Raw genomic sequence first — 57,088 nt, forward strand, 5'->3', positions numbered from 1 at the left:
TCGCGAGCCGCCCCTCATCCGCCGTGAGACGCGCGGAGTTAAATCACTGATTTGCCCGACGGGTTAAGCGGAATATTTTTCGCGCGACGGCTGGACAGACTTTGGTTGATTTGCCCGTCGGGTTGTTATGTCGCACCCAAAGTAGCCACATCGTCATTGCGAGCGGAGCGAAGCAATCCATAGCGCTGCAGGCGGAGGTGTGGATTGCTTCGCGGAGCCTGTCATCGGGCGCGCGTTCGCGCGACCCGTTGGCTCGCAATGACGGAGGTGGTTTACGGTATCCGAGCCTTCGTAGCCCGGGTGGAGCGGAGCGCAACCCGGGGCGTCTGCGGCACTGTTTACGAGCGTCTCCCGGGTTACGCTGGCGCTTCACCCGGGCTACGGTACTAATTAGTTGGGGACGCAGTTCTTGCGGTGGCATCGACGGAATTTGGTGACAGAACGCGCTTTGCCGTGAGCTTGGAGCTCGACGAAGACAGCGGTGGCCAATGGATGTTCGGGAAGTTCTGTTATTGGATCGACGGCAAGATGATTGGAAATTACGAAGAAGGAACCTCTCTTCGTGACACTTTGACCGCGCTGAAATGGATAGTTCACGATTCCGGAAAACGTGAAGATTGCGCGAGGTTCGAGGTGCCGCCCGAGGACGTCTTTGAAGCCATCGATTCATCCATGTATGGGCAGGCTGAAAATGCAAGCAGTGAATCGGACGGCGACGCTACGGCGCGATTCGAAATTTCTCCGCAGATCGATATATTCAATCAGTGGAAGATATATTTGATAGATTGCAGAAGTCAGGCGCGACTGCTGTACAAGAATCTTTCTGATCCCAATGTCAGTGAATTCTTCCTGAAGAGGGCTGAGTTCGATGCGTGCATTCAGCTGGCCTGGGACCAATTAAATGCCCTGTATGATAGAGCGCTTAGCGCGTAGGGGGTAGCCGAGCCCCGGCCGGCGTTGCTTGAACGAGCGACGGGCGGAAGCCGTGACTTTGTCGCAACGAGATGGCGGATTACGCTTCGTCGTCGCGTGTCGAAGCTGCAGAGAACGGGACGCCAATCCGCCCTATGGACTGCGCGAAAAACAGGCAGATTTGATCGCGGTTGCGTGCGAGATATTCAACAACCCGGATTGGCCGATGGACACCGCGCCGGAATGGACGTTCCGGAATGTTCCGCCGCAGTTCGGCTATTGGCTGGGCACCCGCGCCAAACGCGGCTTTGGAACCAATCCGTCGACCTGGCAGAGCGGGCTCCAAGAGCGACGTCCGTAAGCAGCACAACGAGCAACGCACGATGTCGTGAGCGACGGTATTTCTCCGGTAAAATTGGCCTTGATCCGACCAAAAAGGCATTGTGTGTTTGCCTGCGCCGGGCGAGAAACGGCGATTCAACACAATGGTGGCTGGTACAGCGGGAAGGATCGCAGGCAATGCGCAGGAATTTTGGCTTTCTCCTCGGCACGGTCACCGGCGTTGGTCTTACTCTTCTTGTCACCGCCCCGCAGGGCGCCAATCTGGTTGCGGTCGCCAAGGCCGCGGTCCGCTCCGATACCTATTCCCAGCTCAATCTTTTCGGCGACGTGTTCGAGCGCGTCCGGACCGACTATGTCGAGAAGCCCGACGATTCCAAGCTGATCGAGGGCGCCATCAACGGCATGATCACCTCGCTCGATCCGCATTCTCGTTACATGAACGAGAAGGGCTGGACCGACATGCAGGAGACCACCCACGGTGAGTTCGGCGGCCTCGGTATCGAAGTCACGATGGAAGAGGGCTTCATCAAGGTCGTAGCGCCGATCGACGACACGCCGGCCTCGCGCGCCGGCATCATGTCGGGCGACATCATCACCCAGATCGATGACGAACAGATCCAGGGCATGACGCTGGATCAGGCCGTCAACAAGATGAAGGGCCCGCCCAACAGCCAAACCAAGCTGAAGATCGTCCGCAAGGATGCCGACAAGCCGATCGACGTTTCCATCACCCGCGAGATCATCCGCGTGCGCCCGGTGCGCTTCCACGCCGATGGCGGCAATGTCGGCTATATCAGGATCAACTCGTTCAACGAGCAGACCACCGAGGGCCTGCACAAGGCGATCGCCGAAATCTCCAAGGAGATTCCGCAGGACAAGCTTGCCGGCTATGTGATCGACCTGCGCAACAATCCCGGCGGCCTGCTCGACCAGGCGGTGTCGGTGGTGAGTTCGCTGATGGCGCGCGGCGAGGTGGTCTCGACCCGCGGCCGGTTGCCGGAAGAGACGCAGCGCTTCACCGCGCGCGGCGGCGACATGACCAAGGGCAAGCCGCTGGTGGTCCTGATCAACGGCGGCTCGGCTTCTGCCTCCGAGATCGTGGCCGGTGCGCTGCACGACCACAAGCGCGCGACCCTGATCGGCACCCGCACCTTCGGCAAGGGCTCGGTGCAAACCATCATTCCGCTCGGGGCTGGCAATGGCGCGCTGGCGCTGACCACCGCGCGCTATTTCACGCCGTCGGGCCGCTCGATCCAGGCGCAGGGCATCGCGCCCGATATCGAGATCCTGCAGGATGTGCCGGACGAACTGAAGACGCGTGCCGAGATCAAGGGCGAGGCCTCGATGCGCGGGCATCTGGCGGCCGAAGGCACCGAGCAGACCGGCTCGCAATCCTTCGTCCCGCCCGACGAGAAGAACGACAAGGCGCTGAACGCCGCCTACAACCTCCTGCGCGGCGTCACCGTCAATGCCGACGCCAAGAACGCGCCGAAGCGGACGATCCCGAACTGAGGCTATACGGCTGTCTGATCCTCATCCTGAGGAGCTGCGCCTTCGCCACGTCTCCGGACGATGCTACGCATCGCCGGGACAAGGATGAGGCCACCTCACCATGAGGGGCTCACGGCGGAATCGTAGGGGTGGGCAAAGCGAAGCGTGCCCACCATTACGAGCGGAGTGTTGATGGTGGGCACGCTTCGCTTTGCCCACCCTACTGTCGAGCATTCGACTTGACGTCGCCCCGACCGCATTCAATTCGGTTCAGCGCGCGCGGATGGCGGATGAATCGGAGCGGTGGCTTCGCGGCCGCTTGCCGGCCGACCGGATCGGCGGATCCTGAGCCCACATCCCGTCACCCTGGCCGATGTAGCGCTGATAGCCGCCTGTATAGGGGTTGCCCGGACCTTTGTTCTGGCAATTGGCGTAGGGGTAGAACTGCGCGCAATAGCCGGGCTCGGAAATCACCTGCTGTGCCATTGCCGGCGCGCTGACGACGCAGAGCGCTACGGCCGCACCAAGAAGCTTAAAGGCCCACATGGCGTTGCTCCTTCGCGGGAGGTCACGCCAAATGTAACACCGTAAGCGGCGACGCACTCCGAGCTGCCGGGTCACAGCCGCGTGACAGGACGGTCGTGGCGAACGCCATTTGAATCAGCGATCGTCGGCGCGGTAGTGGCCGGACTTGCCGCCCTGCTTCTCGACGAGATGGATCCCTTCGATGCGGACGCCGCGTTCCACCGCCTTGATCATGTCGTAGATGGTGAGGCAGGCGACCGAGACCGCGGTCAGCGCCTCCATCTCGACGCCGGTCGGGCCGGTGACCTTGACGGTCGCCTGCACGATGCAGCCCGGCAGCTTCTCGTCCGGCTCGATATCGACCGTCACTTTCGACAGCGCGAGCGGATGGCAGAGCGGGATCAGTTCCGAGGTGCGCTTGGCCGCCATGATGCCGGCAATGCGGGCAGTGCCGAGCACGTCGCCCTTCTTGGCATTGCCCGAGACGATCAGCTCGAGCGTCGCCTTGCTCATGACGACGCGGCCTTCGGCGACCGCGGTGCGTTCGGTCGCGGGCTTGGCGGAGACGTCGACCATCCGTGCTTCGCCGCTGGCATCGATATGGGTGAGGGCGGGGCCGCCCTTCGACTTCTCCGCCATCGGTCTAACGGGTTCCAGTGGCGCGCGGCGCGCTTTGGCGCGTCAGCAGCGCGCGGGTTGCCGCTGTTACATCGGCCTGACGCATCAGGCTCTCGCCGACCAGGAAGGTCGACATGCCCGCGCGTTCGAGCCGGGCCAGATCGTCCGGCGTGAAGATGCCGCTTTCGCCGACCATCAGCCGCTCCTTCGGGATCAGCGGCGCTAAGGCCTCGCTGGTGGCGAGCGTGGTCTCAAAGGTGCGGAGATTGCGGTTGTTGACGCCGATCATCGGCGAGCGGAGCTTCAGCGCGCGGTCGAGTTCGGCGCGGTCGTGGATTTCGACCAGCACGTCCATGCCGAGCGCGAGCGCGGAATCCTCGATATCCTTGGCTGCGGCGTCATCGAGTGCGGCCATGATGATCAGGATGCAGTCGGCGCCGTGCGCGCGCGCCTCGACCACCTGATAGGTGTCGAACATGAAATCCTTGCGCAGCACCGGCAGATTGGTCGCCGCGCGCGCCGCGACCATGAAATCGAGATGGCCCTGGAACGAGGGCGTATCCGTCAGCACCGACAGGCAGGCCGCGCCCCCGGCCTCATAGGCCTTGGCGAGGACAGGGGGATCGAAATCGGCGCGGATCAGGCCCTTCGATGGCGAGGCCTTCTTGATCTCGGCGATCAGCGCGTAATCGCCGCGAGCCTGCTTCTCACGGATCACGCGCACGAACCCGCGTGGCGGCGACGCCGCCCTGGCGCGCGCCTCGATCTCGGAAAGCGGATGCGCGCGCTTGGCAGCGGCGATCTCCTCGCGCTTGTAGGCTTCGATCTTCTTCAGGATATCGGACATCGCGATCGCCCTATATTTTTGAGCATGATCTTTTCGGAAAACCGGTTTCCACTTTTCCGGATCATGCTCTAGCTGTTTGAAACCGCGATCAGGTGCTTGAGCTTCGCGGCCGCAGCACCGCTATCCAACGAATTGGTCGCCAGCGCGACGCCTTCCTTCAAATCTTTGGCACGACCGGCGACGATCAGCGCCGCGGCGGCGTTGAGCAGCGCGACATCCCGATAGGCGCTCGGCTTGCCATTGAGCACGCTCGAGAGCGCCACCGCATTGGCATCGGCATCGCCGCCCTTCAGCGCCTCGTTGCCGACGCGGCCAAAGCCGGCGTCATCCGGAGTGACTTCGAAGGTTCTGATATCGCCGCCTTCCAGCGCCGCGACGAAGGTCGGGCCGGTGAGGGTGATCTCGTCCAGCCCGTCGGAGCCGTGCACCACCCAGGCCGCTTCCGAGCCGAGGTTCTTCAGGACCTGCGCCAAGGGCTGCACCCATTGCCGCGAGAACACCCCGACCATCTGCCGCTTCACGCCGGCGGGATTGGAGAGCGGGCCGAGCAGGTTGAAGATGGTGCGGGTCGCAAGCTCGACCCGAGTCGGGCCGACATTCTTCATGGCCGGGTGATGGGCGGGGGCGAACATGAAGCCGATGCCTGCTTCCTGGACGCAGCGGCCGACCTCGGCGGGCGTGAGATCGATCTTGACGCCGAGCGAGGCCAGCACGTCGGCAGCGCCCGAGCGCGACGACAGCGCGCGGTTGCCATGTTTTGCGACCGGCACGCCTGTGCCGGCCACGATGAAGGAGGCGCAGGTCGACACGTTCACGGAGCCGGAACCGTCGCCGCCGGTGCCGACCACGTCGACCGCTTCGGCAGGCGCCGTCACCCGCAGCATCTTGCTGCGCATCGCCGACACCGCGCCGGTGATCTCGTCAACGGTCTCGCCGCGCACGCGCAAGGCCATCAGGAGGCCGCCCATCTGTGAGGGCGTGGCTTCGCCCGACATCATGCTGTCGAAGGCGCTTGCCGCTTCGTCGCGCGACAAGGTTGCGCCGGTGGCGACTTTCGCAATTATCGATTTCAGGTCGTCCATCGCGTGCTGGCTCGTGATTCAGTGACACATGATCCGATCGGAAAACCGGTTCCGACTTTTCCGGATCATGCTCAGTTGTTGTTTGCGCCCGTCACCTGTGCGAAGGCGGCCTGATTGATTGTGGTTCCGATGTCGTGTTCGATCTTGTTGACGTATTGCGCGACCTGCTCGTCGGTCAATCCGCGCTGCAGCGCTTCTTTCAACTTCTTCACCTCCTCGGACGAGAGATCGACCGGCGGCACGATGATGTCGGTGACACGGAAGACGACGCGCTCACCGCCGGTGCCCGTGGCCTGACCGACGCCATCCTTGGCGGTGCGGAAGGCCGCCGCGACCACGCTCTCGGGCACGCCCGGCAGCGAGGCGTCGCGGCGGAATTTATCTGATGTCTCGAGCTTGACGCCGAGCGTGGAGGCTTCGTCGGCGAGCTTGCCGCCGGCCTCGACCTTCTTGACGATCTCGGTCGCCTTGTCGCGCAGCCTGGTCGCGATCTGGTCCTCGCGCCATTTCGCCTCGACCTGGGCGCGCACCTCGTCGAGGCTGCGCTCGCGCGACGGCGTCACGCCGAGCACGTCGTACCAGACGTAGCCACCGCGGAACTGGATCGGCTCGTTGTCGACGCCGACATCGCTGCCAAAGGCCTGCGAAACCACATCGAGCCCGGTTGGAATGTTCGCCACGGGCTGGCCGTTCGGCATGCGTCCCGAGCGGTCGACGGCGTCGATGGTGACGGCGGTGAGCCCAAGCTTCTGCGCCGCCTCGACGAGGTTGGCGCCGCCGCCGCGCTCGTCCTCCATCTTGTTGTGGAGATCGGCGACCTTCTCGCGGGCGCGCTCGGCCGCGATCTGCTTCTTGATCTCGCCCGCCATGCTCTCATAGGTCGGTGTCGTGCCCGGCTCGATCTTGCCGACCTTGACCAGCGCCACACCAAAGCGGCCCTGCACCGGCTGGCTGACTTCGCCCGAGGGCAGGGAGAAGGCCGCATCCGCCACCGCCGGATCGAGGATCGCCGACTTCGCGACCATGCCGAGATCGACGTCGGACAGATTGAGGTTGCGCTCCTTGGCGAGGTCGTCGAACGAGGTGGTCGAGGTCAGCCGCGCACGTGCGGCAGTGGCTTCTTCCACGTTCGGAAACACGATCTGCGATACTTCGCGCTTCTCCGGCGTGCCGAGCTGGTTGCGGCGCTGCTCGAATATCTTCTTCGCATCCTCGTCGGAGACCTCGGTCCACTTGCCGATCTCCTCGGGCGTCACGACGACGAAGGCGATCTTGCGGAATTCGGGCGCGCGGAACTGGGCCTTGTGATCCTCGAAATAGGCGGCGAGCGCCTCGGGCGAGGGCGGGTCGATGGTGCCGGCCTGCGCCGCGTCGAGCTTGATGTACTCGATCGAGCGTTGCTCGTTCTGATAGCGGACCAGGGCCTCGATCAACGTCTTTGGCGGTTCGATGCCCGCTCCGATCGTGCCGGCGATCTGGCGGCGGAGGCCGACGCGGCGCTGCTCGGCGAGATAGCGCTGCTCGGTGTAGCCGAACTGGCGGATCACGGACTGGAAGCGCTGCGGCTCGAACTGGCCGTTCAGCCCCTTGAAGTTCGGATCGTTGTAGATCGCGCGCATCGTCTCGTCCCGGGACTGGCCGAGCCGAAGCCGCCTGGCCTCCTCGTCGAGGGCCGCTTCCGCGATCGTCTGCTGCAGCACCTGGCGGTCGAAGCCGAAGGCGCGCGCCTGGTCCGGCGTCAACGGACGGCCGAACTGGCGTCCGACCTGCTGCAACCGGTCGGTGTAGATCTGGCGGAATTGCTCGGTCGAGATTTCGGTGCCGCCAACCGTGGCGAGCGTCGACTGGCCAAATCCCTTGAAGATGTCGGCGATGCCCCAGATTCCGAAACTGACAATCAAAACGCCCATCACCACGGCCATGATAATCTTGCCGAGCCAGTTTGATGAGGCTGTCCGAATTCCTCGAAGCATGGGTCCAACTTGTTTGAAAAGGAGGGGAACCGGGTCGCGCCCGGGGATGATCCGATAAGCGGATTCCTTAAAGCGCGTTACCGAGTTGGGAACGCATCATAAAGTGGCAACTGCGCCGTCGCAACCTAGAGCATGATCCGGAAAAGCGGACCCCGGTTTTCCGGAAAGATCATGCTCAAACAAGAAGCTAACGCGGGACGGCGGATGCCGTCCCGCTATGGCGGCGATTTGTAGCGGTGGACCGCCGGGTCTGGAAGTGACGGCCGGGCTCTGCTAGCGCATGTCGACCACCATTTCTCGGGAATCCTGCCATGACCGACGCCATCCGGCCGCTGATCGCCGGCAACTGGAAAATGAACGGCCTGAAAGCTTCCGCTGATGAATTCGACGCCATGCTGGCGGGGGCCGGCGCGCTTGGCGGCAAGGCCGATCTTTTGGTCTGCCCGCCGGCGACCCTGATTGCCGCCTTTGCGGACAAGGCCCGCGGGTCGAAGGTCGCAGTCGGCGCCCAGGATTGCCATCCCAAGGCGTCGGGCGCCCATACCGGCGACATCTCGGCGGAAATGCTGGCGGATGCCGGCGCCAGCGCCATCATCGTCGGCCATTCCGAGCGTCGCGCCGACCATGGCGAGACCGATGCGCTGGTCCGCCAGAAGGCCGAAGCCGCCTGGCGCGCTGGCCTTACCGCGATCGTCTGCATCGGCGAGACCCGCGAGCAGCGCGATGCGGGGCAGGCGCTCGGCGTCTGCGGCACCCAGCTCAAGGGCTCGCTGCCTGACGGCTCGACCGCGGCCAAGCTGGTGCTCGCCTACGAGCCGGTCTGGGCGATCGGCACCGGGCTGACCCCTACGGTGCGGGATGTCGAGCAAGTTCATAAGTTTATCCGGAGTGTCTTGACGGATCGCTTCAAAGGGGAGGGCGTAAACATCCGGATTCTCTACGGCGGCTCCGTAAAACCCTCGAATGCGGCCGAACTCTTGAGCGTCGCCAACGTCAACGGCGCGCTGGTCGGCGGCGCCAGCCTGAAGTCTGCCGATTTCCTTGCGATCGCAGCGGGCGCTCCCTAGCTGAACTGTGGCGGTTATTGGGGTGGCGTTGCCGGTCCCGATCGTGTAACACCGCGCAACTTCAGGAAAACCCGCTGATAGCGCGTGAGCCGCCGGAACCCGGCGCTCTAGGCTTGCGACGGAAGGTCACAATGCAGACTGTCGTCATCGTCATCCACCTCATGATCGTCTCCGTGATGATCGGCGCCGTGCTGCTGCAGAAATCAGAGGGCGGCGGCCTTGGCATGGGTGGGGGCGCGGGCTTCATGTCGAGCCGCGGCACCGCCAACCTGCTGACGCGGACCACCGCGGTCCTGGCGGTGTTGTTCTTCGCGACCAGCCTGTTCCTGTCCTGGCATGCCGGTCTCAGCCGGCAGCCCACCTCGATCATCGGCACCGGCGCGCCGGCGCCGACGCAGCAGCCTGTCGGCGGCGCGCCGATCACGCCGCCGACCTCCGGCGGCATCCTGGATTCGCTGAAGAAGGCCGACGAGCAGCAGGCGCCGCAGGCGCCTGCCGGCCCGCAGGCGCCGCGCTCGCAATAATGCGGGGTGGCTATGCAGGGTGAAGGACTGGCATCCTGCGTCAGGAAGCCCCATTAAGGCCCTGACCAAGCAGTAAAATTCACGTCACTCACAGCCCGGCATTATGTTTGCCGGGACAACACGAATCATTTTGGCGAATCGCCACCGTGGAGATAAAGGTTAGGCCCCATGGCGCGGTACATATTCATCACCGGCGGCGTGGTCTCCTCACTCGGCAAGGGTCTGGCTTCAGCGGCACTAGGTGCCCTGCTGCAGGCACGCGGGTATAAGGTCCGCCTCCGCAAGCTCGATCCCTATCTCAACCTCGATCCCGGAACGATGTCGCCGTACCAGCACGGCGAAGTATTCGTGACCGACGACGGCGCCGAGACCGATCTCGATCTCGGCCACTACGAGCGCTTCACCGGGCGGCCGGCGACCAAGGCCGACAACATCACCACCGGGCGCATCTACCAGGACATCATCTCAAAGGAACGCCGCGGCGATTATCTCGGCGCCACCATCCAGGTGGTTCCGCACGTCACCAACGCGATCAAGGAATTCGTGCTCGACGGCAATGACGGCTATGATTTCGTCCTGGTCGAGATCGGCGGCACGGTCGGCGACATCGAGGGCCTGCCGTTCTTCGAGGCGATCCGCCAGCTCAAGAACGAATTGCCGCGCGATCATGCGGTCTACATTCATCTGACGCTTTTGCCGTACATCCCAAGTGCAGGCGAGCTCAAGACAAAACCGACCCAGCATTCGGTGAAGGAATTGCGCTCGATCGGCATCCAGCCGGACATCCTGCTCTGCCGCACCGATCGCGAGATTCCGAAGGAGGAGCGGCGCAAGCTCGGGCTGTTCTGCAACGTGCGCGAAAGCGCTGTCATCGAGGCGCGCGACGTCGACAACATCTATGCCGTGCCCGAGGCCTATCACGCCGCAGGCCTCGACGACGAGGTGCTGGCCGCCTTCGGGATCGCGCCGAAGATTCCGCCGGCGCTGCAGAGCTGGCACGTCATCAACGAGCGCGTCCGCAACCCCGAGGGCGCGGTGACGATCGCGATCGTCGGCAAATATACCGGCATGAAGGATGCCTATAAGTCGCTGATCGAGGCGCTCTCCCACGGCGGCATCGCCAACAAGGTGAAGGTCAATCTCGACTGGATCGAGAGCGAGGTGTTCGAGAACGAAGACCCCGCGCCATTCCTCGAGCACGTCAACGGCATCCTGGTGCCCGGCGGCTTCGGCCAGCGCGGCGCGGAAGGGAAGATCAGGGCGGCGCAATTCGCGCGCGAGCGCGACGTGCCGTATTTCGGGATCTGCTTCGGCATGCAGATGGCGGTGATCGAGGCCGCGCGCAATCTGGTGGGCATCGAGCAGGCCAATTCGACCGAATTCGGCCCGACGCCTGAGCCGTTGGTCGGCCTGATGACGGAATGGCTGCGCGGCAACGAACTGGAGAAGCGGTCGCAGGCTGGCGATCTCGGCGGCACCATGCGGCTTGGCGCGTACCCTGCGGTCCTCAAGCGCGGCAGCCGCGTTTCCGAAGTCTATGGCGGCGCCACCGAAATCTCCGAGCGCCATCGGCACCGCTACGAGGTCAACACGGCCTACAAGGACCGGCTCGAGCAGCACGGCCTGCGCTTCTCCGGTCTCTCACCCGACGGCGTGCTGCCGGAGATCGTGGAATATGAGGACCATCCCTGGTTCATCGGCGTGCAATTCCACCCGGAGCTGAAATCACGCCCCTTCGAGCCGCACCCGCTGTTCGCCTCGTTCATCCAGGCAGCAATGGCACAGAGCCGATTGGTGTAGGCTGTAGGGTGGGCAAAGTGAAGCGTGCCTAATCTATGCTCGCCTGGAAGGAGCCCCACGCTCCAACCTATCTCCTCACCCTGAGGAGGTCGCGTAGCGACCGTCTCGAAGGGGTGAGGCCACCGACGGGGCCTCATGGTTCGAGACGCGCTACGCGCTCCTCACCATGAGGGGCGACATTTCCGATGCGATGGTGGGCACGCTGCGCTTTGCCTACCCTACGATTAAACTACAACTGAACCGCATGAAGTTATGCGCGCGCCGCCGCGGGGCGTGCACGGACCGATCAAGACAGCCTTCCTCGCAACGGCTATAACAGCCACGCTAAGCGCACAAGAACAGGGAGGGACTGCCGAATGATCTACGAAACCCGCGTCTATCGCTGCCTGCCGGGCCGGCTGCCCGCGCTGCTCAAGCGCTTCGACACCATCACGCTCAAGCTGTGGGAGAAGCACGGCATCAAGCAGGTCGGTTTCTTCACGACGCTGGTCGGCGAATCCAATCAGGAACTGACCTACATCCTGGCCTGGGAATCGCTTGCCGATCGCGAGAAGAAATGGACTGCGTTCCAGACCGATCCGGAATGGATTTCGGCGCGGGCCAAGACCGAAGAGGATGGCCAGATCGTCGGCAACATCGTCAACCAGTTGCTGGTGCCGACCTCATTCTCCGCGCTGAAGTGAGGTTCAGCGCGCCCCCCGATATTCCAGATGTAACCGGGGTTGATCCTGATGTCGCGGACCGGCATGGTCCGCGCGAAATTGAAAGGACACACCGTTGAACGCCAAGACCACGGCCGCCCCGATCGTCAGTGTCGGCCCGGTCAAGTTCGGCAATGACCTGCCGATCTCGATCGTCGCCGGGCCCTGCCAGCTCGAGAGCCGGGCGCATGCCCTGGAGGTGGCCGGCGCGCTGAAGGAGATCGCGGGCCGCCTGAACGTTGGTCTCGTCTACAAGACGTCCTTCGACAAGGCCAACCGCACCAGTGCATCCGCCGCGCGCGGCATCGGGCTGACCGAGGCGCTGCCAATCTTTGCCGAGATCCGCTCCTCGCTCGGCCTGCCTGTTTTGACCGACGTGCACGAGCCTGCACAATGCGCCGAGGTGGCGCCGGCGGTCGACGTGCTGCAGATTCCGGCCTTCCTCTGCCGTCAAACCGATCTGCTGCTTGCGGCAGCGGCAACCGGCAAGGTCGTCAATGTCAAGAAGGGCCAGTTCCTGGCGCCGTGGGATATGGCCAATGTGGTTGCAAAACTGACAGGCGCCAACAACCCGAACGTGCTGGTGACCGAGCGTGGCGTGTCCTTCGGCTACAACACGCTGGTCTCCGACATGCGCGCGCTGCCGATCCTGGCGCGCACCACCGGCGCGCCAGTCATCTTCGATGCCACCCATTCGGTGCAGCAGCCGGGCGGGAAGGGGGCATCCTCGGGCGGCGAGCGCGAATTCGTCCCCGTGCTGGCGCGCGCCGCCGTGGCGGTCGGCGTTGCCGGCGTCTTCATCGAGACCCATCCCGATCCCGACCGCGCTCCATCCGACGGACCGAACATGGTGCCGCTCCGCGAGTTCGAGGGGCTAGTCAGGACGCTGATGGAATTCGACGCGCTGGCCAAGAAGACGGCGCGTTGAGGGGGCAGGTGCGAAGGTCGTGACCGCAACTGGCCGTCTTCCACCGGCGCTCAATATCATTGCGATCGCGACCTTTGCCGCGAGTCTTTCGGCGCGGGCGCTCGATCCCGTGCTCCCACATGTCGCCGACGAATTCGGCGTCAGCATCGCCACCGCCGCAAGCTTCGCCGCGGTGTTCGCCTTCACCTTCGCAATCGTCCAGCCGCTGCTGGGCGCTGCCGCCGACCTGTTCGGCAAGGCGCGGCTGATGATCATCTGCCTCGTGCTGCTCGGGCTCGCCAACATTCTCGGCGCGCTATCGACATCGTTCTCGATGCTGTTCGCCAGCCGAATCCTCGCCGGCATCGGCTCCGGCGGCGTGTTTCCGGTCGCGCTCGGGCTGACCAGCGATCTCGTGGCACCCGATAAGCGCCAGGTCGCAATCGGGCGGACGCTCGCGGGCGCAATGACCGGCAACCTCCTGGGCGCTTCGGCTTCCGGCCTGATCGGCGATTTCCTCGGCTGGCGCGGCGTGCTCGCCGTGCTCGGTGCCCTTGTCGTGCTGGCTTCGGTTGCGGTGCTAGCCGGCTTCCGCGGCGCGAAGCTCGCGCATCCGCCCAAGACGAGCTTTTCTGCCTTGAGGCAGGGCTACCGCACCATCTTCACCAATCCGAACGCGCCGATCTGCTATTCCGCTGTCTTCATCGAAGGCTGCTGCGTGCTCGGCCTGTTTCCGTTCGTGGCGTCGTTCCTGTTTGATCTCGGCGAAACCTCGCTGTCGATCGCGGGCATCGTCATCGCGGGGTTCGCGGTGGGCGGCTTGTTCTACACCATGACCGTGTCGCACTTTCTCCCACGGCTCGGCGTGAAGGGCATGATGATCGCCGGCGCGACGCTGGTCGGCGTCCAGCTTGTTGCCGTCGCGTTCAGTCCCGGCTGGAAGATCCAGGCGCTGAGCCTGCTGGCGATGGGCTGGGGCTTCTACATGATCCATGGTTGCCTGCAGGTATTCGCCAGCGAATTGTCGGTGGAGGCGCGTGCGACCGCGATGTCCCTGCATTCGTTCTTTTTCTTCATGGGGCAGACCGTGGGCCCAATCGCCTATGGCTTCGGCCTCGCGCATGCCGGCAAGCTGCCGACTTTGCTGACGTCAGCCGTGATCATGATCGCGCTGGGACTGGCCTGCGCAACATTGCTGAAGCAAAGGATTCCGGCGGATGCCGCCGGTCGTCCCGATGTCGAACCTTGACGCCGAGCCAACGCGGCCAGCTCGGTGGTAAAGATATCTCAGATATCAGTTCTTGCTTTCTTGACATCATTAATTAGGATGGAAGCGGCATATTTGATGCGCGCTGGAAAGCGCTTCGGCGGCCAGGCTGATGATCACTGCAGGGCAAATGCGGGCGGCCAGGGGTCTGTTGGGAATTGACCAACGGCAGCTTGCTGATCTCTCCGGACTGTCGGTTCCTACGATCCAACGCATGGAAGCGAGCGACACCGTGGTTCGCGGCAATGTCGATTCGCTGATGAAGTTGATCACCGCGCTCGAGAAAGCCGGGATCGAGCTGATCAGCGAGGGGACGGCAAGCAGCGGGCAGGGCCGCGGGGTGCGGCTGAAGGATCGAGCGGCATCAGACAATGCCTCGCCAGGTGACCGTTCCAACGACAAGGTGGCGGGAGGTCGGATGCCCTGATGATGTCGGCGGTCGCTCTCCAGATGTCGTGCGTCGCGGCGCTCCTGGCGGCTGCCGCGCTGGCGATCGTGTTGAGCCGCTCAAGGAATGCCGCCGGCCTCATCTACGGCATGACGATAACCATCTCTGTCGTCGCGACTGCAGCCGCGATGAACTGGTTGGTCAGGGGCGGGCCGGAAGCCTCCGCGCTCGTCCTGCCGGTCGGGCTGCCATGGCTCGGCGCGCATTTCCGCCTGGATAATCTCGCTTCCTTCTTTCTGGTCGTCGTCAATTTCGGTGGAGCGGCCGCAAGCCTCTACGGTCTTGGTTACGGCCACCATGAAACCGAGCCGCACCGGGTGCTTCCGTTCTTTCCGGCGTTTCTTGCCGGCATGAACCTCGTGATCCTGGCCGACGATGCGTTTTCCTTCCTGCTCTGCTGGGAGTTCATGTCGCTGGCGTCATGGGCGCTGGTGCTCGCGCATCACCGCGAACCCGGAAATGCCGCGGCGGGCTACGTCTATCTGGTGATGGCAAGCTTCGGTACGCTGGCATTGCTGCTGGCCTTTGGCCTCTTGGCGGGACCGGCGGGCGATTATGGATTTGCGGCCATCCGCGCCGCGCAACATGCGCTCGGCGCCGTCGGACTGGTCCTGATCCTGATGCTGCTCGGTGCTGGCTCCAAGGCCGGCCTGGTGCCATTGCACGTCTGGCTGCCGCTGGCGCATCCGGCGGCTCCGAGCCATGTCTCGGCGCTGATGAGCGGTGTCATGACCAAGGTCGCGATCTACGGCTTCATCCGTGTCGTCTTCGATCTGTTGGGACAGCCGGCCTGGTGGATGAGCGTGATCGTTCTTTTCCTTGGCGCCGTCACAGCCGTGATGGGGATTCTCTACGCCATGATGGAGCAGGACCTGAAACGCTTGTTGGCCTACAGCACCATCGAAAACGTCGGCGTGATCTTCGTCGGCCTCGGCCTTGCGCTGGGGTTCCAGGCCAACGGCTTGCGCCTCGCGGCCGCGCTCGCGTTCACCGCGGCGCTGTTTCACGTGCTCAACCACTCGCTGTTCAAGAGCCTGTTGTTCTTCGGCGCCGGCGCCGTGCTGACCTCGACCGGCGAGCGGGACATGGACAGGCTGGGCGGCCTGATCCACCGCATGCCAAAGACGAGCTTCGCCGTGCTGGTCGGCTGCGTCGCGATCTCGGCGCTTCCGCCATTCAACGGCTTCGTTTCGGAATGGCTGATGTTCCAGGCCGTGCTGCAAAGTCCGGACCTGCCGCAATGGGCGCTGAAGATCATGGTGCCCGCGGTCGGTGCGGCGCTGGCCCTTGCGGCAGCGCTGGCGGCGGCCTGTTTCGTCAAGGCTTATGGTGTCACGTTCCTCGGGCGGCCGCGCAGCGCGCCAGCAGAGACGGCGGGCGAAGTCGATCGCTATTCGCTCACTGCGATGTTCATTCTTGCCGCCTTGTGCCTGTTCGCCGGCATCCTGCCGGGCCTGGTGATCGACGCGCTTTCGCCCGTCAGCATCGACATCGTCGGTGGCCGCATGCCGGTCCAGGCCAACGAAGCCTGGCTCTCGATCGTGCCGATCGCCGACAGCCGCAGTTCATATAACGGACTGTTGGTGATGGTGTTCATCACGATCTGTGCCTCGTCGGCCGCGTTCTTCATCCATCGCTTCGCTTCCCGCGCGCTGAGGCGAGGGCCGGCGTGGGGGTGCGGATTTTCCGATCCCGTACCGGCTGCGCAATATTCCGGCGAAAGCTTCGCCCAGCCGATCCGCCGCGTGTTCGGTGCGCTCGCCTTCCATGCCCGCGATCACGTCGCGATGCCGCCTCCGGGAGATACAAGGCCGGCGCGCCTCAGGATCGAACTGCATGATCTGGTGTGGGAGCGAGGCTATCGGCCGATCGCAGAGGCGGTCGGCTTTTCCGCCGGGTGGCTCAATCGCCTGCAATTCCTGACCATCCGCCGCTATCTCAGTCTTGTTTTCGCAACGCTCGTCACGCTGCTGCTGGTGCTCGCGATATGGTCGTGATCTCCGACATCATGGTTCAGGGCGCGCAGATGCTGCTGGTGCTGCTGCTCGCGCCGCTGCTGACCGGCTTCGTGCGCAAGGTCAAGGCCCGCCTGGTGCGCCGCGAGGGAGCTTCGGTCTTTCAGCCTTACCGCGACCTGCTGCGGCTGATGCGCAAGGAAGTGGTGCTCGCCGACAATGCGTCGTGGCTGTTCCGGGTAACGCCCTACGTGACCTTTGCCGCGATCTGGGTTGCCGCTGCCCTGGTGCCGACGTTCGCGACCGGCCTTCTGTTCAACTGGACGGCGGACCTGATCGCCATCGTCGCGCTGCTCGGAAGCGCGCGCTTCTTCCTGGCGCTCGCGGGCATGGATGTCGGCACCAGCTTCGGCGGCATCGGCTCCAGCCGCGAAGTCATGATCGCCGCGCTGGCGGAGCCGGCGATGCTGCTGATGGTGTTCTGCCTGGCTTTGGTCGCCGGGTCGACGCAACTGTCGACTGTCGCGAACGTCCTGGCCTCGTCCTACGTCGGACTACGGGTATCGCTTGGAATGGCGCTGATTGCGCTGATCATGGTCGCGCTGGCGGAGAACGGGCGCATCCCGATCGACAATCCGGCGACGCATCTCGAGCTGACCATGGTCCATGAGGCGATGGTTCTCGAATATTCGGGACGCCATCTCGCGATGATCGAATTCGGCGCCTTCCTCAAGCTGCTACTCTACATTTCGCTGATCGCCTGCGTGTTCATGCCCTGGAAGATCGCGGTGTTTGGCTCCGGCACGGTGGCGGCCTACGCGATCGGTGCCGGCGCCTATCTCGTCAAGCTCGCGGTTGCAGGTTTCCTGCTGGCGCTGTTCGAGACGGCGACGGCGAAAATGCGGGTGTTCCGCGTTCCGCAGTTCCTGGGCGCCGCGCTGATGCTCGGCCTGCTTGGAACGCTGCTGCTGTTCGTGTCGAGGAGCTTCTGATGCAATTGCACAGTCTCGCCTTCGACGTTTCCCATACGCTCGCCGGCGGGCTGGTCCTGATCAGTTTCCTGATGCTGTACCAGGACCGGCTCTATTCGTTGCTCAATGTGTTTGCGCTGCACGCCGTGGTGCTCGCACTTTCAGTCGCTTGGCAGGCCTTCATCCAGGACGCGCCGCATCTCTACGTCACGGCAGCCATCGCGCTGGTCTTCAAGGCGATCATCATCCCGGTGGCGTTGCATCATATCGTGCAGCGGCTCGGAATCCACCGCGACATCGAGGCCGCAGTCGGAATCGGTCCGACCATGCTGGCCGGGATGGGGCTGGTGGCGCTCTCGATGGTGCTGATGCTGCGGGTCACGCCGGAGGCAGACCCATTGGCGCGCGAGGACCTGGCGTTCGCGCTCTCGGTCGTGCTGCTCGGACTGTTGGTCATGGTGACACGGCGCAACGCCGTGAGCCAGGTGGTCGGCTTCATGTCGCTGGAGAACGGGCTGGTGCTGGCGGCCACCGGCGCCAAGGGCATGCCGCTCGTGGTCGAGATCAGCGTGGCATTCTCGATCCTGATCGCGTTCATCGTGATCGGCATCTTTCTGTTCCGGATTCGGGAGCGGTTCGATTCCGTCGACGTCTCCACGCTCGATGACTTCCGGGGAGAGCGGCGATGACCGGGCTCTCGTTCGATCCCGCGGCGGCCGTGCTGTGGATCCCGGCTGCATCGGCGCTGCTGCTCGCTGCGTTGCCCGACTACCGCCTGACGGCGCGCCTCAACATCGTGGCCAGTTTGGCGACCTTCGTTGCGGCGCTGTCGCTGTTCCTGATCGATCGTCCGCCGCCCGGGGCCTATCTGCTGGTGGACGACCTCAACATCGTCTTCATCGTCCTCAATACCTTCGTCGGATTCACGACCAGCATCTTCAGCGCAGGCTACATCGCGCATGAACTTGAAACCGGGCGGCTGACGCCGGTCTATCTGCGCTTCTACCACGCGATGTATCAGACCATGATGTTCGGCATGAATCTCGCATTCGTGTCGAACAATATCGGGCTGATGTGGGTCGCCGTCGAGGTGGCGACACTGACGACGGTGCTGATGGTCGGTATCTACCGAACGCATGCGGCGCTCGAGGCGGCCTGGAAATATTTCATCCTCGGCAGCGTCGGGATTGCGTTCGCGCTGTTCGGGACGATCCTGGTTTACATGGCGGCGCGACCGATCGTGGGCGAGGGGCCGGACGCCATGGTGTGGACCGTATTGGTCGGGCAGACCGCGAAGTTCGATCCGGCATTGCTCAACGTGGCCTTCGTCTTCCTGCTGCTCGGCTACGGCACGAAAGTGGGCCTGGCGCCGCTGCATGCGTGGCTTCCCGATGCGCATGCAGAAGGCCCGACGCCGATATCGGCGGTCTTGTCGGGACTCCTGCTCAACGTCGCGCTCTACGCGCTGTTGCGCTTCAAGATCCTGCTCGCCGCCAGCCCCGGTGCGATCGCGCCGGGCCCGCTGATGGTGACGATGGGGCTGATTTCCGTTGTGTTCGCTGCGTTCATGCTCTACCGGCGGCGCGACATCAAGCGCCTGTTCGCGTACTCGTCGATCGAGCACATGGGCATCATCGTGTTCGCATTCGGAATGGGCGGTCCGCTGGCCAACTTCGCCGGCCTGCTGCACATGGTGATGCACAGCCTGACGAAGTCGGCGATCTTCTTCGCCGTCGGTCACATTTCGCAGATCAAGGGCACGCAGCGCATTGCGCGGATACGGGGATTGACGGTGACCCATCCGGCGCTCGGGTGGGGGCTCGTGGTGGGTGTCGTAGCGATCGCCGGACTTCCGCCGCTCGGCATCTTCATGAGCGAATTCCTGGTCGTGAGTTCGACATTCGCGCGGCAGCCTTTGCTCGCCCTCGTGCTTGTCTTCGGCATCCTGGTCGCGTTCGGCGCACTGATCCTTCGTCTGACCAATGTCGCATTCGGCGAGCCGCGCGGCAGCAAGGCGCCGGCGGACGCTTCCTATCTGCCGATGTTTGCGCATCTCGCGCTGGTGCTGATCGCGGGCATCTATTTTCCTGGCCCGCTCGTCGACTGGTTTCAACATGTGGCGCGGCTCCTAGGATAGAGTGAGGAGGTCAGGCCATGCCCTCGCTGATTGATCTCGTCCTGACCGGCCGCCCGGCCGAGCGCCACGCGCCCTGGCGGCGGGCGATCGTCGACGCTGACACCTGGAATCTCGCCGCCGGCGAATTGGCGTCCGGCCGATGGAGCCTGCTCGGCCTGTGGGGTGAGCAAGCGATGGTGCACATGGCGGTGCGGGAGGAGGAGGCCGCGGAGATCGCAGTCCTCAGCCTCGAATGTGCGGACCGGCGTTTTCCGTCGATCGGACGGCATCACCCGCCGGCGCTTCGTCCTGAGCGCACCATCACTGATTTGTTTGGTCTTACGGCTGAGGGCTCGCCCGATGCGCGCCCGTGGCTCGATCACGGCGAGTGGGGCGTCCGGCATCCGCTCGGCGATTCCGTCGCGTCGCCTGTCAACTCGGCAGCCTACGCGTTTCTTTCCGCCGACGGCCCGGGCCTGCATCAGATCGCGGTCGGGCCGGTGCATGCCGGCATCATCGAGCCCGGGCACTTCCGCTTCAGTGCAAGCGGGGAAACCGTGGTCCGGCTCGAGCAGCGTCTTGGTTACGTCCACAAGGGCATCGACGGACTGATGGTGGGAGCGGACATCGATCGGGCGGTCCGGCTCGCCGGCCGTGTCTCCGGAGACAGCACGGTTGCTTACGCGCTCGCGTTCTCGCAGGCAGTGGAGGCGGCGCTGGGGCTCAAGGCGCCGTCCCGCGCGGTCTGGCTGCGGGCGCTGCTTGCGGAGCTTGAGCGGCTGGCCAATCATCTCGGCGACATCGGCGCCATCTGCAACGACGCGTCGTTCAACCTGATGCAGGCCCATTGCAACATCCTGCGCGAAGGAATCCTCCGCGCGGCCGATAGCGCCTTCGGTCACCGCCTGATGCGGGACATCATCGTTCCCGGCGGCATCGTCCGTGATCTCGACGAAAGCGGACGAGCAGCGATCCGCACGGTTCTCGACGATATCAGGCGGCGCTTTCCGGCGCTGATCGAGCTCTACGACAACACGGCATCGCTGCAGGATCGCACCGTCGCTACCGGGATCGTCACGGCGGCTCTGGCAAGACAATATGCTGCGGGCGGCTATGTCGGCCGCGCGTCCGGACGCGTGTTCGATGCCCGTCGCAGTCCGGGCTACGCTCCGTATGATGCGCTGCGCTTCGAGGTGCCGGTGCTCGACGACGGCGATGTGAACGCACGCATCTGGATCCGAATTCGCGAAGTCGAGCAGAGCCTGTCCTTGACGGGGCAGATCCTGGACCGGCTGCCCGACGGTGAACTGCGCGTGCCGGTGCCCTCCCAAGCGGCGCCGCGAGAGGGCATGGCATTGGTCGAAGGCTTCAGGGGCGACATCATGGTGTGGCTCCGGCTCGCTGGCGGCAGGATCGACCGCTGTTATCTCCGCGACCCATCCTGGTTTCAGTGGCCGCTGCTGGAAGCGGCCATCGAGAACAACATCGTCGCGGATTTTCCACTCTGCAACAAATCGTTCAACTGCTCCTATTCCGGGCATGACGTTTAGGAGAAGACATGCGCAAGCTTCTCTTTCAGAGTCTGTTCCGAAGCCCGCTCGCGGAGCAGCCGCCGCTGCCAGAACAAGCCGCCGTCGACGAACTGGCGGCGGCGTTCCAGCGTGCGGCGCGGCGGCGCCTCGGCAGAAGCCTGTCGATCCGCGAAATCGATGCCGGCTCGTGCAACGGCTGTGAGCTCGAGATTCACGCGCTCAGCAATGCCTACTACGACGTCGAGCGCTTCGGAATCCGCTTCGTTGCTTCGCCGCGCCACGCTGATGTGCTGATGGTGACCGGGCCGGTGACGAAGAACATGCGCGAGGCGCTGGAGCGGACCTATCATGCGACCCCCAATCCGAAATGGGTCGTCGCCGTCGGTGATTGTGCGCGCGACGGCGGTTGCTTTGCCGGCAGCTATGCGGTCGTCGGAGGAGTCTCGCAGGTCGTTCCCGTCGATCTTCATATTCCCGGTTGTCCGCCGTCGCCGGTCAAGATCCTGCAGGGACTGCTCTCTCTGCTCGATCGTACGGCGGCAAATGGCAGTTCGAGTTGAGGGGCGGGGAACGACTTCAGTTGTTCGAGGCCGGCCTGGTCGCCGGGTGTGTTCAAGTCGCTGTCGTCCTCGTGGTCACGCCGCTCGTGATCTCGTTCGCGTCGGGCTCCGATAACGACCGGGCATTTTCCGTCGTTGCGTCGCTGCGATCGGTCTACCTGTTGTTGGCCGCAGGGGTGGCGCTGACCAAGTGCCGCTATGTTGCGTCGACGAGCGCGCGAATCCGCCACGCGTCGCGCCGGCTATCGCCGTCGGAGCCGGAGCGCGTCGCCGGCACGCTCGCGATATGTCTGCTGGTTGCGGCCTTCGGATGCGCGTCGTTCGCCCTCCAGCCGCCGCCGGACATGCTGACGGCCATGAATTGGCATCTCGGCGGTCACAATGCCGGCCCCATCGTGTGGCCGGCATTGATGAGCGTGGGGGTGGCGGGCTTCGGCTCGAATGCCCATGCCGCGGTCGATGCCTATCGGCTCTGACCGCGAAAAGGGTGTGGTTCAGCCCCGCCCGCGATAGGGCGCGACGCCCTGGTCGGGGACCCAAACGCCCTTGGGCAGGCGCCCGGTCTGGAAGAACACGTCGATTGGAATGCCGCCGCGCGGATACCAATAGCCGCCGATGCGGAGCCATTTCGGCTTGATCTCGCTTGCGATCCGCTTGCCGATCATCACCGTGCAGTCTTCGTGGAAGGCGCCGTGATTGCGGAAGCTCGCGGCGTAGAGCTTCAGCGATTTGGACTCGAGCAGCCAGCGGCCCGGCACGTAGTCGATCACCAGATGCGCGAAATCCGGCTGGCCCGTCACCGGGCAGATCGAGGTGAATTCCGGCACCGCGAACCGCACCAGGTAATCGGTGCCTGCTTGCGGATTGGGGACGCGGTCGAGCACGGCCTTGTCCGGAGTGTCGGGCCATTCGACGGCACGGCCGAGCTGCAGGGGTCTTTGCGCCATGAAATCTGTCCTTCGGGGATCGCTGACATGGACGCAAGCGGGGTTGTTCGTCAACCGTCAAGGCGAGGCGCAAGCGTGTCACATCACGGACGATTGCCATCAGGCTTGCACGGGATCTATGCCGGCGCCGCGGTTTGAATCATGACGAGGCGGTCGTTGCCGGATTCGCCGCCCCAGGTCTCGCCCGGCCGGCCATCGAGCTGCCGCACATTCGCGCCGGGCTTGTCGCTCGGGAACGAGCGAAACGCCTGCGTCAGCGGATCGAAACGTACGATCGCGTTGGCCGAGAAATCGGTGAGCCAGACCTTGTCCTTGTCATCGACATAGACGGCATAAGCGCGCGGGTTGTCGCCCGGCAGTTTCCAGGCCTTCCAGGAGCCATCGGCGGGATCGTGCATCGACACTTGGCCGCTGTTCCATTCGCTGATCCACAGCCGGCTCCGTGAATCCGACCAGATCCGCCGCGCGCCTTGCTTCGGCGTGGGCGGCTCGACCACGTTCGCTCGCCCCGTCGCGAGATCGATCCTGGCGATGTGACTTCCCGCAAGTGAGGCGTACCAGACATCGCCCTTCGGCGTGACCGTGATGCCGTAGGGGCCGACGCCTCTCGGCGCCTCGAATACTTTCATCGCGCCGGATTTGGGATCGAGCCGGCCGTAGTAGCCGGACTGACCGGTGAACCAGTAGATCCCGCTTTTGTCGAACACGCCGGTATTGAGATTGGCGTAGGCGAATTTTTCGGGCAGTGGAAACAGCGTCACCTTGTGATCGCCGGGATCGACGCGGGCAATCGCATTCTGTCCACCCTCGGTGATCCACGGCGCGCCATCCGAACCAAGGGTAACCCCGTGCGGCGCGGCGCCCTGTCCGAGGTCGATCAGCTTGAAGGTGCCGTCCCGCGGATCGAGCCGGCCGAGCTTCCCATTGCGCTGTCCGCAGAACCAGATGGTGCCGTCGGGGGCCGGCTTGACGTCGCGCGAGCCCATTCCGCGGGTTACCGGGAAATATTTCACGGGGAACGCGCCCGCCTGGGCCTCTTGGGCACCGGCCCCGCGCAACACCGTGGGCGTGGCCAGAATTGCGGCAGCGCTTGAAGCGAGAAACTTGCGGCGATTCATTGCGTTACCCCGGCTTTGTAAAACAATGGGTTGAAACGCGAAGATCAGCATAAACCTACCACATTGCCGCGTCAGATGCGTGTCAAAGCGTAAGCGTTCACATTTGCCTGCATGCCGTGTATGACGCAGCGCATCCAACCAGAACCACACCTGAGGAAGTGCACATCATGACCGCTATCGTCGACATCATCGGGCGCGAAATTCTCGACAGCCGCGGCAATCCCACGGTCGAGGTCGATGTGGTGCTGGAAGACGGTGCGGTCGGCCGCGCCGCGGTGCCATCGGGGGCCTCCACCGGCGCGCATGAGGCGGTCGAGCTGCGCGACGGCGACAAGGCGCGCTATCTCGGCAAGGGCGTGCAGAAGGCGGTCGGCGCCGTCAACGGCGAGATATTCGAGGCGCTCAGCGACCACGCGGTCGAGGATCAGGTCCGGATCGACCAGATCATGATCGACCTCGACGGCACGCCGAACAAGAGCCGGCTCGGCGCCAACGCTATCCTCGGCGTCTCGCTCGCCTGCGCCAAGGCGGCCGCCGAGTCCTTCGACATGCCGCTCTATCGCTACGTCGGCGGCACCTCGGCGCGGACGCTGCCGGTGCCGATGATGAACATCATCAATGGCGGCGTGCATGCCGACAACCCGATCGACTTCCAGGAATTCATGATCCTGCCGGTAGGGGCGGAAACCTTCGCCGACGCGCTGCGCTGCGGCTCGGAAATCTTCCACACGCTGCGCGGCGAATTGAAGAAGGCCGGTCACAACACCAATGTCGGCGACGAGGGCGGTTTTGCGCCGAACCTGCCGACCGCGGACGCCGCGCTCGATTTCATCATGAACGCGATCGGCAAGGCCGGCTACAAGGCGGGCAATGACGTGATGCTCGGGCTCGACTGCGCCTCGACCGAATTCTTCAAGGATGGCAAATACGTCTATGGCGGCGAGAACAAGACGCGCTCGCGCTCGGAGCAGGCGAAATATCTCGCCGATCTCGTCGCGCGCTATCCGATCGTCACCATCGAGGACGGCATGTCCGAAGACGACATGGAAGGCTGGAAGGAGCTGACCGAGCTGGTCGGCGGCAAGTGCCAGCTCGTCGGCGACGATCTGTTCGTCACCAACGTGACGCGCCTTGCCGATGGCATCAGGAACGGCCGCGCAAATTCTATCCTGATCAAGGTCAACCAGATCGGCACGCTGACGGAGACGCTTGCGGCCGTCGAGATGGCGCACAAGTCCGGCTACACCTCGGTGATGTCGCATCGTTCGGGTGAGACGGAAGACTCCACCATCGCCGATCTCGCCGTCGCCACCAATTGCGGACAGATCAAGACCGGCTCGCTGGCGCGCTCCGACCGGACCGCGAAATACAATCAGTTGTTGCGCATCGAGCAGCAGCTCGGCAAGCAGGCACTGTACGCGGGCAAGTCGGCGTTCAAGGCGTTGGCCTAGGGCGGCTCGCGAACGTCGCCTTGGTCTCGTAGCCCGGGTGAAGCGGAGCGCAACCCGGGACCGCGGCCTCAACGTTCACCAGCGGCCCCGGGTTACGCTTGCGCTCCACCCGGGCTACGCAGGCTTCGGCCCTTGTTTGTTGCGGCCGGCCCGCCTAACTGAAGGCGGCCGGACACCAAGCAAGGGAGGGGTACGATGGCATCCGACGGCAAGACTGGGCTTCAGCTCCGTTCGCTGATCAAGAAGAATGGCGAGCTGGAAATTTCGCTTGTGGAGGTGCCGACCCCCGAACCCGGTCCGGACGAGATCGTGGTCCGCGTCGAGGCGACGCCGATCAATCCGTCCGACCTTGGGCTGCTGATCGGCCCTGCGGACCTTTCGACCGTCAAGGCCTCCGGCAGCAAGGAATCTCCGGTTATCTCCGCGAAGGTGCCGCAAGCGGCGCTTGGCGGGCTCGTGGCGCGGCTCGATCAATCGATGCCTGTTGGCAACGAGGGAGCCGGCGTCGTCGTGAGGACCGGATCGTCTGATGCGGCGAAGGCGCTGCTCGGCAAGACGGTCGCGCTGCTCGGCGGCGCGATGTATGCGCAGTATCGCGTAGCGCGGGCGAGGGACGTCTTGGTGCTGCCCGAGGGCACCACGCCCGCGGAGGGCGCCTCCTGCTTCGTCAATCCGCTGACTGCGCTTGGCATGACCGAGACCATGCGGCGCGAAGGCCACAAGGCGCTGGTGCATACGGCGGCCGCCTCCAATCTCGGCCAGATGCTGAACAAGATCTGTCTCAAGGACGGCATTCCGCTGGTCAACATCGTGCGCAGCAAGGCGCAGGCCGACATCCTGCACAAGATCGGCGCCAAGCACGTCGTCGATTCCTCCGCGCCGACATTCGTGGATGACCTCACCAACGCGCTGGTCGAGACCGGCGCCACCATCGCCTTCGACGCCATCGGCGGCGGCAAGCTCGCCGGCCAGATCCTCAACGCGATGGAAGTCGCGATCAACAAGACCGCCAAGGAATACAGCCGCTACGGCTCGGCCGTGCACAAGCAGGTCTACATCTATGGCAGCCTCGATACCGGCCCGGTCGAATTGCCGCGCGGCTTCGGCATGGCCTGGGGCGTCGGTGGCTGGCTCCTGACCTACTTCCTGCAGAAGCTGCCGCCGGCGGATTTCGCAAGGTTGCGTCAGCGTGTGGTCGACGAACTCAAGACCACCTTTGCAAGCCATTACACGCAGGTGGTGTCGCTGCCGGAAGCGCTGTCGCTCTCCAACATCGCTGTTTACGCCAAGCGCGCCACCGGTGAGAAATTCCTGATCAACCCGAACAAGTAGTGCCGTAGCCCGGGTGAAGCGCCAGCGTAACCCGGGACCTTCGTAGACATTGATGCAGATGTCCCGGGTTGCGCGTTCCGCTCCACCCGGGCTACGGGGCGGCGCCCGATTTACGGTCAGCTCCCTCGTTTTCCGCCAAGCTCATTTCCGCGAACACTGTGTTTCCGCAATTGCATGTTCCATGCACTTGCATTCTTTTCGTGGTCGCGGCTTAAGTCGCGCGTCGAACTCGTCGATCGAAGGGAACCCAAATGGCCTACACCGTCGTCACCATCGCAGGCAGCCTGCGCAAGGAAAGCTTCTCGCTGAAGATCGCTCGCGCGCTGGCAAAGCTCGCGCCGTCCTCGCTGAAGCTCGACGTCATGACCCCGAACGGCATTTCCTTCTTCAACCAGGACCTGGAGGCCAACCCGCCGGCCGACTGGCTGGCATTTCGGGAGAAGCTGCAGCAGTCGAACGGCATCCTGTTCGTGACGCCGGAATACAACCGCTCGATCCCCGGCGTCCTGAAGAACGCTATCGATGTCGGCTCACGCCCGTATGGCAAGAGCTCGTTCAACGGCAAGCCGGTCGGCATCGTCAGCAATTCGCCGGGGCCGCTCGGCGGCGTGTTAGCCGCCAAGCACCTGCAGAACATCCTGCCGGGGATTACGGGTCCGATCCTGCAGCAGCCGGAGATTTATCTGAACGCGATCAGCGATGCCTTCGACGCCGATGGCGAGGTCACCAAGGACGCGCTGCGGCAGGTGCTGCAGCAGTATATCGACGCGTTCGCGGCCCACGTCGAAAAGCACAACAAGTGATTTCGTTTTAGGAGTCCATTAACCGCGGCGTCCCAAGCTAGCGGCATGGTCTCCCGCACGCGCCTCAAATCGATCCTGACCGGGCTCGCCCTCTACACGATGGCGGCCCTGATGATCGGCTATTTCGGCGTCAATGCCTATACCGGCAAATACGGCCTGAACGCCCGGCAGGAGCTCGACCAGGAGATCATCGCGCTGACCTCCGAGTTGCAGCGGCTGAAGAAGGAACGCATCGAAGGCGAGAAGCGGGTGTCGTTGCTCCGTTCAGAGAGCCTCGACCCCGACATGCTGGACGAGCGCGCCCGCTTCCAGCTCGACTATGCCAACCCGCGCGACCTGGTCCGGGTCAGCAAATCGAATTAATTGTCGAGCCGTTCCAATTGCCGTAGGGTGGTAGAAGCGTTTCGAGCGCAGTGGCCCCAATCAGGGTAAAAAGAACGCGTCAAACGCCGGCGAGCCCCGCGATGGCGGTCCAGCCCCTACCGTGACTGACTTTGACGAAGGTCAAGAAGGCCACGGTCCGCATGCCCTAATATGGGGTCAAGGGAGGGAGTATCAGCGGGATGAAGGAGCTTAAGCTCGCTCATCACGCGGCCCGGGTCGAGGCCGCGATCGAAGCCGGCCAGGCCGCGAGATCCGCGCTGGTTGCGTCATGGCGACGCTCTTCCCGATTGCACCAGCTTGATCCCGCCGGAACACGGCCGCCGCAACGGCTGACCGGGGCTGAGCTCCAAGTGGCGCGGGAGCGGGTCGCGCCGCTATTGCGCGCGGCACAAGCCAGCATGGACCGGCTGTACCAGGCGGTGGGCGCCGCCGGCTGCTGTGTGCTGCTCGCCAACCACGACGGTATCCCGCTGGAGCGGCGCGGCCACGCGGCTGATGATTCCACCTTCGAGGAGTGGGGCTTGTGGACCGGTGCGATCTGGAACGAAGAGCACGAGGGCACCAATGGCATCGGCACCTGCCTGGTCGAGCAGCGCGTCCTGACCATTGACCGCGACCAGCATTTCTTCACCCGCAACACGCTGCTGAGCTGCACCGCGGCCCCGATCTATGACGAGCACGCAAGGCTCGTCGGCGTGCTCGATGTCTCCTCGTGCCGTGCCGATCGCACTGACGCCTTCGCCAATCTGATTGCGCTCGCGGCGGGCGAGGCGGCACGGCGAATCGAGGCCGAGCTGTTCCGCAACGCCTTTGCCAACGCTCGGATCGTGCTGACACCGCCGACCGAAGCCCATGGCGGCGGCTTATTGGCGATCGACAGCGACGACCTCGTGATCGGCGCGACGCGTTCGGCGCGGCTCGCCCTGGGTATCCCGCCCGACCGCACCCTCCGGCCGGTTCCGGCGGCCGACTTGCTCGATGGCCGGGAAGGGCGCTACGAGCACCTTGGCGACGCGCAGCGCGCGGCGCTGCAGCGGGCGTTGGCGCGTGCGCAGGGCAATGTCTCGGCCGCGGCGAAGGCGCTCGGCGTCAGCCGCGCCACCCTGCACCGCAAGCTGAAGCGCTTCGACCTCAAGGGGCATTAGAGCATGATCCGGAAAAGTGGATACCGGTTTTCCGGAAAGATCATGCTCAAACAAAGAGATGAGATCATGATCCGATTCCGTCCAATCGGATCATGATCTAAGCCGGAAACGCGCGATTCGGAGTTATCGGTGGACGCTGTGTGGAAGACGGACTGATTGGCCGTGGGGCGCTCGACGGGCTGTGATCGGGTTGATAAGCCGCTCTCCGCAAGGAGAGTTTGAGTCGGGACATGACCGTTGCGATCGAGATGGGGCACACGACCGCCGGCGCCCCGGCTGTTCTGGACCTCGAGGAATTGCTGGCGACCCGCCTCCTGGTGCAGGGCAATTCAGGCTCCGGCAAATCCCATCTGCTGCGCCGGCTGCTCGAACAGAGTGCCGCCTGGGTGCAACAGGCCATCATCGATCCCGAAGGCGACTTCGTGACGCTGGCCGATCGTTTCGGTCACCTCGTGATCGATGCCGAGGACCATACCGAGCGAGGCCTCCAGGTTGCCGGCGAGCGGGCGCGCATCCATCGCGTCTCCACCGTGCTCAATCTCGAGGGGTTGGACGCAGAGAACCAGATGCGCCGCGCCGCCGCCTTCCTCGGCGGACTCTTCGACGTCGAGCGCGACCACTGGTACCCGATGCTTGTGGTGGTGGATGAAGCGCAGCTCTTTGCGCCGGCGATCGCCGGGGAAGTTTCGGACGAGGCGCGCAAGCTCTCGCTCGGCGCTATGACGAACCTCATGTGCCGTGGCCGCAAGCGTGGGCTTGCCGGGATCATCGCAACCCAGCGACTTGCGAAGCTCGCCAAGAACGTCGCGGCCGAGGCGTCCAATTTCCTCATGGGCCGAACTTTCCTTGATATCGACATGGCGCGCGCTGCCGATCTTCTCGGCATGGAGCGGCGGCAGGCAGAGGCCTTCCGGGACCTGGAGCGCGGGCAATTCATGGCGCTGGGGCCGGCGCTGTCCCGCCGTCCGCTGGGGCTGCGCATTGGTGCAACGGATACCCACGCGCGCAATGCGACGCCGCGACTGCTGCCGCTGCCGGAGGCGACGCTGGAAGATGCGCGCGCCGTGATCCTGGCAGCGCCGCCGCCCGAGGCTGGGAGGTCCCAACGCCGGCCGGCGCCGGATCTGCTCGAGCAGCTCAGGGCGGCGAAGTCCGCGGTCCCGGATCTCCCTCCCGAGGCGATCGAGGTGCCAGTCAGCGATGAGGAATTGGCTGAGCGGCGCGAGCAGGTGGACCGTATCCTGAGCGCCGTTCTGGCTGAACCCGATGCGGGATTCCGCGCCATCGGCGTGCTCTATCAGGAGTTCGTGGTCCGCTGCCGGATCGAAGGCCTCGGTTCGGCGGTGCCGGACCTCAATGACTTCCGCCGCATGCTGACGCGCGCCCGCGCCGGGCTCGGCTCCGATCTGGTAGAGGATGATGCGTGGCAGGATGTCTCGCTCCGCGCCTCCATTTTGCCGGAGGACATGCAGGGCGTCTTCATGATGATCGCTCGCGCGGCGAAGGAGGGCTGGCCGTGCCCCAGCGATGCAGCGATTGCGCGCGCCTATGGCTCACACTCGTTGCGTCGCGCGCAACGTCTGCTGACCTATATCGAGGATCAGGGCCTCATCGTCTGCCAGCTTGACGGCGCAGGCCGAAGGATCGTGACACTCGTCGAACTGGCCTGGGCGACAGCCCCAGGCGACCCGAATGCCGAGGAACTGCCGGCGGAGCAAGCTTGCAGCAGCGCGTCGCTGTGATGCGATGGTCGGGCTGGGCTGGACAGCGTTTTCGCCCAATAGCTGATCGTCAGGCGGCGACGACAATCGCGATCTGCCGCGTTTCTGGGGTAGCCTGCCATGGATCCCCTCTGATCACCTCGATGCGGGCCTGCCCGGGTCGGAGCGCCCGAAACAACGCGCTGGTCGGCGGTCCGGCCGGGCTCAGCACACGGCCGTCATCCGAGACCACGCCGGGCGAGAAGACCCCCACGAGTTCGACGGTCGTCCCGCCTTCCAGAACGCGCCCGCCGGTTGCCCCGAACAGCAGCAAGTCTCCCACCCGCACGTGCAGCACGGGTGGGGGGGCGTCGCATGCCTGGATCTCGATAAGGTGCGCCAAAGCGTTACTGCACCAGTTCGTCGTCCACTTCCACGTCTTCCGATGGCGACCATTCGTCGGCGAGGCCCATCCCAGCCTGGATCGACGGGGCACGCTCAGCCGACACCTTCGGGTAGATCCGCCCGGCGAACGCGGCGTCGGTGGCGTTGATGTCTATGCCTCCCCGGATCGGCTCGCCGGTTTTCGTAATCGATCCCGGAAGCTGGTAGCACATGATCGAATCCTGGTCCGGCGGGGTGCCCATGATCGTATCCTGGCTGAGCGGTGTCAGCACCTGCTGGTCCACCATCTCGCGAGACCAACCCTGTGTGCGCAGGAAGAAATCGTACGCCTTCTCTGGGTCTATGAGCGCAACCAGCTCCTCACGCATGTGCTCATGCGGGAAGCCGAGCGTGTGCCCGGCTTCATGACGAACCACACGATGGAATTCGCGTTCCGGCATGTTCATCGTGAAACCCTGGAGGTTCAGCGTCGGCCGATTGCTGGGGATATGCAGAATGTCGGTGCCGAGATAGGACCAATATCCGGCTTGATTCCGCGAGATACGCACCTTCCCGACACCGCGGGTCTCCACGAACGAGATGCCGGCGGTTTGGTTCCAGGCATTCATGTGCTGAATGATCCGGCGGCGCAGATCGCTTGGCCCGCCATCCAGAAAGCTGACCGTGAGTTGCCGCTGCTGCGGGCCCCAATACTTCCCAACCAGAACTGAAATCGCTGCCGGCGAGAGCACCAGACCGCGCGCCACAGCGCCGATCGGGCCGAAGCTAACCCGATTCACGGGGTTGATTGATATTGCGGTCTTTGCGGCCTTCTCGACCAGACGATCGGGCAGTTGCTTAATCGAACAGTGCGCGTTTCTCCCACCCGCGTGGGTATGGGAACCTCGCGTCGTCTCGCCATGCGGTTTGCTATCGTCTTCGTCCGTATACGGACCGCTATCCACGGCTGTCTGAGCCACCTCCGCGATTTTCATCAAAGCCTGGCGGAGTTTCTGGTCGCTATCGCACATATTATCCTCCTCATCGTTGCTGCTTGCTGGCGTCGTCGACATTCTGCTGGAAGAGATGGCATTTGCTCGATCGTGGCAGGTGACGGCGCATTCCGCGTTTCGTCCACCCTTTCGAGCCGCCTTTGCTGTCAAGATAGTCTGCTTGTGCCTGTATTCGGCGTCGATCCGTAACGCTCTTGCGGATCACGTAGCGAACTTGCCCATCCGGACCCAGGATGACGGTAGAGCCGCCGAAAACTTCACGTGTTGCTTTCGAGCTCTGCTTGCACCAGCGCCGCTGGGTGATCTCGGCTACAGTATCGAAGGTGACCTGCCGGTCCGGTCCGACACGACGAAGGGATCGAATAGAACCAACAACGGCCGGATCGACGCGATCGCCCTCCAATCGGCTGTCGCCTGGCAAGGCACAGCCGAACGCATGTGCATATCCTGGCCGCATGACATAGGCCCCAAGTGCCTCGGCCTGGCGTCGCAGCTCGGTCTCATCGGCTGCTCGTCCCGGATCGCCGGCGAAGCGCATCTCCTTGAAGTGCAGGGCTTCGATCGGCTCCATCTTTCTGTCAGGTGGTCGCCACAGCAAAGAATCCTCCGCGAGGTCCGGCACGTCATCGGCGTAGATGCGGCGGCGCGCGAACGAGTCGATGATGGCCTCGCGATAGCCGAAGGGATCGTCTTGAACGAGATCGAAATCCGCAGTGATCAGGGCTCGCAGATATTCGCCAAAACGCAGGTCGAACGGCGGGCAGTAGTCGATGGCACGTATGCAAATTGAAAGAAACTGCGATGCCAATGTGCTTGCCTGGTCCGCGAAAATCCCGGCGAGCTCCGGGCCGGGAGCTTCACCGGGAGCCAGACGCGCCAGGCGAAGGTACCGTTTCGTCTTCCGCCGCAGGACCGTCGCGAATGCTTCGAAGATCGCGGTTACCAGAAGCGAACCGCGCTCGTGTGGCTCGTCTCCAGCCTTGTCATACCGTTCGATGCTGCGTTCCTCGTGCTGCCCAGGGCCAGCGAGAGTGATCGCTGAGCGTAACGGTCCGCCAGAACCCGTGGCATGTCCGAATTGGGAAGCGAGTGACAGAAGCAGCTCATCGGTCTCAAGCTTGGCGCCCGACCGCTCAATCGCGGCATGAACGACATCCGAATATGAGAAGTGCATGAGGATTGCCACAAGGTCGGCAAATCCTTCGTGGAAGGCCGAGACATCCGGGTGGGTCGGCAGCCGAAAGCGCGTCCGGAGACCATCCAGCAACGCGTGAGTCATTTCGTGCACGATGATGTCGTGTGAAAGGCTGGTGAAGACCCGGCCATGGGGGCGGCTGCGCCCCTGAACGTCACCATCGGCACTGAAGTATCCGAACTTGAGTTCACCTGCCGACGGATCGTAGTAGGCGTTGCGGTCGCAGAACGCCTGCGGTCGAATCCTGAGCTTTGGATAAGCTTGGCCGGGCTTGGCACGGAAGCCCCAGCACGGATCGCGGCCAAGCGCCCGCCGGAAGGCATAGTAGGTGGACGCGCAGACAGCGTAGACCATTTGTTGCCGGAACATGGGGTCGGACGGCGAGGGGACTCGTCCGCTCTCCATCAGGATGCGAGGATTGTCCAAGTCCACCGGCTCGTTGGACTGCCCGGTCGTTTGGTCCCAATCGACCACTTCCAGGATGCTGCCCACTGGACCCGAGCTCAATTGTTCGAATGGGACGTTTATCGTAGCCACTGCACCATCCAGGCGACTTGCCGTTGGATCGAGTGTGTAGATTCTAAGCGGCCGAAAGATCGGATCGTGGTGCGCCCGTTGATACGGCTGCACTGAAGCGGTGGCCAAGAAAACCGGATCGACAACAAAGTAGTTGGCCGATGCAGCCAAAGCGCCCTGTACCTTGTGGCTTTCAGGGCGAGACGCCACATCAGGCTTGAAGGTGTCATGCAGGGTCGGCTTCGTCGTATTGTCCACAAAACGACTCCCCGGCACAAATCAACTGGTAAGGCCCGATCATGCGTGAGTGTCGGGCCAAATAAACTGTTTCATCTGATAGACGATCAGTAGTCCTTTCCTTGACCGTCTATTTCGCTCCCGTGTCACCCAATAGCTATTTTGCAAGAGATTGCGTCTTCGGCCTTTGAGGCGCACACCGGCATGAACCAAACTGTTACCCATGCAGTACGCAGCCGTACGCAGAAAAAACGGCGCGTGTATTTTACAACGTGATCCGTCGCCGGTGTGTGTGCTGGTTCACGCTGCAAGCATGGGTGTGACTTAATCGGCGTATTTCAGCGCGCTTCTCTACAAATCGGCCCATTCCAGCGCGTCCAGGCGCAGCAATGGGATCGTCCTCTTCGACGACAGACTGATCGACTACAGGTGCCTTATCGAATTGCGCGATCGCAGCCGCGGTATTGGCCGAGATCGGCGAGGTCGAGCCCGGACTGGTAAATCGTTCCGCGGATCGCCCTTGCTGATGTTCTGGGTACAATCGAATTTTGTCTTCGCGTCCTGCAATTTTGCCCTGCGACAATCCGTATAGCTTAGCTCAAATTTCAACCATAGGGTAGCCATTTTCGCGAGGACAACTTGTCGCGCAGCAGTAGTCGCTTGCCTGACAGAACCCTTGGTCGAACGATACGGTCAGGCTGCGCGCGTCATCGCATCACTCGGAGACATATGGTCGCTGCTCCCTTGCGACGCGCAACTTAACATGCAGTAAAATTACTGCATGTTAATCCGGGTGGACGACGACCAGCTCGACAATGTCTTCAAGGCGCTCGGCGATCCCGTGCGTCGCCGCATCCTTGATCGCTTGGCGAAGCGTCCCGGGCAGTCCTTGTTTGAGATCTGCGCTTCGTCGGTCGCAGAGGATGGCAGAAGCCTGTCGCGACAAACGATCTCGCAGCACCTCGACATGCTGGAGAGGGCTGGGCTTGTCCAGACGCATTGGAGCGGGCGCACCAAGATGCATACTCTCGATACTGCGCCTCTGCGGAAAGCCGCCGACGCCTGGCTCAACAAGCATCTGAAAAAAGGGAGTGCGACATGAGGATCTATGTCATGAGCGTCTTCGTTGACGATCAGGCCAAGGCCCTGGATTTCTACACGGAGAAGCTGGGTTTCATCGTCAAGCACGATATCCCGCTCGGCGGCGATCATCGCTGGTTGACTGTCGTGTCGAAGGAGGCACCGGAAGGAACCGAACTCCTGCTTGAGCCGAGTGAGCACCCCGCCGTTGGGCCATACAAATCTGCGCTCGTGAACGACGGGATTCCTGCAGCGTCATTCAAGGTGGATGATCTCGAAAAAGAGTTCGAGAGATTGCGCGACCTCGGTGTCGAATTCACGGTACAGCCGATGGATGCTGGCCCCGTCAGAATGGCTGTCTTTGACGACACATGCGGCAATCTCGTTCAGCTCGTCGAAATGCTCGAAGGAAGGTGAGGGCGGCAACGTCAACGGCGCGGCCGCACATATCGGCTACGGGTCAGAAGCGGCGAAGCCTAGCCGCATGTCATATCGATTCTGAAACAGGAGGCGACCTTGCAAAGGGAAGGTTCCGATGCTGCGATGAAGCCGCCTCCTTTGGTGCGCGTGAAGGAACCTTCACTACAGCTCCAATGTTACACTCACCCGAGCGCGCGAGACGCATAGCATCAGCCGGTCCTGGCGCTTCGACGTCGGCAACACCTTGTCGCGATGCAGGACAATGCCGTCGCGATAGCCACATTCGCAGGAGCCGCAGACGCCCATCTCGCAGGACGACGGCAGCGGGAAATCATGCTCGCGCAGCACATCGAGCAACGACTTATCCGCAGGCACCAGAATCCGCTGCCCGGTGGACGCCACGGTGGCCTCGAACGGCTCGGGCTTGAAGTTCTCATCCACCGTCATCTGAAAATGTTCGCAGTGAATCTGCTCCTCGGACCATTCCGACAGCGACGACTGCACAGCATCAAGCAGCCGTTGCGGCCCACAGATGTAGACGTGGGTGCTGGGACTGTGTGGACCGATCACTGCCGGATCGAACCGTTCGCCGTGTTTGGAGAACCAGCATTGCAGATCATCGCCGCAGACCTGCACCAGTTCAGCGAGCAGCGGCGCCTCGGATGGCGACCTCGCACAATAGTGGAGCGTAAATGCCTTGCCCCACTGCTTCAGGCTGCGCGCCATCGCCAGCAACGGCGTGATGCCGATCCCGCCCGCGATCAGGACATAGCGTTCGCCGTCCGACGTTAGAGGAAGATTGTTGCGCGGCGCGGAGATGTGGACTTCGCAGCCCTCTCTCAGTGTCTGGTGCGCCCACACCGAGCCGCCACGGCCGTTCGCCTCCCGTTTGATGGCGATCTCGTAGCGCGCGGTGTCAGCTGGATCGCCACACAAGGAGTATTGCCGCACGCGCCCGTCGGGCAGGCGCATGTCGACATGGGCACCCGCGCTCCATTCAGGCAGAGCCGGCCGCAGGGGATGAACGAGCTTCAGGTGAACAACGTCCGGTGTCGAGAAGCTCAGATTCTCGACACGCAGCTTCATGATCAAACGTGCTGTCATGGGCTCAACAACTCGATCTTGTCGCCTGGGTGGATGATGCCGCCACGCTCGATGCCACAGTTCAGTCCGGAGCGATTGTAGAGCGGGAGGAAGACCGGCAGACCCAAAAGCTCTTCCAGGTACTTGCACGGAAAGTTCAGCCGCCCGCCGCGCAGGATCACGTCGCCGACGCGAAAACGCCGCCCGACGAGATGGTTCAGCGGCACGCCCTTCACTGTCAGATTGCGGCGGTGGTCGCGCGGCTCCAGCGTGATCGGCGCCTGCTGCAAGGGAGGATCGTTGCGGGAGATAGCATCCAGCGCTTCCTGCTCGATCAGCGTGAGCTCGCGCACATCAGGCTTCGGCGAATAGGTGCCGAGACCGTTATAGTAACGGTCGCCGACGATCCCCCGTCCGGCCACGCATTCCGCCTCGGCAAGCTCCTCCATCTCGTAGCTGGCGCTTGGCGCGATGTGGATGTGCAGCAGGACGCCGCGCCACTGCGTGGCGCCGCCGTCTTTGGTGACGGCGACCGAACCTGCGGGATGCGCGAACGCCTCGATCATCTTCGGCGGCGGCCGCCCTGGCGAACGCATGTTCATGGCTTATCCTTTGGTGCGTAGCGCAATGGCTTCGACTTCCACTAACGCATCCTTCGGTAGCCGCGCGACCTCGATGGTCGAACGCGCCGGCGGCGCATAGCTGAAGAACTCGGCGTAGATCCCGTTCATCACGGCGAAGTCGTCCATGTTCTTCAGGAACACCGTGGTCTTGACGACGCTCTCGAAGGAAGCGCCGCCTGCTTCCAGCACCGCGGACAAATTGGCCAGCGACTGGCGTGTCTGCTGTTCGATGCCCTCCGGAATCGTCCCGCTTGCAGGATCGATCGGAAGCTGCCCGGACGCAAACACGAGTTGGTCGGTCCGCACGGCCTGCGAATACGGACCGGCCGCGGGCGCGGCCTTGTCGGTGCTGACGAGGAATTTGGTAGTCATGTGGTCTTCGCTTTCTTTTTCTGACGTTCGAGTCGAGGTCTATCCCGCGAGAAATTCCTCGCGGTTCATGTTGGCTTTGCGTGCGCGCTGATACTCGATGATGCGCGCGGTTTCGCTGGCGACGGCTTCACCCAGCATGCGCTGGATGATGTGCAGCGTGGTGTCGATGCAGAGCGACACGCCTCCGCCCGTCACCACCGCACCGCTGTCGACGATGGGAGCCTCCTGCGCATCGATCTGCGGATACGTGCTGCGCATCCGCCCGAGCGGTGACACCTCCGGTGGCGCGATCGCGCGTTTCGTGGTGGCGGCGATGCCGTCGAGCACGCCGCTGGCCGCGAGGATCATGCCGCCCGTACAGACGGAGGCCACCTGCGTCGAGGCATGGACGCGCCGGATGTAGTCCAGGGTTGTCTCCGACACGGCCTGCTGCTCCCATCCCGGACCGCCGGTCACGATGACGACATCGCACACCGGCGCATCGTCGATGCCGAACTGCGCGATGACGTCGAGACCATTGGACAGGCGGACGATACCCGCGTTCGGCGCGATGGTGCAGATGCGGATGCGAGGAACGATCCGGCGTGCCATGGACAGCACGCCGAAGGTTGCGAGATCAATCGGCTCGACGCCGTCGTAGATGAAGATTCCAAACAGCATGGAGCTTTTCCGCTTCAGCCGATAGTGTCATCCTTGGTTTCCCGCGCGGCAAAGGCCGCCCACAGCGTCAGGATGGCGATGCCGATCATCATCACCGAGACGCCCGCGGTGCCGCCAAAGTAACCGACCAGCGCCGTAGCGATGATCGGCGAGAATCCGCCGCCGATGGCGGCCGCCGCCTGAAATCCGAACGAAGCGCCGCTGTAGCGAACCCGCGGCCCGAACAGTTCGGGAAAGTAGGTGGATTCCAGTCCGAACATCATGCCGTGCCCGAAATTCATGGCGATGATGATGGCCAGCGTCACCGTGGCGACGCTCTTGGTTTCCAGCATCCAGAACAGGGGAAACGCGAAAGCGATGGTGAACAGTGCGCCCAGGATGAAGAACACGCGGCGACCGATCTTGTCCGACAGCCAGCCGAACAGAGGCAGCGTGATCAGCTCGAACAATGCGGCATACATCACCGCATCGAGCATCATCTGCTTGGGCAGCGCCAGTGTCGTTGTGGCGTACACGACCACGAACACCGTGAGCATATAGACCCAGGACACTTCGGACAGCTTCAGGCCGACGGCGATGAGGAACGTCCTGAAGTTTTTGCCGAGAGCCTCGCCGAACGGATTCTTCGAGAACGAGTCGGTGGCCTTCATCTTCTCGAAGACCGGTGTCTCCGGAACCCGCGAGCGGATGAACGTACCGAGCGCGAGCAGAAGGACGCTGGCCAGGAACGGAATGCGCCAGCCCCACGCCTGGAAGTCGGCCTCGGGAAGCTTCGTCGCCAGCGCAAACACCAGCGTCGCCAGCACCAGGCCGATGGGAAAACCGATCTGCACGAAGCTGCCGTAGAAGCCGCGCTTGTCGGCGGGCGAATGCTCGATGACCATCAGCGAGGCGCCGCCCCACTCACCGCCAAGGCCGATGCCTTGAATGATGCGCAGCAGGATCAGGAGGATGGGGGCGAGCACACCGATGGAGGCGTAGTTCGGCAGTAACCCGATGCAGAACGTGCTGAGGCCCATGATGAACATCGTGAGCACGAGCATCGACTTGCGCCCCATCCGGTCGCCGAAGTGCCCGAACAGCGCGCCGCCTAGCGGGCGGGCCACAAAGCCGACGGCGTAAGTGCCGAGCGCGGCAAGCGTTCCCGTCAGCGGATCAATGGTCGGAAAGAACGTCTTATTAAACACGAGCGCCGCAGCGGTCGCATAGATCAGGAAGTCATACCACTCAATGATGGTGCCGACGCTGCTCGCAATCACGATCGATCGCATCTTGGAGCCAGCCGTTCGGGCGTCAGATATGGTCGCAGCAATGCTCATTTCCAACTCCTCAAAAAACCCCGGGGAACACATTTCCCGTTTATGAGAGATTTTTCTAAAGTAGTGGATGCAAGCGGTGTGCCGGAATTCCTCCGCCGAAAACGCTGAGCTTTTTCGCAAGCTCGAATGCTTTGATGAATTTGGAAGCTGCTGGCGCCAAAAAAGCCCGCAAATTCGGCGCTGCATGCGAGTACGGCAAGGCGCCTGCGACGGCGCGCCGACGCCCATCAATTGACCGAAGTGACTGAAAAAGCAGCTTTGGCCGCGGCATCGGTCACGGCGGATCACGACGCGGATAGGAGATTAGTTTCCACTTCAGTGGATCACGATCGTACCTTCGCGGTGTCGATCACGAGGAAATACTCGCATGGCGTCTTGCCGAGATTGAGGAACGAATGGTCGGCATCCGCCTGGAAATAAAGGGAATCCCCCTGATTGAGATTGACGCGCTGATCGCCGATCGAGACCCGCATCCGTCCGCGCAGCACGAAGATGTACTCCTCCACGCCCCGGCGATGGGCCACGAAGGTTCCGGTTTCCGCTTCCGGCGGCAGCGTGTTGAGCACCCAGTCGATCCCGCGCCCGGGAAGCACCGGAGAAATACACCGCCGCAGGAAGCCGGATTCCTCGTCCCTCAGGATCGGCTGGCGGGCGGCCGGGATATAAACGATCTCGCGTTCGACCGCGGGCGCCATCAGTTGGGAGAACGTGACGCCCAGAGCTTCCGCCAGCTTGGACAGGATCACCGTGGAGGGAACCGTCTCGCAGCGCTCGATCTTGGAGATCATGGAGCGGCTGACACCGGACGCCTCGGCGAGCTGTTCGAGCGAGAAGTTGTTCTTCTTCCGGAAATGACGAATCTCTTCGGCGAGAACCGAAAGCTGAGAACTGTCACTGGGATCTAAAGTGCTCAAACCGGTAATCCTTTTGATGAGCACTACTCTTACGGATTCAGAATGGTAAGGGCAATCTGGAGGTTGGATGGCGGCACTCGCTGTCCTCGCGGTTTATCTGCGCTTCGAGAGAAGTTTCTGGAAGCTCACGCAGCCCTATCGTCCTCCAGAATGAAACGCGTCGGTCCCCGCGTTCTGAGTGTCGCAAATCTGCGACAGGTTGGCGTCGTGTTCTGATGCCACCCCGCTGACATCCTTGCTTCCGCCCGACATGTTTTTCCTGCCATCGCGCGGCATGAGCCGGCGATGGTCAGCAATCAAACAACAGCGGGAGTGAAGCATGAACAAGCCTGAATTCCTCACGACATCGACGAACCCGTTCGCGGAGCGCTACGACAATTTCATCGGCGGCAAATGGGTTGCGCCGCGCTCGGGCAAGTATTTCGACAACGCCTCGCCGGTGACCGGCAAGGTGGTCTGCAAGATCGCGCGCTCGGATGCGCAGGACATCGAGCTCGCGCTCGATGCCGCACATGCCGCCAAGGACGCGTGGGGACGCCATAGCGTCGTGGAGCGGGCCAACATCCTCAACCGGATCGCCGACCGCATGGAGGAGAACCTGGAGCGGCTCGCGATCGCCGAGACCTGGGACAATGGCAAGCCGATCCGCGAGACCCGCGCCGCCGACGTGCCGCTCGCGATCGATCATTTTCGCTACTTCGCCGGCGTCGTGCGCGGGCAGGAGGGGAGCCTCGCCGAGATCGACCACGACACCGTGGCCTATCACTTTCATGAGCCGCTTGGCGTTGTCGGCCAGATCATTCCGTGGAACTTTCCGCTTCTGATGGCGTGCTGGAAACTGGCGCCCGCGCTTGCCGCCGGCAATTGCGTGGTGCTGAAGCCCGCCGAGCAGACCCCGGCATCGATCATGGTGTGGATCGAACTCGTTGCCGACCTGCTGCCACCAGGCGTCCTCAACATCGTCAATGGCTTCGGGTTAGAGGCCGGCAAGCCGCTGGCGTCGAGCTCGCGGATCGCCAAGATCGCGTTCACGGGCGAAACCACGACGGGCCGGCTGATCATGCAATACGCCAGCCAGAACCTGATCCCGGTCACGCTCGAGCTCGGCGGCAAGTCGCCGAACATCTTCTTCAAGGACGTGGCGGCGGAAGACGACGATTTCCTCGACAAGGCGATCGAGGGCTTTGTGATGTTCGCGCTGAACCAGGGCGAAGTCTGCACCTGTCCGAGCCGGGCGTTGGTGCAGGAACAGATCTATGAGCGCTTCATGGAGAAAGCGCTGAAGCGCGTCGCGGCGATCGAGCAGGGCGACCCGCGCAATCCCGCCACCATGATCGGCGCCCAGGCCTCGAACGAGCAGCTCGAGAAAATTCTTTCCTACATCGACATCGGCACGAAAGAGGGGGCCAAGCTCCTGACCGGCGGGGCCCGCGCGATGCTGCCCGGTGATCTCGAAGGCGGCTTCTATGTCCAACCCACCGTGTTCGAAGGCAACAACCGGATGCGGATCTTCCAGGAGGAGATATTTGGCCCGGTTGTGTCGGTGACCACGTTCAAGACCGATGAGGAGGCGCTCGCCATCGCCAACGACACGCTCTACGGCCTTGGTGCCGGCGTCTGGAGCCGCGATGCCAACCGCTGCTACCGGTTTGGGCGGGCGATCCAGGCCGGCCGCGTCTGGACCAACTGCTACCACGCTTATCCGGCGCACGCGGCGTTCGGCGGCTACAAGCAGTCGGGCATCGGCCGCGAGACCCACAAGATGATGCTCGACCACTATCAGCAGACCAAGAATCTGTTGGTCAGCTACAGCCCCAAGAAGCTCGGCTTCTTCTGATACGGGGGCGTGATGACGGCGCGGCGTCTGCCCGCGCCGTTGTCACGCAATGAAATTCCGAACAAACGCATCAATCGATAGTAATATTTTGATCTCCGCTGCACTGCGGCATAGCAATTGCCGTGCGACATCACGCAATCCTTCCCCGGCCGTTTGAGTTGGGATAGAGAGGGCCAAATCACCCCTCTCATCCGGAAATGCCATGGCCGCACCCAAGAAAAGCGTCACAAAGGAAGCAGGGCAGGAGAAGGGGGACGGCTCCCCGCCGGAATTCACCAAGGAGCAGGAACTCAAGGCGCTGCGCGACATGCTCCTGATTCGGCGCTTCGAGGAGAAGGCCGGGCAGCTCTACGGCATGGGCGCGATCGGCGGCTTCTGCCATCTCTATATCGGCCAGGAAGCCGTCGTGGTCGGCATGCAGATGACCCTGAAGAAGGGTGACCAGGTCATAACGGGCTACCGGGACCATGGCCACATGCTGGCCTGCGGCATGGATGCCAAGGGCGTGATGGCCGAGCTAACCGGACGCCGCGGCGGCTATTCCAAGGGCAAGGGCGGCTCCATGCACATGTTCAGCGTGGCCGAGCATTTCTACGGCGGCCACGGCATCGTCGGCGCGCAGGTCTCGCTCGGCACCGGGCTCGCCTTCGCCAACCGCTACCGGGAAAACGATTTCGTGAGCCTGGCCTATTTCGGCGACGGCGCCGCCAACCAGGGCCAGGTCTATGAAAGCTTCAACATGGCCGAGCTGTGGAAGCTGCCGGTGGTCTACATCATCGAGAACAACCGCTATGCCATGGGCACCTCGGTGACGCGCTCCTCGGCGCAAACCGATTTCTCCAAGCGCGGCATCTCCTTCAACATCCCGGGGCGGCAGGTCGACGGCATGGACGTGCGCGCAGTGAAGGCGGCAGGTGACGAGGCGGTCGCCTGGTGCCGTGCCGGCAAGGGGCCCTATATCCTGGAGATGCAGACCTATCGCTATCGCGGCCACTCGATGTCCGATCCGGCCAAGTACCGGACCCGCGAGGAGGTGGAGAAGGTTCGCCATGACCATGACCCGATCGAGCAGGTCCGCAACCGCCTGCTCGCCGCCGACGTCAGCGAGCAGGACTTGAAGTCGATCGACGCCGAGGTGCGCGATATCGTCAATGCCGCCGCCGACTTCGCGCAGCACGATCCCGAGCCCGATCCGTCCGAGCTCTACACCGACGTCTACCGCTAAGCGCAGACTGAATACGAAAGAGTATCCGGGAGCCGATATGCCCATTCAAGTTCTCATGCCTGCGCTGTCTCCCACGATGGAGAAAGGCAACCTCGCCAAATGGCTGAAGAAGGAAGGCGAGCCGATCAAGTCGGGTGACGTCATCGCCGAGATCGAGACCGACAAAGCCACCATGGAGGTCGAGGCCACCGATGAGGGCACGCTCGGCCAGATCCTGATCCCGGAAGGCACCGCCGACGTCGCCGTCAACACGCCGATCGCAACCATCCTGGCCGACGGCGAGAGTGCTGCCGATCTCGCCAAGGCCGTAAGCCCCGCGAAGCAGGAGAAGGCTGCCGAGTCCGCGCCTCCCGCACAGGCCAAGGCCGAAGCACCTGCGCCCAAGGCAGAAGAGAAAGTGCCGGCCGCACCGAAGGCCGTCAGCGAGCCTGAGCCCGAGGTGCCCGCCGGCACCGAGATGATCACGCAGACCATCCGCGAAGCGCTCCGTGACGCGATGGCGGAGGAGATGCGGCGCGATCCGGATGTCTTCCTGATGGGCGAAGAGGTCGCCGAATATCAGGGCGCCTACAAGGTGAGCCAGGGGCTGTTGCAGGAGTTCGGCGCGAGGCGCGTGATCGATACGCCGATCACTGAGCATGGCTTTGCCGGCATCGGCATCGGCGCCGCGATGGCGGGCCTCAAGCCGATCGTCGAGTTCATGACCTTCAATTTCGCCATGCAGGCGATGGACCAGCTCATCAACTCGGCGGCCAAGACGCTCTATATGTCCGGCGGCCAGATGGGCTGCTCGATCGTGTTCCGCGGGCCGAACGGCGCCGCCGCCCGCGTCGCGGCCCAGCACAGCCAGGATTATTCGTCCTGGTACTCGCACATCCCAGGGCTGAAGGTGATCGCGCCATTCTCGGCCGCCGACTACAAGGGCCTCTTGAAATCCGCGATCCGCGATCCCAATCCGGTGATCTTCCTCGAGAACGAGGTGCTGTACGGCCATTCCGGCGAGGTGCCGAAGCTCGACGACTATATCGTGCCGATCGGCAAGGCGCGCGTGGCGCGCAAAGGCCAGCACGTCACCATCATCTCCTGGTCCAACGGCATGACCTATTCGCTGAAGGCGGCCGATGAGCTGGCCAAGGAAGGTATCGAGGCCGAAGTGGTCGACCTGCGCACGCTGCGCCCGATGGACACCGAGACCATCGTCGAGTCCGTGAAGAAGACTGGCCGCGCGGTGACGGTCGAGGAGGGCTGGCAGCAGAGCGGCGTCGGCGCCGAGGTTGCCGCCCGTATCATGGAGCATGCCTTCGATTATCTGGATGCGCCCGTTACGCGCGTATCCGGCAAGGACGTGCCGATGCCCTACGCGGCCAATCTGGAGAAGATGGCTTTGCCTTCGGTCGCCGAGGTGGTGGAAGCCGCCAAGGCCGTTTGTTACCGGTGACGCATGGTAGGGCCGCAGGAACAGCCATTACCGCCTGACGTGATGGGTCGCGACGACGCGATCGAGGTGCTGCGCGCCTTTGTCGTCGACGGCGGGCTTTCCATCGCGTTCCAGCGCGCCTTCGAGGAGCCGGATACGTGGGGCCTGATGCTGGTCGACATCGCGCGCCATGCCGCACGCGCCTATGCACGCGAGAGCGAGTACACCGAGGAAGAGGCGCTCGCCCGCATTATCGACATGTTCCAGGCTGAGGTCGCGCGGCCGACCGATCCGGGCAGCACCACGCCGCGATCGAAACAGGGGCATTGATCGTGACCGTCGAGCAATACCACTACGACTTCATGGCGGAAGCGATCCGCGAGGCGGAGATCGGGATCTCCGAGGGCGGTTTGCCGATCGGCGCGGTGCTGACGCGCGACGACAAGATCATCGCGCGCGGCCATAACCGGCGGATGCAGGAGAAGAACGTCATCCTGCACGGCGAGATGTCGTGCCTGCGCGACGCCGGCCTGACCTCGTTCCATGATACGGTCATGTACACGACGCTCTCGCCGTGCTCGATGTGCGCCGGCGCGATCGGATTGTTCAAGCTGAAGCTCCTGGTCATCGGGGAGTCCGTGACGTTCCCGGGCAGCAAGGACATCCTGACGCAGTTCGGCATTCCCTTCATCGATCTTGCCGACACGAGGTCGATCGACATGATGAAGAACTGGCGCTCGGATCCCGCCAACGAGCGCACCTGGCAGGGCGATATCGGCAATTGAGGCGTCCTCTGCCCACACCGATCCGCCCACACGATTCCGGCAGGTTTCCTCAAGCGACGGAAGCCGCCATGCAAAAGTTAGCTTTGTGAGGTCACCATGCCCATCAACATCCTGATGCCCGCGCTGTCGCCTACCATGGAGAAGGGCAATCTGGCCAAATGGCTCAAGAAGGAGGGCGACAAGGTCAAGTCCGGCGATGTGATCGCGGAGATCGAGACCGACAAGGCGACGATGGAAGTCGAGGCGGTCGACGAGGGCACCATCGCCAAAATCCTGGTGCCTGAGGGTACGCAGGACGTCCCGGTCAACGACGTGATCGCGGTGATGGCCGGCGACGGCGAGGACGTGAAGGCGGCAGCGAGCGGCGCAGGCGCTGCACCGCCGAAAGCCGCTGAGGCGCCTGCCGCAAAGCCCGCTCCAGCACCGGCGCCTGCGCCGGCCCCCGCCCAACCGGCGCCGGCACCGAAAGCTGCGGCGCCTGCTGCAGCCCCGGCACCCGCGCCGCAAGCCGCGGCACCGGCGCCCCAGGGCAACGGCCACGCCCGCATCTTCTCGTCGCCGCTGGCGCGCCGTCTTGCCAAGGGAGCCGGCATTGAGCTCGGGCGCATCAACGGCACCGGGCCGCACGGCCGCATCATCGCGCGCGACGTCGAGGAGGCGAAATCCGGCAAGGGCCTGAAGGCGCCGCCGGCTGCGCCCAGCACGACGCCGTCGATCGCGCCGTCAATGTCGGATCAGCAGATCCTCGCGCTGTTCGAGCCGGGTTCTTATGAGATCGTGCCGCATGACGGCATGCGCCGCACCATCGCGCAGCGCCTGACCGCGTCGATCCAGCAGATCCCGCATTTCTATCTGACGATCGACTGCGACATCGGCAAGCTGCTCGCCGCCCGCGAGGAGATCAACGCCGCCGCGCCGAAGGATGCCGATAAGAAGCCGCTCTACAAGCTCTCGGTGAATGACTTCGTTATCAAGGCGATGGCGGTCGCGCTGCAGAAGATCCCGAACTGCAATGTGAGCTGGACCGAAGGCGGCATGGTCAAGCACAAGCATTCCGACATCGGCGTGGCGGTGGCGATGCCGGGCGGCCTGATCACGCCGATCATCCGGAAAGCGGAAACCAAGACGCTGTCGGTCATATCGAGCGAGATGAAGGATTTTGCCGCCCGCGCCCGTGCGCGCAAGCTGAAGCCGGAAGAGTATCAGGGCGGCACCACCGCCGTCTCCAACCTCGGCATGTACGGCATCAACCACTTCACCGCCGTGATCAACCCGCCGCATGCGACGATCCTCGCCGTCGGCACCAGCGAGGAACGGCCGGTGGTGCGCAATGGCAAGATCGAGATCGCCAGCATCATGAGCGTGACGCTGTCCTGCGACCATCGCGCGATCGACGGCGCGCTCGGCGCCGAGCTGATCGGCGCCTTCAGGCAGCTCATCGAAAACCCCGTCATGATGATGGTGTGATGCGTGACGTCTAACGCATTGCTCTATGGTCCCTATGTTCTTGCAATAGCGCTGGCGATTGCTGCGCTGATCGTCCGCGCGCGTGATCTGGCATCGACGACCCAGTTCCGGATCATGCTGGGCGGCGCCGGGCTGCTTGCGCTTGGATGGACCGGATTCCTGGTTGCTCTCGCTAGATCGGATTTGTGATGGCTGACACTTCCTTCGACGTTATCATCATCGGCGCCGGCCCCGGCGGCTATGTCACCGCGATCCGCGCGGCGCAGCTCGGCTTCAAGACCGCGGTGGTGGAAAAGGCTTATCTCGGCGGCATCTGCAACAATTGGGGCTGCATCCCGACCAAGGCGCTGCTGCGCTCGGCGGAAGTCTATCATCTGATGCAGCACGCCAAGGACTACGGGCTGTCGGCGGAGAACATCTCGTTCGATCCGAAGGCGGTGGTGCAGCGTTCGCGCAACGTGGTGAAGCGGCTGAACGATGGCGTCGGCTTCCTGTTCCGTAAGAACAAGATCACGACGATCTGGGGTGAAGCGACGATCGATGCGCCCGGCAAGCTGACGGTCAAGAAGTCTTCCGTCGAGGCGCCGAAGGGCGCGCTCGGTGAGGGGACCTACCAGGCAAAACACATCATCATCGCGACCGGCGCGCGGCCGCGCGTGCTGCCGGGACTCGAGCCCGACAAGAAGCTGGTCTGGACCTATTTCGAGGCGATGGTGCCGGACAAGATGCCGAAATCGCTCTTGGTGATCGGCTCCGGCGCGATCGGCATCGAGTTTGCCTCTTTCTATCGCACCCTCGGCGCGGAGGTGACGGTCGTCGAAGTGCTGCCGCAGATCTTGCCCGTAGAGGACACCGAAATCGCGAAATTCGCGCACAAGGCGTTCGAGAAGCAGGGCATCAAGATCTTCACCAATACCAAGGTGACGAAGCTCGACAAGAAGAGCGACAGCGTGGTCGCGACCATCGACGACGGCAAGGGCAAGCCGCAGACCATCGAGTTCGACCGCGTGATCTCGGCCGTCGGCGTGGTCGGCAATGTCGAAGGCATCGGGCTGGAGAAGCTCGGCGTGAAGGCCGAGCGGGGCATCATCGCCATCGACGGTTATTGCCGGACCAACGTCCCCGGCATCTATGCGATCGGTGACGTCGCTGGCCCTCCGATGCTCGCGCACAAGGCCGAGCATGAGGGCATCATCTGCGTCGAGGCGATCAAGGGCCTGCATCCGCACCCGATGGACAGGAACATGATTCCCGGCTGCACCTATTGCTATCCGCAGGTGGCGTCCGTCGGCATGACCGAGGCCAAGGCCAAGGAAGCCGGACGCGACATTCGTGTCGGCCGCTTCCCCTTCGTCGGCAACGGCAAGGCGATCGCGCTCGGCGAGGACCAGGGCATGGTCAAGGTGATCTTCGACAAGAAGACCGGCCAGCTTCTCGGCGCCCACATGGTCGGCGCGGAGGTCACCGAGCTGATCCAGGGCTATGTGATCGCCATGAACCTCGAGACGACAGAGGAAGAGCTGATGCACACCATCTTCCCGCATCCGACGCTGTCGGAGATGATGAAGGAAGCGGTGCTGGACGCCTATGGGCGCGTCCTCAACATGTAACGGAAGGGACGGCGAATCGTGAAAGACAACGACAACCTCACCATCGAACGCCCGACCTTCGTCACCCATCTCGAATGCGCGATGGAGGGCGACCGCTATCCCGCCGACCAGGTGCACAATCTCTCCAAGGCCGGCAAGCCGCTGCTCGTGCGCTACGACCTTGCGGGCGTGAAGAAGGCGCTGAGCAAGGATGCGCTGAAGGAGCGTCCCGCCGAGATGTGGCGGTATCGCGAATTGTTGCCGGTGCGCCAGTGCAAGGACATCGTCAGCCTCGGCGAGGTGACGACGCCGCTGATCCGGCTGCCGAAGCTCGGCGCCAAGCTCGGCGGCGGCGAGATCATCGTGAAGGACGAGGGGCGGCTGCCGACCGGCTCGTTCAAGGCGCGCGGGCTTGTCATGGCGGTGTCGATGGGCAAGGCGCTCGGCATCAAGCACATGGCGATGCCGACCAACGGCAATGCCGGTGCTGCGCTCGCCGCCTATGCCACCGCCTGCGGCATCAAGACCACGATCTTCTGCCCGGCCGACACGCCGGAGGTGAATGTCAGTGAGATCGAGCTGCAGGGCGCGACCGTCTATCGCGTCAACGGCCTGATCGACGATTGCGGCAAGATCGTCGGCGAGGGCAAGGCCAAGGTCGGTTGGTTCGACACGTCGACCCTGAAGGAGCCGTACCGGATCGAGGGCAAGAAGACGATGGGGCTCGAACTCGCCGAACAACTCGGCTGGGACGTGCCCGACGTGATCTTCTATCCGACCGGCGGCGGCACCGGCCTGATCGGCATGTGGAAGGCCTTTGCCGAACTGGAGGCGATCGGCTTCATCGGCAGCAAACGCCCGCGCATGGTCGCGGTGCAGGCCTCCGGCTGCGCCCCGATGGTGCGTGCTTTTGAAGCAGGCACCGAGCATGCGACACGCTGGGAAGACGCGCACACCATCGCCTCCGGCATCCGCGTGCCACAGGCGATCGGAGATTTTCTGATCCTGCGCGCGGTCCGCGAGAGCAAAGGTTTCGCAATTGCGGTCGATGACGAGAAGATTTCTGCTGCGCTGAGCGAAGTCGCGCGCGAGGAGGGGCTGTTGCTTTGCCCCGAGGGCGCGGCCACTTACGCCGCCTACAAGCAAAGCCTCGCCGACGGACGCGTCACGAAAAACGATCGCGTGATGCTGTTCAATTGCGCGACAGGCCTTAAATATCCGCTGCCGCCGGTCACGCGCACGCTCGATCGTTTCAAGCCGATCGACTTCGCGCAATTCTAAGGAATTAGAAAAAAGCGGGGGCCGTTCTGTTGAGTTGACCATGTCCAAATAAGAACAAGCCGAGCACGGCTTTCTTTACAGGGGAGGGAGCGATGCGAAGAATAGTTCTGGCGATGCTGGCAGTTCTCTTGTTCGGCGGCACCGCCGTCGCCCAAAACTATCCTTCGCATCCGATCACCGTCATCGTGCCGTTCTCGGCTGGCGGGCCGTCGGATGCGATGGCGCGTATCCTCGCCGAGCGGATGAAGGCCTCGCTCGGTGAGACCCTCCTGATCGAGAACGTGACGGGGGCGGGCGGCTCGATCGGCGTCGGCCGCGCGGTGCGCTCGCCGGCGGACGGCTACACCATCTCTTTCGGCCATCTCGGCACGCATGTCGCCAACGGCGCCGTCTACAAGCTCGGCTATGACCTCGTCGCCGATCTCGATCCCGTGGTGCTGCTGCCGAGCAACCCGATGATCATCGTCAGCAAGAATGCGATCCCCGCCAAATCGCTGAGCGAATTGTTGGCCTGGCTGAAGTCGCGCCCGTCGCCGCCGACCGCGGGCACTGCGGGCGCCGGCTCCGGCAGCCACATCGCCGGGCTCTATTTCGAGAACGTCGCCGGCATCAAATTGCAATATGTGCCCTATCGCGGGACAGCGCCGGCGTTGAACGACCTTGTCGCGGGACAGATCGACATCATGATCGATCAGACCTCCAACTCGATCAACCAGGTCCGCGGCGGCACCATCCGCGCCTATGCCGTGACCGACGACAAGCGCGTCGACTCCGCGGCCGAGGTCCCAACCACCGATGAAGCCGGCCTGCCGGGCTTCCACATGACGCTGTGGTCCGGCCTCTGGGTACCCAAGGGTACGCCGAAGGAGATCGTCGCCAAGCTGAATGCCGCGGCGGTGGAGGCGCTGAACGATTCCGCGGTCGTGAAGCAGCTCGAAAACCTCGGCCTGCGCATGCCGCCGAAGAACCAGCTCGCGCCCGAAGCCCTCGGCGCCTGGCAGAAGGCCGAGATCGCAAAATGGTGGCCGATGATCAAAGCCGCCGACGTGAAGGTGGATTGAAATCGTAGCGAGTAGCCCGGGTGAAGCGAGGCGCAACCCGGGACACCTCCATCAACGTGTACGAGCGGCCCCGGGTTACGCTGACGCTCCACCCGGGCTACGAAGCTCGCGCGCTGCCGCACGTGAGATCCTCATCCTGAGGAACCTGCGAAGCAGGCGTCTCGAAGGATGGGCCGCCGCGGGCCAGATAGGGGCCTCATGGTTCGAGACGCGCTGCGCGCTCCTCACCATGAAGGTCTGGCAGAGCGCGAGCCGCAACGGAAATCACTGCGCAGCGCCTGCAGCCGCGGTCGCCGGTGCCGCGGCGTTCGTCTCCTGCGTAACCACGCGTTGATCGGTCTTTGTTGCCACCGCCGTGCTGCTGTTAAAGCGCTCGCGGTAGACCAGCAAGTTCTCCATCACGCGCTGCACATAGTTGCGCGTCTCGGAGATCGGAATGCGCTCGACCCAATCGACCGGATCCACGTTCGGATCGCGCGGGTCGCCATAGGCCTTCACCCAGTCGCGGACCCGGCCGCGGCCGGCGTTGTAGCCGGCGAACGTCATGATGTTACAGCCCTTGTAATCTGCGAGCAGCGCGCTGAGCTCGGCGGCGCCCATCTGGGTGTTGTAGACGGGATCGGAAACCATCCGGTCCCAGTCATAGGTCACGCCGAAGCGCTTGGCGGTGTCGCGGCCGGCTTCCGGCGTCACCTGCATCAGGCCGACGGCATTGGCCGGCGACTTGTCGCGCTGATCGAACGCGCTCTCGGTGCGCGCCACCGAATAGATCATGCTGCGCTCGATCTCGGGCGCGACCTGGGTATGTTGGGGGATCCCGATGGTCGGGAAGGCGTATTGATCGAGTGCAAGGCCGCGCCCCAGCGCCAGCTTGCCGAGCTGCAGCATGGTGGCCGCATCGTTGCGGCGGGCGGTGAGCTCGCCGAGCGCGTTGAGCATGGGGACATCCGTGCTCTGCTCGCCGAGATCGGCGGCGAAATACAGCACCACGTCGCGTTCGCCGATCTGGTAGAGCATATCGGCGGCGCGCACGCGCTCGTCTGCAGCCGCCGCATCGTCGGCGGCAGCAGGCGAGGGCGCCCGCAGCTCGATCGCATCAAGGCCGAGCTTGGCGCGCGCGAGCTGTCCGTAATAGGCGGTCGGGTAGCGCGCGGCAGCTTCGTAGCTGGCGCGCATCGCGTCCTTTTCTCCGAGCGCTTCGGCGGCGCGGCCGCGCCAGTAGTTGGCGCGCGCCAGCACGATCGGATTGGCCGCGCCTTCGTCGATGCGCGCGAAATGCGTCGCCGCAGTCACGGGATCGTCGAGATAGCGCAAGGCGATCCAGCCGCACGTGGAGTGGAAATCAGCACGGTAATATTCGTTGGCCGGCAGCGCGGCGGCGGCGACAACCTGGTATGCGGTCTGGAACTTGCCCTGATCGAGCAGTTTGCGCGCCAGCGAGCGCCGCTCGCGCCACCATTGATCGGTGTCCTGCAGCGCCATGGTCTCGGGCGCGGCTGATAGCACCAGGTCCGCCGCGTCATCAACCCGGTTCTCGCCGAGCAGCCACTGCAGGCGGCAAAGCGTGTAGCCGAGATCCTTGCGGGCCTCAGTCGCGACATCGTTGAGCTGGTCGAGCGCCTTGCTCGATTTCGCGGCCACCGCGCCGCAGGCCTTCACGATCGCAAGCTCGTCGCTGCCAAGCCGTTGCGCCGCGCGCTTGGCGCCGGCAAGATCCCTGGCGCCGATCCGCTTGTCCATGCGCGCGCGGTGATCCTCGCGGGTGAGGAGATCGCCGAACAGCTCATATGCGTCGCCCTCCAGCCGATCCGACAATTCATCCGAGCGCCAGGCGTCGCCCACCAGACGCGCAGCTCCATCTCGGTCGCCTTCGGTCAGGAGCACCCGCGCCAGCGCGAATTTGCCCTTGGCGCTGGTGGGCCGATCGCGGGTGAAGCGATGAACCGTGACCGCGTCGCTGCGCTCCTGCCACAGCCGCCCCTCGGCCTTGCGGCGCAATAGCGCCATGCTCGGCCAATCCGGATTGGCGGCCATGAACCCCACATAGCGGCTGAAATTCGCCGTCGTCTCCGTGTGGCGCAGGATGTACCATTCGACCAGCTTCTGGCCCGCCGGGTCGGTGATCTTGTCTCTGGTGGCGGTCGCCTCTTCCGTCTTCGCCTTGCGCGCCAGATCGATCCCGTCTTTCACCAGTGCGAGATCGCCTGACAGTGCCGGCGTCGGCGCAGGAGCTTCCTTCGCGGATGCGTCTTTCGATTTCTTCGACTTGCGGCGCGCATCGGCGTGCTTGCCACGTCCGCGTTTTCCGACTGAGGCATCACGCTGGTTGCGCCCCTTCGTCGCCTTCGCGTCGTTCGTCTTTTTGATGTGCGCTTGCTTGTGGCTCGAGCGTGCCGTCGCATCCGTCGAGAATAGCGCGAGCACAGCCACGGTGAGGAGACAAGACAGCGAACGTAAGCACTGGTTCATTCCATGGTCCCCCTGCGAACCATTAGACAAACCAAGTCGCAAACCGTGCGGCTTGAGTGACCTAAGGTTATCACAGCGTCGATTCGCAACTGTCGCGCTCAAGCCACAGAGCGCAAAAAACGCTGACGTGAATGGAACTCTAACCGCGGTTGAATTGCGGACTGATCGAGATGGAACTTCGCATCTGCCAATGATCGCGTCGTCGTGTGATGCTTCCCACCGGACAGACGCGAGCGGCGCGAACTCAGCCGACAATCTTGGCCAAAGAGAGGTGAAGCGAGGTGTAACCTCGGGCGCATCGCCTCGCGAGAACGGGAACTCGCCTCCTCACTTCAGTGTCATGCCCGCGAAGGCGGGCATCCAGTAACCGGCGGCGTCCGAACGCAGGCACTGCCTGCTGTCGAATACTGGATCGTCCGCCTTCGCGGACGATGACAGCGGAGAGGGGAGAACTGTCCCTGGCTTGACCAGGATCCATAACTACAGGCGCTGGTGATGCGCCGAGCGGGTGGCCGCTTGCTAGCGTCACGTCAACCTCTGGTCGTTATGGGACCTCGCTTTGGCAGCGACCACAGAGCGAGAATCGCCGAGCCAAACCCACTACGTGGCCAGAATTGCTTCTCCTGTGATGCCAGTCGCGTGCCCAAAAAACGCCTGCTAGGCGCCAGGAACCCGTCCAAATGGTTGCTGCGGGGCAACGTTTGTTGCGATGAGGCAACAGTTCTCTAAGATTTAACCGTTTGATCAGCCGGGTGTTGCACGCGCCGCTTTTTGGCCACACCCCTGCATGAAATGATGCTTCGTAAGGCTAAAGCCACGGCACTCGCGAAGCGAAGGGAAGATCACCATTTCCCGGGTCAAGGCAGAGATGGCTAGGGAAACTGGGTTCGCGATGGACGCCAAGACCAATCTCAAGAACAGGCTGCCAAGCCGCCACGTGACGGAGGGCCCCGAGCGCGCCCCGCACCGCTCGTATCTCTATGCCATGGGGCTCACCACCGAGCAGATCCACCAGCCGTTCGTCGGCGTGGCCTCCTGCTGGAACGAAGCCGCGCCCTGCAATATCTCGCTGATGCGCCAGGCTCAGGCGGTGAAGAAGGGCGTGGCCTCCGCCGGCGGCACCCCGCGCGAATTCTGCACCATCACGGTCACCGACGGCATCGCCATGGGCCATGACGGCATGCGCTCGTCGCTGCCATCTCGGGAATGCATCGCCGATTCGGTCGAGCTGACCGTCCGCGGCCACGCCTATGACGCTCTGGTTGGCCTCGCCGGCTGCGACAAGTCGCTGCCGGGCATGATGATGGCGATGGTCCGCCTCAACGTGCCCTCGATCTTCATCTACGGCGGCTCGATCCTCCCCGGTAATTTCCGCGGTCAGCAGGTGACCGTCCAGGACATGTTCGAAGCCGTCGGCAAGCACTCGGTCGGCGCCATGTCGGATGCCGATCTCGACGAGATCGAGCGCGTGGCCTGTCCCTCGGCCGGTGCCTGCGGTGCCCAGTTCACCGCCAACACCATGGCGACCGTGTCGGAAGCGATCGGGCTCGCACTCCCGTATTCTGCCGGGGCGCCGGCGCCTTACGAGATCCGCGACGCGTTCTGCGCTGCCGCCGGCGAGAAGATCATGGAGCTGGTCGCCAAGAACATCCGGCCGCGCGACATCATCACCCGTAAATCCCTGGAGAACGCCGCGGCCGTGGTCGCGGCCTCCGGTGGCTCGACCAATGCCGGGCTGCATCTGCCGGCGATCGCCAATGAATGCGGCATCAAGTTCGATCTGTTCGACGTGGCGGAAATCTTCAAAAAGACTCCCTATGTCGCTGATTTGAAGCCGGGCGGCCGTTATGTTGCCAAAGACATGTTTGAAGCTGGCGGCATCCCGCTGCTGATGAAGACGCTGCTCGATAACGGTTACCTCCACGGCGATTGCCTGACCGTGACGGGCCGAACGATCGCCGAAAACCTCAAAAGCGTGAAATGGAATCCGCATCAGGACGTGGTCCGTCCGGCGGACAAGCCGATCACCGTCACCGGCGGTGTCGTCGGCTTGAAGGGTAATCTTGCGCCGGAAGGAGCGATCGTGAAGGTCGCGGGCATGTCGAACTTGAAGTTTACCGGGCCTGCCCGTTGCTTCGACCGCGAGGAGGACGCCTTCGAGGCGGTCCAGAAGCGGACCTATAAGGAAGGCGAGGTCATCGTCATCCGCTATGAGGGGCCGAAGGGCGGTCCGGGCATGCGGGAAATGCTGGCAACGACGGCGGCGCTGACCGGGCAGGGCATGGGCGGCAAGATCGCGCTGATCACCGACGGCCGGTTCTCGGGCGCCACGAGAGGCTTCTGCATCGGTCATGTCGGGCCGGAAGCCGCCATCGGCGGACCGATCGCGCTGCTTCAGGACGGCGACATCATCGAGATCGACGCGGTGGCCGGGACTCTTAACGTAAAGTTGAGCGACGCCGAGCTCGCCGAACGCAAGACCAAATGGGCCCCTCGCGCGACTAACCACACATCTGGTGCGCTGTGGAAGTATGCCCAGCAGGTCGGGCCTGCGGTGGATGGCGCGATCACCCATCCGGGTGGCGCGCACGAGAAACAGTGTTATGCGGACATTTGAGCGTACGATTATTGCGTTGATTTTAGGGGCCATTCCGGTGGCGGGCCCCGGATTCGCGTTTGACGGCGCCCCGGTCAATCCGTCGGACGCCACGCTGCCGATGGTTTCCCCTCAGCCCAGCGCTGGGGGCGGATTGAAGCGGATCGCGGTTCCGCCGCCCACGGCGAACGCCGCCAATTCCACGAGTTCCTTCTCGTCGCTGCAATTTGCCGCAGAGGGCGGCCATCCCGTCGCCCAGTGGAAGCTTGGCCGGATGTATGCCGAAGGCGACGGTGTCGCCCAGGACGATCTGCGCGCCTTCGAATATTTCAGCCGCATCGCCAATGCGCATGCCGAGGACAGCCCGTCGGCGCCGCAGGCGACGATCGTGGCCCAGGCCTTCGTGGCGCTGGGGCGCTATTACCTCAACGGCATTCCGAACTCGAAGATCAAGGCGGACACCGACCGGGCGCGGGAGATGTTCTCCTATGCCGCGTCCTATTTCGGCAATGCCGACGCCCAGTATGACCTCGCCCGGCTCTATCTGAAGACGCCGGACGCCTCGCGGGAAGATTTCCGCTATGGCGCGCGCTGGCTCGGGCTTGCGGCCCAGAAGGGCCAGCACCAGGCTCAGGCGCTGCTCGGCCAGATGCTGTTCAACGGCGACAGGCTGCCGCCGCAGCGGGCCCGCGGCCTGATGTGGCTGACGCTCGCCCGCGACAGCGCTGCTCCCGACGAGATGTGGATCAAGGAAAGCTATAACCGCGCGTTCGCCAAGGCCTCCGACGACGACCGTGCGATGGCGCTGCAGATGCTCGAGCACTGGGTGCAGGGCCGCCGCGACTAGCCGAGATTGGGTCGCATTGCATCCTCCGCGATTGGATGCCGCACTTCCTCTTGCGTTAGCGAGGAGGACGACAGTGCCGTTCTTACGCAGCCTCGAAGTCGAGATCGGCCCACACCGGCACGTGGTCTGATGGTTTTTCCCAGGCGCGGACGTAGCTGTCGACCCCGACATGGGTCAGCC

General features: G+C 63.5%; 54 protein-coding genes (1 of these 54 cut by a window edge). 36 read left to right on the forward strand and 18 right to left on the reverse strand.

Translation table 11 applies throughout. From position 1 onward, the window contains the following. Positions 1-414: 414 nt before the first annotated feature. Positions 415-933 (forward strand): Imm42 family immunity protein, encoded by a 519-nt coding sequence (locus OZ411_RS04875; RefSeq protein ID WP_282527046.1) that lies wholly within the window; start codon positions 415-417, stop codon positions 931-933. A 498-nt stretch (positions 934-1,431) separates the two neighbouring features. Next, on the forward strand, positions 1,432-2,766 hold the full coding sequence (locus OZ411_RS04880; protein ID WP_130584198.1) for a S41 family peptidase: 1,335 nt from the start codon (positions 1,432-1,434) through the stop codon (positions 2,764-2,766). Positions 2,767-3,015: 249 nt separating this feature from the next. Here OZ411_RS04880 and OZ411_RS04885 read toward each other — a convergent pair whose 3' ends face one another. The 5 genes from OZ411_RS04885 to OZ411_RS04905 all read right to left on the reverse strand — a co-directional run bounded on the left by OZ411_RS04885 (position 3,016) and on the right by OZ411_RS04905 (position 7,790). Further along, entirely contained in the window at positions 3,016-3,291 is a 276-nt protein-coding gene (locus OZ411_RS04885; RefSeq protein ID WP_130583865.1) for a hypothetical protein, read from the reverse strand. 114 nt (positions 3,292-3,405) lie between these two features. Beyond that, a complete protein-coding gene (moaC, locus tag OZ411_RS04890; RefSeq protein WP_130583866.1) occupies positions 3,406-3,909 on the reverse strand; it encodes a cyclic pyranopterin monophosphate synthase MoaC in 504 nt (167 codons plus the stop codon). Positions 3,910-3,913: 4 nt separating this feature from the next. Beyond that, positions 3,914-4,735, reverse strand: coding sequence for an indole-3-glycerol phosphate synthase TrpC (trpC, locus tag OZ411_RS04895; protein ID WP_282527047.1), 822 nt, complete (start codon positions 4,733-4,735; stop codon positions 3,914-3,916). 68 nt (positions 4,736-4,803) lie between these two features. Further along, positions 4,804-5,817 carry an anthranilate phosphoribosyltransferase gene (gene trpD / locus OZ411_RS04900; protein ID WP_282527048.1) on the reverse strand — a complete coding sequence of 338 codons (1,014 nt, stop codon included), beginning with the start codon at positions 5,815-5,817 and terminating at the stop codon, positions 4,804-4,806. 71 nt (positions 5,818-5,888) lie between these two features. After that, positions 5,889-7,790: a peptidylprolyl isomerase gene (locus OZ411_RS04905; RefSeq protein WP_282527049.1), complete on the reverse strand. Its 1,902-nt coding sequence runs from the start codon at positions 7,788-7,790 to the stop codon at positions 5,889-5,891. 311 nt (positions 7,791-8,101) lie between these two features. Between OZ411_RS04905 and tpiA the strand changes: the two genes are divergently transcribed. From tpiA to OZ411_RS04975, 14 genes are all read left to right on the forward strand, one after another. After that, positions 8,102-8,857 carry a triose-phosphate isomerase gene (gene tpiA / locus OZ411_RS04910; RefSeq protein ID WP_282527050.1) on the forward strand — a complete coding sequence of 252 codons (756 nt, stop codon included), beginning with the start codon at positions 8,102-8,104 and terminating at the stop codon, positions 8,855-8,857. A 131-nt stretch (positions 8,858-8,988) separates the two neighbouring features. After that, complete coding sequence (gene secG / locus OZ411_RS04915) at positions 8,989-9,381, forward strand: preprotein translocase subunit SecG (protein WP_282527051.1); 393 nt, start codon at positions 8,989-8,991, stop codon at positions 9,379-9,381. 168 nt (positions 9,382-9,549) lie between these two features. After that, a complete protein-coding gene (locus OZ411_RS04920) occupies positions 9,550-11,181 on the forward strand; it encodes a CTP synthase (RefSeq protein WP_282527052.1) in 1,632 nt (543 codons plus the stop codon). Between the two features lie 356 nt (positions 11,182-11,537). After that, complete coding sequence (locus tag OZ411_RS04925) at positions 11,538-11,864, forward strand: NIPSNAP family protein (RefSeq protein ID WP_130580442.1); 327 nt, start codon at positions 11,538-11,540, stop codon at positions 11,862-11,864. A gap of 94 nt (positions 11,865-11,958) precedes the next feature. Then, positions 11,959-12,810, forward strand: a complete 852-nt coding sequence (kdsA, locus tag OZ411_RS04930) for a 3-deoxy-8-phosphooctulonate synthase (protein WP_282527053.1) — start codon at positions 11,959-11,961, stop codon at positions 12,808-12,810. 19 nt (positions 12,811-12,829) lie between these two features. Continuing rightward, positions 12,830-14,038, forward strand: coding sequence for an MFS transporter (locus OZ411_RS04935; protein WP_130580440.1), 1,209 nt, complete (start codon positions 12,830-12,832; stop codon positions 14,036-14,038). 130 nt (positions 14,039-14,168) lie between these two features. Beyond that, positions 14,169-14,483 (forward strand): helix-turn-helix transcriptional regulator, encoded by a 315-nt coding sequence (locus OZ411_RS04940; RefSeq protein ID WP_130580439.1) that lies wholly within the window; start codon positions 14,169-14,171, stop codon positions 14,481-14,483. Between the two features lie 2 nt (positions 14,484-14,485). Further along, entirely contained in the window at positions 14,486-16,501 is a 2,016-nt protein-coding gene (gene hyfB / locus OZ411_RS04945; protein ID WP_282527153.1) for a hydrogenase 4 subunit B, read from the forward strand. Next, a complete protein-coding gene (locus OZ411_RS04950; RefSeq protein WP_130580438.1) occupies positions 16,492-17,451 on the forward strand; it encodes an NADH-quinone oxidoreductase subunit H in 960 nt (319 codons plus the stop codon). Before hyfB ends, OZ411_RS04950 begins: the two co-directional genes overlap by 10 nt. Next, positions 17,451-18,119, forward strand: coding sequence for a hydrogenase-4 component E (locus tag OZ411_RS04955; RefSeq protein WP_282527054.1), 669 nt, complete (start codon positions 17,451-17,453; stop codon positions 18,117-18,119). The genes OZ411_RS04950 and OZ411_RS04955 overlap by 1 nt, the downstream gene beginning before the upstream one ends. Further along, positions 18,116-19,567, forward strand: a complete 1,452-nt coding sequence (locus OZ411_RS04960; RefSeq protein WP_130580436.1) for a hydrogenase 4 subunit F — start codon at positions 18,116-18,118, stop codon at positions 19,565-19,567. Before OZ411_RS04955 ends, OZ411_RS04960 begins: the two co-directional genes overlap by 4 nt. 17 nt (positions 19,568-19,584) lie before the next feature. Beyond that, positions 19,585-21,096, forward strand: coding sequence for an NADH-quinone oxidoreductase subunit C (locus OZ411_RS04965; RefSeq protein ID WP_282527055.1), 1,512 nt, complete (start codon positions 19,585-19,587; stop codon positions 21,094-21,096). 8 nt (positions 21,097-21,104) lie between these two features. Next, entirely contained in the window at positions 21,105-21,638 is a 534-nt protein-coding gene (locus OZ411_RS04970) for an NADH-quinone oxidoreductase subunit B family protein (protein WP_130580434.1), read from the forward strand. Positions 21,639-21,658: 20 nt separating this feature from the next. Next, a complete protein-coding gene (locus tag OZ411_RS04975) occupies positions 21,659-22,114 on the forward strand; it encodes a hypothetical protein (protein ID WP_282527056.1) in 456 nt (151 codons plus the stop codon). A gap of 18 nt (positions 22,115-22,132) precedes the next feature. Here the strand turns inward: OZ411_RS04975 and queF are convergent, their stop codons facing one another. Both queF and OZ411_RS04985 read right to left on the reverse strand, forming a co-directional pair. Then, positions 22,133-22,585: a preQ(1) synthase gene (gene queF / locus OZ411_RS04980; protein WP_282527057.1), complete on the reverse strand. Its 453-nt coding sequence runs from the start codon at positions 22,583-22,585 to the stop codon at positions 22,133-22,135. A 116-nt stretch (positions 22,586-22,701) separates the two neighbouring features. After that, positions 22,702-23,703: a lyase gene (locus tag OZ411_RS04985; RefSeq protein WP_282527058.1), complete on the reverse strand. Its 1,002-nt coding sequence runs from the start codon at positions 23,701-23,703 to the stop codon at positions 22,702-22,704. A gap of 167 nt (positions 23,704-23,870) precedes the next feature. Here OZ411_RS04985 and eno point away from each other — a divergent pair, with 167 nt between their 5' ends. The 6 genes from eno (at position 23,871) to OZ411_RS05015 (ending at position 30,560) form a co-directional block, all read left to right on the forward strand. Then, complete coding sequence (gene eno, locus OZ411_RS04990; RefSeq protein WP_282527059.1) at positions 23,871-25,154, forward strand: phosphopyruvate hydratase; 1,284 nt, start codon at positions 23,871-23,873, stop codon at positions 25,152-25,154. 195 nt (positions 25,155-25,349) lie between these two features. Further along, entirely contained in the window at positions 25,350-26,486 is a 1,137-nt protein-coding gene (locus tag OZ411_RS04995) for a zinc-binding dehydrogenase (protein WP_282527060.1), read from the forward strand. Positions 26,487-26,737: 251 nt separating this feature from the next. Continuing rightward, complete coding sequence (locus OZ411_RS05000; RefSeq protein ID WP_282527061.1) at positions 26,738-27,289, forward strand: NADPH-dependent FMN reductase; 552 nt, start codon at positions 26,738-26,740, stop codon at positions 27,287-27,289. 45 nt (positions 27,290-27,334) lie between these two features. Then, positions 27,335-27,652, forward strand: coding sequence for a septum formation initiator family protein (locus tag OZ411_RS05005; RefSeq protein WP_282527062.1), 318 nt, complete (start codon positions 27,335-27,337; stop codon positions 27,650-27,652). 200 nt (positions 27,653-27,852) lie between these two features. Next, positions 27,853-28,818 (forward strand): GAF domain-containing protein, encoded by a 966-nt coding sequence (locus OZ411_RS05010; RefSeq protein WP_282527063.1) that lies wholly within the window; start codon positions 27,853-27,855, stop codon positions 28,816-28,818. Between the two features lie 230 nt (positions 28,819-29,048). Next, positions 29,049-30,560: an ATP-binding protein gene (locus OZ411_RS05015; protein WP_282527064.1), complete on the forward strand. Its 1,512-nt coding sequence runs from the start codon at positions 29,049-29,051 to the stop codon at positions 30,558-30,560. A gap of 49 nt (positions 30,561-30,609) precedes the next feature. On the opposite strand, the gene OZ411_RS05020 is transcribed toward OZ411_RS05015, so the two are convergent. The 3 genes from OZ411_RS05020 to OZ411_RS05030 form a co-directional block, all read right to left on the reverse strand. Further along, on the reverse strand, positions 30,610-30,852 hold the full coding sequence (locus tag OZ411_RS05020; RefSeq protein WP_282527065.1) for a hypothetical protein: 243 nt from the start codon (positions 30,850-30,852) through the stop codon (positions 30,610-30,612). 73 nt (positions 30,853-30,925) lie between these two features. Then, entirely contained in the window at positions 30,926-31,933 is a 1,008-nt protein-coding gene (locus tag OZ411_RS05025; protein ID WP_282527066.1) for a M12 family metallopeptidase, read from the reverse strand. A 10-nt stretch (positions 31,934-31,943) separates the two neighbouring features. After that, positions 31,944-33,884: a hypothetical protein gene (locus OZ411_RS05030; protein WP_282527067.1), complete on the reverse strand. Its 1,941-nt coding sequence runs from the start codon at positions 33,882-33,884 to the stop codon at positions 31,944-31,946. A gap of 760 nt (positions 33,885-34,644) precedes the next feature. Here OZ411_RS05030 and OZ411_RS05035 point away from each other — a divergent pair. Further along, on the forward strand, positions 34,645-34,965 hold the full coding sequence (locus tag OZ411_RS05035) for a helix-turn-helix domain-containing protein (RefSeq protein WP_282527068.1): 321 nt from the start codon (positions 34,645-34,647) through the stop codon (positions 34,963-34,965). After that, positions 34,962-35,360: a VOC family protein gene (locus tag OZ411_RS05040; RefSeq protein ID WP_282527069.1), complete on the forward strand. Its 399-nt coding sequence runs from the start codon at positions 34,962-34,964 to the stop codon at positions 35,358-35,360. Before OZ411_RS05035 ends, OZ411_RS05040 begins: the two co-directional genes overlap by 4 nt. Positions 35,361-35,525: 165 nt before the next feature. Here the strand turns inward: OZ411_RS05040 and OZ411_RS05045 are convergent, their stop codons facing one another. The 6 genes from OZ411_RS05045 to OZ411_RS05070 form a co-directional block, all read right to left on the reverse strand. Beyond that, positions 35,526-36,467 carry a PDR/VanB family oxidoreductase gene (locus OZ411_RS05045; RefSeq protein ID WP_130581739.1) on the reverse strand — a complete coding sequence of 314 codons (942 nt, stop codon included), beginning with the start codon at positions 36,465-36,467 and terminating at the stop codon, positions 35,526-35,528. After that, positions 36,464-37,012: an MOSC domain-containing protein gene (locus tag OZ411_RS05050; RefSeq protein WP_207234584.1), complete on the reverse strand. Its 549-nt coding sequence runs from the start codon at positions 37,010-37,012 to the stop codon at positions 36,464-36,466. The genes OZ411_RS05045 and OZ411_RS05050 overlap by 4 nt, the downstream gene beginning before the upstream one ends. A gap of 39 nt (positions 37,013-37,051) precedes the next feature. Continuing rightward, positions 37,052-37,441 (reverse strand): RidA family protein, encoded by a 390-nt coding sequence (locus tag OZ411_RS05055; RefSeq protein ID WP_282527070.1) that lies wholly within the window; start codon positions 37,439-37,441, stop codon positions 37,052-37,054. Positions 37,442-37,480: 39 nt separating this feature from the next. Then, complete coding sequence (locus OZ411_RS05060; protein ID WP_282527071.1) at positions 37,481-38,101, reverse strand: DJ-1/PfpI family protein; 621 nt, start codon at positions 38,099-38,101, stop codon at positions 37,481-37,483. A gap of 14 nt (positions 38,102-38,115) precedes the next feature. Then, positions 38,116-39,420: an MFS transporter gene (locus OZ411_RS05065; RefSeq protein WP_282527072.1), complete on the reverse strand. Its 1,305-nt coding sequence runs from the start codon at positions 39,418-39,420 to the stop codon at positions 38,116-38,118. Between the two features lie 323 nt (positions 39,421-39,743). Further along, on the reverse strand, positions 39,744-40,334 hold the full coding sequence (locus OZ411_RS05070) for an XRE family transcriptional regulator (protein ID WP_282527073.1): 591 nt from the start codon (positions 40,332-40,334) through the stop codon (positions 39,744-39,746). A 319-nt stretch (positions 40,335-40,653) separates the two neighbouring features. Here OZ411_RS05070 and adh point away from each other — a divergent pair, with 319 nt between their 5' ends. From adh to OZ411_RS05120, 10 genes are all read left to right on the forward strand, one after another. Beyond that, complete coding sequence (gene adh, locus OZ411_RS05075) at positions 40,654-42,171, forward strand: aldehyde dehydrogenase (protein WP_282527074.1); 1,518 nt, start codon at positions 40,654-40,656, stop codon at positions 42,169-42,171. Positions 42,172-42,373: 202 nt separating this feature from the next. Beyond that, a complete protein-coding gene (gene pdhA, locus OZ411_RS05080) occupies positions 42,374-43,396 on the forward strand; it encodes a pyruvate dehydrogenase (acetyl-transferring) E1 component subunit alpha (protein ID WP_282527075.1) in 1,023 nt (340 codons plus the stop codon). 37 nt (positions 43,397-43,433) lie between these two features. Next, the gene (locus OZ411_RS05085) at positions 43,434-44,834 is read left to right on the forward strand and encodes a pyruvate dehydrogenase complex E1 component subunit beta (protein ID WP_130581732.1); all 1,401 of its coding nucleotides are present in this window, start codon (positions 43,434-43,436) and stop codon (positions 44,832-44,834) included. Positions 44,835-44,837: 3 nt separating this feature from the next. Next, a complete protein-coding gene (locus tag OZ411_RS05090; RefSeq protein ID WP_282527076.1) occupies positions 44,838-45,143 on the forward strand; it encodes a DUF5076 domain-containing protein in 306 nt (101 codons plus the stop codon). A 2-nt stretch (positions 45,144-45,145) separates the two neighbouring features. Continuing rightward, positions 45,146-45,598, forward strand: coding sequence for a nucleoside deaminase (locus OZ411_RS05095; protein ID WP_130581730.1), 453 nt, complete (start codon positions 45,146-45,148; stop codon positions 45,596-45,598). A gap of 96 nt (positions 45,599-45,694) precedes the next feature. Beyond that, positions 45,695-47,065 carry a pyruvate dehydrogenase complex dihydrolipoamide acetyltransferase gene (locus OZ411_RS05100; protein ID WP_282527077.1) on the forward strand — a complete coding sequence of 457 codons (1,371 nt, stop codon included), beginning with the start codon at positions 45,695-45,697 and terminating at the stop codon, positions 47,063-47,065. 3 nt (positions 47,066-47,068) lie between these two features. After that, complete coding sequence (locus tag OZ411_RS05105) at positions 47,069-47,254, forward strand: hypothetical protein (protein ID WP_028167551.1); 186 nt, start codon at positions 47,069-47,071, stop codon at positions 47,252-47,254. Continuing rightward, positions 47,254-48,675 carry a dihydrolipoyl dehydrogenase gene (gene lpdA / locus OZ411_RS05110; RefSeq protein ID WP_130579135.1) on the forward strand — a complete coding sequence of 474 codons (1,422 nt, stop codon included), beginning with the start codon at positions 47,254-47,256 and terminating at the stop codon, positions 48,673-48,675. Before OZ411_RS05105 ends, lpdA begins: the two co-directional genes overlap by 1 nt. Positions 48,676-48,693: 18 nt before the next feature. Further along, the gene (locus OZ411_RS05115; RefSeq protein WP_282527078.1) at positions 48,694-49,935 is read left to right on the forward strand and encodes a threonine synthase; all 1,242 of its coding nucleotides are present in this window, start codon (positions 48,694-48,696) and stop codon (positions 49,933-49,935) included. Between the two features lie 92 nt (positions 49,936-50,027). Further along, positions 50,028-50,996: a tripartite tricarboxylate transporter substrate binding protein BugD gene (locus OZ411_RS05120; RefSeq protein WP_130579139.1), complete on the forward strand. Its 969-nt coding sequence runs from the start codon at positions 50,028-50,030 to the stop codon at positions 50,994-50,996. 264 nt (positions 50,997-51,260) lie between these two features. On the opposite strand, the gene OZ411_RS05125 is transcribed toward OZ411_RS05120, so the two are convergent. After that, a complete protein-coding gene (locus OZ411_RS05125; protein ID WP_282527079.1) occupies positions 51,261-53,465 on the reverse strand; it encodes a lytic transglycosylase domain-containing protein in 2,205 nt (734 codons plus the stop codon). Positions 53,466-54,357: 892 nt separating this feature from the next. Here OZ411_RS05125 and ilvD point away from each other — a divergent pair. Both ilvD and OZ411_RS05135 read left to right on the forward strand, forming a co-directional pair. After that, entirely contained in the window at positions 54,358-56,082 is a 1,725-nt protein-coding gene (gene ilvD, locus OZ411_RS05130) for a dihydroxy-acid dehydratase (RefSeq protein WP_282527154.1), read from the forward strand. Further along, entirely contained in the window at positions 56,069-56,908 is an 840-nt protein-coding gene (locus tag OZ411_RS05135) for a tetratricopeptide repeat protein (RefSeq protein WP_028165610.1), read from the forward strand. Before ilvD ends, OZ411_RS05135 begins: the two co-directional genes overlap by 14 nt. 82 nt (positions 56,909-56,990) lie before the next feature. Here the strand turns inward: OZ411_RS05135 and xth are convergent, their stop codons facing one another. Next, on the reverse strand, positions 56,991-57,088 hold the 3' portion of the coding sequence (gene xth, locus OZ411_RS05140) for an exodeoxyribonuclease III (protein ID WP_130579143.1). It continues 694 nt past the right edge of the window; only the last 98 of its 792 coding nucleotides appear in the window; the start codon falls outside the window, past its right edge; the stop codon is at positions 56,991-56,993.

This window comes from Bradyrhizobium sp. Arg237L (genome assembly GCF_029990105.1).
Lineage (GTDB): Bacteria > Pseudomonadota > Alphaproteobacteria > Rhizobiales > Xanthobacteraceae > Bradyrhizobium.

Bases quoted from the DNA above. Each gene is read 5' to 3' on its own strand.
- OZ411_RS04880 (WP_130584198.1), top strand. From the start codon at position 1,432: ATGCGCAGGAATTTTGGCTTTCTCCTCGGCACGGTCACCGGCGTTGGT.
- OZ411_RS04885 (WP_130583865.1), bottom strand. From the start codon at position 3,291: ATGTGGGCCTTTAAGCTTCTTGGTGCGGCCGTAGCGCTCTGCGTCGTC.
- moaC (WP_130583866.1), bottom strand. From the start codon at position 3,909: ATGGCGGAGAAGTCGAAGGGCGGCCCCGCCCTCACCCATATCGATGCC.
- trpC (WP_282527047.1), bottom strand. From the start codon at position 4,735: ATGTCCGATATCCTGAAGAAGATCGAAGCCTACAAGCGCGAGGAGATC.
- trpD (WP_282527048.1), bottom strand. From the start codon at position 5,817: ATGGACGACCTGAAATCGATAATTGCGAAAGTCGCCACCGGCGCAACC.
- OZ411_RS04905 (WP_282527049.1), bottom strand. From the start codon at position 7,790: ATGCTTCGAGGAATTCGGACAGCCTCATCAAACTGGCTCGGCAAGATT.
- tpiA (WP_282527050.1), top strand. From the start codon at position 8,102: ATGACCGACGCCATCCGGCCGCTGATCGCCGGCAACTGGAAAATGAAC.
- secG (WP_282527051.1), top strand. From the start codon at position 8,989: ATGCAGACTGTCGTCATCGTCATCCACCTCATGATCGTCTCCGTGATG.
- OZ411_RS04920 (WP_282527052.1), top strand. From the start codon at position 9,550: ATGGCGCGGTACATATTCATCACCGGCGGCGTGGTCTCCTCACTCGGC.
- OZ411_RS04925 (WP_130580442.1), top strand. From the start codon at position 11,538: ATGATCTACGAAACCCGCGTCTATCGCTGCCTGCCGGGCCGGCTGCCC.
- OZ411_RS04940 (WP_130580439.1), top strand. From the start codon at position 14,169: ATGATCACTGCAGGGCAAATGCGGGCGGCCAGGGGTCTGTTGGGAATT.
- hyfB (WP_282527153.1), top strand. From the start codon at position 14,486: ATGTCGGCGGTCGCTCTCCAGATGTCGTGCGTCGCGGCGCTCCTGGCG.
- OZ411_RS04950 (WP_130580438.1), top strand. From the start codon at position 16,492: ATGGTCGTGATCTCCGACATCATGGTTCAGGGCGCGCAGATGCTGCTG.
- OZ411_RS04955 (WP_282527054.1), top strand. From the start codon at position 17,451: ATGCAATTGCACAGTCTCGCCTTCGACGTTTCCCATACGCTCGCCGGC.
- OZ411_RS04960 (WP_130580436.1), top strand. From the start codon at position 18,116: ATGACCGGGCTCTCGTTCGATCCCGCGGCGGCCGTGCTGTGGATCCCG.
- OZ411_RS04965 (WP_282527055.1), top strand. From the start codon at position 19,585: ATGCCCTCGCTGATTGATCTCGTCCTGACCGGCCGCCCGGCCGAGCGC.
- OZ411_RS04970 (WP_130580434.1), top strand. From the start codon at position 21,105: ATGCGCAAGCTTCTCTTTCAGAGTCTGTTCCGAAGCCCGCTCGCGGAG.
- queF (WP_282527057.1), bottom strand. From the start codon at position 22,585: ATGGCGCAAAGACCCCTGCAGCTCGGCCGTGCCGTCGAATGGCCCGAC.
- OZ411_RS04985 (WP_282527058.1), bottom strand. From the start codon at position 23,703: ATGAATCGCCGCAAGTTTCTCGCTTCAAGCGCTGCCGCAATTCTGGCC.
- eno (WP_282527059.1), top strand. From the start codon at position 23,871: ATGACCGCTATCGTCGACATCATCGGGCGCGAAATTCTCGACAGCCGC.
- OZ411_RS04995 (WP_282527060.1), top strand. From the start codon at position 25,350: ATGGCATCCGACGGCAAGACTGGGCTTCAGCTCCGTTCGCTGATCAAG.
- OZ411_RS05000 (WP_282527061.1), top strand. From the start codon at position 26,738: ATGGCCTACACCGTCGTCACCATCGCAGGCAGCCTGCGCAAGGAAAGC.
- OZ411_RS05005 (WP_282527062.1), top strand. From the start codon at position 27,335: ATGGTCTCCCGCACGCGCCTCAAATCGATCCTGACCGGGCTCGCCCTC.
- OZ411_RS05010 (WP_282527063.1), top strand. From the start codon at position 27,853: ATGAAGGAGCTTAAGCTCGCTCATCACGCGGCCCGGGTCGAGGCCGCG.
- OZ411_RS05015 (WP_282527064.1), top strand. From the start codon at position 29,049: ATGACCGTTGCGATCGAGATGGGGCACACGACCGCCGGCGCCCCGGCT.
- OZ411_RS05025 (WP_282527066.1), bottom strand. From the start codon at position 31,933: ATGTGCGATAGCGACCAGAAACTCCGCCAGGCTTTGATGAAAATCGCG.
- OZ411_RS05035 (WP_282527068.1), top strand. From the start codon at position 34,645: ATGTTAATCCGGGTGGACGACGACCAGCTCGACAATGTCTTCAAGGCG.
- OZ411_RS05040 (WP_282527069.1), top strand. From the start codon at position 34,962: ATGAGGATCTATGTCATGAGCGTCTTCGTTGACGATCAGGCCAAGGCC.
- OZ411_RS05045 (WP_130581739.1), bottom strand. From the start codon at position 36,467: ATGACAGCACGTTTGATCATGAAGCTGCGTGTCGAGAATCTGAGCTTC.
- OZ411_RS05050 (WP_207234584.1), bottom strand. From the start codon at position 37,012: ATGATCGAGGCGTTCGCGCATCCCGCAGGTTCGGTCGCCGTCACCAAA.
- OZ411_RS05055 (WP_282527070.1), bottom strand. From the start codon at position 37,441: ATGACTACCAAATTCCTCGTCAGCACCGACAAGGCCGCGCCCGCGGCC.
- OZ411_RS05060 (WP_282527071.1), bottom strand. From the start codon at position 38,101: ATGCTGTTTGGAATCTTCATCTACGACGGCGTCGAGCCGATTGATCTC.
- OZ411_RS05065 (WP_282527072.1), bottom strand. From the start codon at position 39,420: ATGAGCATTGCTGCGACCATATCTGACGCCCGAACGGCTGGCTCCAAG.
- adh (WP_282527074.1), top strand. From the start codon at position 40,654: ATGAACAAGCCTGAATTCCTCACGACATCGACGAACCCGTTCGCGGAG.
- pdhA (WP_282527075.1), top strand. From the start codon at position 42,374: ATGGCCGCACCCAAGAAAAGCGTCACAAAGGAAGCAGGGCAGGAGAAG.
- OZ411_RS05085 (WP_130581732.1), top strand. From the start codon at position 43,434: ATGCCCATTCAAGTTCTCATGCCTGCGCTGTCTCCCACGATGGAGAAA.
- OZ411_RS05090 (WP_282527076.1), top strand. From the start codon at position 44,838: ATGGTAGGGCCGCAGGAACAGCCATTACCGCCTGACGTGATGGGTCGC.
- OZ411_RS05100 (WP_282527077.1), top strand. From the start codon at position 45,695: ATGCCCATCAACATCCTGATGCCCGCGCTGTCGCCTACCATGGAGAAG.
- lpdA (WP_130579135.1), top strand. From the start codon at position 47,254: ATGGCTGACACTTCCTTCGACGTTATCATCATCGGCGCCGGCCCCGGC.
- OZ411_RS05120 (WP_130579139.1), top strand. From the start codon at position 50,028: ATGCGAAGAATAGTTCTGGCGATGCTGGCAGTTCTCTTGTTCGGCGGC.
- OZ411_RS05125 (WP_282527079.1), bottom strand. From the start codon at position 53,465: ATGAACCAGTGCTTACGTTCGCTGTCTTGTCTCCTCACCGTGGCTGTG.
- ilvD (WP_282527154.1), top strand. From the start codon at position 54,358: ATGGACGCCAAGACCAATCTCAAGAACAGGCTGCCAAGCCGCCACGTG.
- OZ411_RS05135 (WP_028165610.1), top strand. From the start codon at position 56,069: ATGCGGACATTTGAGCGTACGATTATTGCGTTGATTTTAGGGGCCATT.